At 47.3% G+C, this 57,671-nt stretch carries 51 protein-coding genes (1 of these 51 running past the window's edge); 17 read left to right on the top strand and 34 right to left on the bottom strand.

The genetic code is table 11. The features are described 5' to 3' along the window. The 5 genes from accB to GXP65_RS18920 form a co-directional block, all read right to left on the bottom strand. Window positions 1-224, bottom strand: the 5' end (the start) of a protein-coding gene (gene accB / locus GXP65_RS18940; protein WP_005530870.1) for an acetyl-CoA carboxylase biotin carboxyl carrier protein. It extends 241 nt beyond the left edge of the window; only the first 224 of its 465 coding nucleotides appear in the window; the start codon lies at window positions 222-224; the stop codon falls past the left edge of the window. Between the two features lie 60 nt (window positions 225-284). Then, window positions 285-734 (bottom strand): type II 3-dehydroquinate dehydratase, encoded by a 450-nt coding sequence (gene aroQ / locus GXP65_RS18935; RefSeq protein ID WP_005428757.1) that lies wholly within the window; start codon window positions 732-734, stop codon window positions 285-287. 307 nt (window positions 735-1,041) lie between these two features. Beyond that, window positions 1,042-2,994: an acetate--CoA ligase gene (gene acs / locus GXP65_RS18930; protein ID WP_162093481.1), complete on the bottom strand. Its 1,953-nt coding sequence runs from the start codon at window positions 2,992-2,994 to the stop codon at window positions 1,042-1,044. A 218-nt stretch (window positions 2,995-3,212) separates the two neighbouring features. Further along, window positions 3,213-3,845 carry a 3'-5' exonuclease gene (locus tag GXP65_RS18925; RefSeq protein ID WP_050919312.1) on the bottom strand — a complete coding sequence of 211 codons (633 nt, stop codon included), beginning with the start codon at window positions 3,843-3,845 and terminating at the stop codon, window positions 3,213-3,215. Window positions 3,846-3,880: 35 nt separating this feature from the next. Next, complete coding sequence (locus tag GXP65_RS18920) at window positions 3,881-5,707, bottom strand: DUF294 nucleotidyltransferase-like domain-containing protein (RefSeq protein WP_162093480.1); 1,827 nt, start codon at window positions 5,705-5,707, stop codon at window positions 3,881-3,883. A 240-nt stretch (window positions 5,708-5,947) separates the two neighbouring features. Between GXP65_RS18920 and GXP65_RS18915 the strand changes: the two genes are divergently transcribed. Beyond that, entirely contained in the window at window positions 5,948-7,138 is a 1,191-nt protein-coding gene (locus tag GXP65_RS18915; protein ID WP_162093479.1) for a 3-phenylpropionate MFS transporter, read from the top strand. Window positions 7,139-7,281: 143 nt separating this feature from the next. After that, entirely contained in the window at window positions 7,282-10,713 is a 3,432-nt protein-coding gene (locus GXP65_RS18910) for a PAS domain-containing hybrid sensor histidine kinase/response regulator (RefSeq protein ID WP_162093478.1), read from the top strand. Window positions 10,714-10,770: 57 nt separating this feature from the next. Here the strand turns inward: GXP65_RS18910 and GXP65_RS18905 are convergent, their stop codons facing one another. From GXP65_RS18905 to aspA, 10 genes are all read right to left on the bottom strand, one after another. Continuing rightward, window positions 10,771-12,156, bottom strand: a complete 1,386-nt coding sequence (locus GXP65_RS18905) for a class II fumarate hydratase (protein WP_162093477.1) — start codon at window positions 12,154-12,156, stop codon at window positions 10,771-10,773. 16 nt (window positions 12,157-12,172) lie between these two features. Then, on the bottom strand, window positions 12,173-12,553 hold the full coding sequence (locus GXP65_RS18900) for a hypothetical protein (protein WP_162093476.1): 381 nt from the start codon (window positions 12,551-12,553) through the stop codon (window positions 12,173-12,175). Window positions 12,554-12,766: 213 nt separating this feature from the next. Then, window positions 12,767-13,252, bottom strand: coding sequence for a hypothetical protein (locus GXP65_RS18895; RefSeq protein WP_005428765.1), 486 nt, complete (start codon window positions 13,250-13,252; stop codon window positions 12,767-12,769). 94 nt (window positions 13,253-13,346) lie between these two features. Next, the gene (locus GXP65_RS18890; protein WP_045370314.1) at window positions 13,347-15,074 is read right to left on the bottom strand and encodes a sodium:solute symporter family protein; all 1,728 of its coding nucleotides are present in this window, start codon (window positions 15,072-15,074) and stop codon (window positions 13,347-13,349) included. A 12-nt stretch (window positions 15,075-15,086) separates the two neighbouring features. Beyond that, window positions 15,087-15,350, bottom strand: coding sequence for a DUF4212 domain-containing protein (locus GXP65_RS18885; protein ID WP_005530890.1), 264 nt, complete (start codon window positions 15,348-15,350; stop codon window positions 15,087-15,089). Window positions 15,351-15,550: 200 nt separating this feature from the next. Beyond that, entirely contained in the window at window positions 15,551-16,177 is a 627-nt protein-coding gene (locus GXP65_RS18880; protein ID WP_045370311.1) for a MarC family protein, read from the bottom strand. A 129-nt stretch (window positions 16,178-16,306) separates the two neighbouring features. Next, window positions 16,307-16,942, bottom strand: a complete 636-nt coding sequence (locus tag GXP65_RS18875; RefSeq protein ID WP_005428786.1) for a response regulator transcription factor — start codon at window positions 16,940-16,942, stop codon at window positions 16,307-16,309. Window positions 16,943-17,137: 195 nt separating this feature from the next. Next, window positions 17,138-18,973: a protein-disulfide reductase DsbD gene (locus GXP65_RS18870; protein ID WP_038892516.1), complete on the bottom strand. Its 1,836-nt coding sequence runs from the start codon at window positions 18,971-18,973 to the stop codon at window positions 17,138-17,140. A 161-nt stretch (window positions 18,974-19,134) separates the two neighbouring features. Then, window positions 19,135-20,442 carry an anaerobic C4-dicarboxylate transporter gene (locus GXP65_RS18865; RefSeq protein ID WP_005428800.1) on the bottom strand — a complete coding sequence of 436 codons (1,308 nt, stop codon included), beginning with the start codon at window positions 20,440-20,442 and terminating at the stop codon, window positions 19,135-19,137. 176 nt (window positions 20,443-20,618) lie between these two features. Beyond that, window positions 20,619-22,070 carry an aspartate ammonia-lyase gene (gene aspA / locus GXP65_RS18860; protein ID WP_005428778.1) on the bottom strand — a complete coding sequence of 484 codons (1,452 nt, stop codon included), beginning with the start codon at window positions 22,068-22,070 and terminating at the stop codon, window positions 20,619-20,621. Window positions 22,071-22,494: 424 nt separating this feature from the next. Between aspA and GXP65_RS18855 the strand changes: the two genes are divergently transcribed. Further along, window positions 22,495-23,013, top strand: coding sequence for an FxsA family protein (locus GXP65_RS18855; protein WP_005428762.1), 519 nt, complete (start codon window positions 22,495-22,497; stop codon window positions 23,011-23,013). A gap of 66 nt (window positions 23,014-23,079) precedes the next feature. Here the strand turns inward: GXP65_RS18855 and trmL are convergent, their stop codons facing one another. The 4 genes from trmL to GXP65_RS18835 form a co-directional block, all read right to left on the bottom strand. Beyond that, the gene (gene trmL / locus GXP65_RS18850) at window positions 23,080-23,559 is read right to left on the bottom strand and encodes a tRNA (uridine(34)/cytosine(34)/5-carboxymethylaminomethyluridine(34)-2'-O)-methyltransferase TrmL (protein WP_012126507.1); all 480 of its coding nucleotides are present in this window, start codon (window positions 23,557-23,559) and stop codon (window positions 23,080-23,082) included. A 133-nt stretch (window positions 23,560-23,692) separates the two neighbouring features. Then, window positions 23,693-24,301, bottom strand: a complete 609-nt coding sequence (locus tag GXP65_RS18845) for a superoxide dismutase (RefSeq protein WP_045459201.1) — start codon at window positions 24,299-24,301, stop codon at window positions 23,693-23,695. A 72-nt stretch (window positions 24,302-24,373) separates the two neighbouring features. Beyond that, window positions 24,374-25,777, bottom strand: coding sequence for an envelope stress sensor histidine kinase CpxA (cpxA, locus tag GXP65_RS18840; protein WP_162093475.1), 1,404 nt, complete (start codon window positions 25,775-25,777; stop codon window positions 24,374-24,376). After that, the gene (locus tag GXP65_RS18835) at window positions 25,777-26,466 is read right to left on the bottom strand and encodes a response regulator (protein ID WP_012126504.1); all 690 of its coding nucleotides are present in this window, start codon (window positions 26,464-26,466) and stop codon (window positions 25,777-25,779) included. The genes cpxA and GXP65_RS18835 overlap by 1 nt, the downstream gene beginning before the upstream one ends. 190 nt (window positions 26,467-26,656) lie before the next feature. On the opposite strand from GXP65_RS18835, the gene GXP65_RS18830 reads away from it, so the two are divergent. The 3 genes from GXP65_RS18830 to pfkA all read left to right on the top strand — a co-directional run bounded on the left by GXP65_RS18830 (window position 26,657) and on the right by pfkA (window position 29,446). Then, window positions 26,657-27,166, top strand: coding sequence for a CpxP family protein (locus GXP65_RS18830; protein WP_038892525.1), 510 nt, complete (start codon window positions 26,657-26,659; stop codon window positions 27,164-27,166). Window positions 27,167-27,289: 123 nt separating this feature from the next. Then, window positions 27,290-28,198: a CDF family cation-efflux transporter FieF gene (gene fieF, locus GXP65_RS18825; protein WP_005425026.1), complete on the top strand. Its 909-nt coding sequence runs from the start codon at window positions 27,290-27,292 to the stop codon at window positions 28,196-28,198. Window positions 28,199-28,483: 285 nt separating this feature from the next. Beyond that, on the top strand, window positions 28,484-29,446 hold the full coding sequence (gene pfkA, locus GXP65_RS18820; RefSeq protein ID WP_005425040.1) for a 6-phosphofructokinase: 963 nt from the start codon (window positions 28,484-28,486) through the stop codon (window positions 29,444-29,446). 87 nt (window positions 29,447-29,533) lie between these two features. On the opposite strand, the gene GXP65_RS18815 is transcribed toward pfkA, so the two are convergent. After that, the gene (locus GXP65_RS18815) at window positions 29,534-30,913 is read right to left on the bottom strand and encodes an MATE family efflux transporter (protein WP_162093474.1); all 1,380 of its coding nucleotides are present in this window, start codon (window positions 30,911-30,913) and stop codon (window positions 29,534-29,536) included. 229 nt (window positions 30,914-31,142) lie between these two features. Here GXP65_RS18815 and GXP65_RS18810 point away from each other — a divergent pair, with 229 nt between their 5' ends. The 3 genes from GXP65_RS18810 to GXP65_RS18800 all read left to right on the top strand — a co-directional run bounded on the left by GXP65_RS18810 (window position 31,143) and on the right by GXP65_RS18800 (window position 34,195). Next, window positions 31,143-31,433, top strand: coding sequence for a co-chaperone GroES (locus GXP65_RS18810; RefSeq protein WP_005381516.1), 291 nt, complete (start codon window positions 31,143-31,145; stop codon window positions 31,431-31,433). 74 nt (window positions 31,434-31,507) lie between these two features. Further along, a complete protein-coding gene (groL, locus tag GXP65_RS18805) occupies window positions 31,508-33,154 on the top strand; it encodes a chaperonin GroEL (protein ID WP_005425042.1) in 1,647 nt (548 codons plus the stop codon). Window positions 33,155-33,631: 477 nt separating this feature from the next. Beyond that, window positions 33,632-34,195, top strand: a complete 564-nt coding sequence (locus tag GXP65_RS18800; protein WP_005425048.1) for a hypothetical protein — start codon at window positions 33,632-33,634, stop codon at window positions 34,193-34,195. Between the two features lie 96 nt (window positions 34,196-34,291). Here GXP65_RS18800 and GXP65_RS18795 read toward each other — a convergent pair whose 3' ends face one another. Next, entirely contained in the window at window positions 34,292-34,789 is a 498-nt protein-coding gene (locus GXP65_RS18795) for an MgtC/SapB family protein (protein WP_005425045.1), read from the bottom strand. Window positions 34,790-34,883: 94 nt separating this feature from the next. Beyond that, window positions 34,884-35,906, bottom strand: coding sequence for an EF-P beta-lysylation protein EpmB (epmB, locus tag GXP65_RS18790; RefSeq protein ID WP_162093473.1), 1,023 nt, complete (start codon window positions 35,904-35,906; stop codon window positions 34,884-34,886). Between the two features lie 32 nt (window positions 35,907-35,938). On the opposite strand from epmB, the gene efp reads away from it, so the two are divergent. From efp to GXP65_RS18775, 3 genes are all read left to right on the top strand, one after another. Then, on the top strand, window positions 35,939-36,505 hold the full coding sequence (efp, locus tag GXP65_RS18785) for an elongation factor P (protein ID WP_005425036.1): 567 nt from the start codon (window positions 35,939-35,941) through the stop codon (window positions 36,503-36,505). Between the two features lie 271 nt (window positions 36,506-36,776). Next, window positions 36,777-38,180: an SPFH domain-containing protein gene (locus tag GXP65_RS18780; RefSeq protein WP_005425046.1), complete on the top strand. Its 1,404-nt coding sequence runs from the start codon at window positions 36,777-36,779 to the stop codon at window positions 38,178-38,180. 243 nt (window positions 38,181-38,423) lie between these two features. After that, window positions 38,424-39,107: a nitroreductase family protein gene (locus tag GXP65_RS18775; RefSeq protein ID WP_005425037.1), complete on the top strand. Its 684-nt coding sequence runs from the start codon at window positions 38,424-38,426 to the stop codon at window positions 39,105-39,107. A gap of 92 nt (window positions 39,108-39,199) precedes the next feature. On the opposite strand, the gene frdD is transcribed toward GXP65_RS18775, so the two are convergent. From frdD to frdA, 4 genes are read right to left on the bottom strand one after another with little or no spacing between them, the layout of a single operon-like run. Then, window positions 39,200-39,577, bottom strand: a complete 378-nt coding sequence (gene frdD / locus GXP65_RS18770; protein ID WP_162093472.1) for a fumarate reductase subunit FrdD — start codon at window positions 39,575-39,577, stop codon at window positions 39,200-39,202. A 12-nt stretch (window positions 39,578-39,589) separates the two neighbouring features. Continuing rightward, window positions 39,590-39,973 carry a fumarate reductase subunit FrdC gene (gene frdC, locus GXP65_RS18765; protein ID WP_005425044.1) on the bottom strand — a complete coding sequence of 128 codons (384 nt, stop codon included), beginning with the start codon at window positions 39,971-39,973 and terminating at the stop codon, window positions 39,590-39,592. Window positions 39,974-39,975: 2 nt separating this feature from the next. Next, the gene (locus GXP65_RS18760; protein ID WP_005425032.1) at window positions 39,976-40,734 is read right to left on the bottom strand and encodes a succinate dehydrogenase/fumarate reductase iron-sulfur subunit; all 759 of its coding nucleotides are present in this window, start codon (window positions 40,732-40,734) and stop codon (window positions 39,976-39,978) included. Then, a complete protein-coding gene (gene frdA, locus GXP65_RS18755) occupies window positions 40,734-42,554 on the bottom strand; it encodes a fumarate reductase (quinol) flavoprotein subunit (RefSeq protein WP_005448312.1) in 1,821 nt (606 codons plus the stop codon). The genes GXP65_RS18760 and frdA overlap by 1 nt, the downstream gene beginning before the upstream one ends. Before the next feature lie 449 nt (window positions 42,555-43,003). Between frdA and epmA the strand changes: the two genes are divergently transcribed. The 4 genes from epmA to GXP65_RS18735 all read left to right on the top strand — a co-directional run bounded on the left by epmA (window position 43,004) and on the right by GXP65_RS18735 (window position 46,159). Next, window positions 43,004-43,975 (top strand): elongation factor P--(R)-beta-lysine ligase, encoded by a 972-nt coding sequence (gene epmA / locus GXP65_RS18750; RefSeq protein WP_162093471.1) that lies wholly within the window; start codon window positions 43,004-43,006, stop codon window positions 43,973-43,975. Window positions 43,976-43,984: 9 nt separating this feature from the next. Beyond that, a complete protein-coding gene (locus tag GXP65_RS18745) occupies window positions 43,985-44,359 on the top strand; it encodes a VanZ family protein (protein ID WP_162093470.1) in 375 nt (124 codons plus the stop codon). Window positions 44,360-44,380: 21 nt separating this feature from the next. After that, window positions 44,381-45,016, top strand: coding sequence for a TetR/AcrR family transcriptional regulator (locus GXP65_RS18740; protein ID WP_005425015.1), 636 nt, complete (start codon window positions 44,381-44,383; stop codon window positions 45,014-45,016). A gap of 186 nt (window positions 45,017-45,202) precedes the next feature. Further along, entirely contained in the window at window positions 45,203-46,159 is a 957-nt protein-coding gene (locus tag GXP65_RS18735; protein ID WP_162093469.1) for a DHH family phosphoesterase, read from the top strand. A gap of 97 nt (window positions 46,160-46,256) precedes the next feature. Here the strand turns inward: GXP65_RS18735 and GXP65_RS18730 are convergent, their stop codons facing one another. The 5 genes from GXP65_RS18730 to GXP65_RS18710 form a co-directional block, all read right to left on the bottom strand. After that, window positions 46,257-47,405, bottom strand: a complete 1,149-nt coding sequence (locus tag GXP65_RS18730; protein WP_012126490.1) for a murein hydrolase activator EnvC — start codon at window positions 47,403-47,405, stop codon at window positions 46,257-46,259. A gap of 26 nt (window positions 47,406-47,431) precedes the next feature. Then, the gene (cysE, locus tag GXP65_RS18725; RefSeq protein WP_005425016.1) at window positions 47,432-48,253 is read right to left on the bottom strand and encodes a serine O-acetyltransferase; all 822 of its coding nucleotides are present in this window, start codon (window positions 48,251-48,253) and stop codon (window positions 47,432-47,434) included. A gap of 78 nt (window positions 48,254-48,331) precedes the next feature. Then, window positions 48,332-49,369 carry an NAD(P)H-dependent glycerol-3-phosphate dehydrogenase gene (gene gpsA, locus GXP65_RS18720; protein ID WP_005425056.1) on the bottom strand — a complete coding sequence of 346 codons (1,038 nt, stop codon included), beginning with the start codon at window positions 49,367-49,369 and terminating at the stop codon, window positions 48,332-48,334. Between the two features lie 205 nt (window positions 49,370-49,574). Beyond that, entirely contained in the window at window positions 49,575-50,039 is a 465-nt protein-coding gene (gene secB, locus GXP65_RS18715; protein WP_005425051.1) for a protein-export chaperone SecB, read from the bottom strand. Window positions 50,040-50,240: 201 nt separating this feature from the next. Further along, the gene (locus GXP65_RS18710) at window positions 50,241-50,675 is read right to left on the bottom strand and encodes a rhodanese-like domain-containing protein (RefSeq protein ID WP_005425033.1); all 435 of its coding nucleotides are present in this window, start codon (window positions 50,673-50,675) and stop codon (window positions 50,241-50,243) included. 487 nt (window positions 50,676-51,162) lie between these two features. Between GXP65_RS18710 and gpmM the strand changes: the two genes are divergently transcribed. Continuing rightward, window positions 51,163-52,695: a 2,3-bisphosphoglycerate-independent phosphoglycerate mutase gene (gpmM, locus tag GXP65_RS18705; protein ID WP_162093468.1), complete on the top strand. Its 1,533-nt coding sequence runs from the start codon at window positions 51,163-51,165 to the stop codon at window positions 52,693-52,695. Between the two features lie 119 nt (window positions 52,696-52,814). Here gpmM and GXP65_RS18700 read toward each other — a convergent pair whose 3' ends face one another. The 3 genes from GXP65_RS18700 to GXP65_RS18690 all read right to left on the bottom strand — a co-directional run bounded on the left by GXP65_RS18700 (window position 52,815) and on the right by GXP65_RS18690 (window position 57,408). Then, a complete protein-coding gene (locus GXP65_RS18700; protein WP_162093467.1) occupies window positions 52,815-53,702 on the bottom strand; it encodes a DMT family transporter in 888 nt (295 codons plus the stop codon). Window positions 53,703-53,825: 123 nt separating this feature from the next. Next, window positions 53,826-55,706 carry a methyl-accepting chemotaxis protein gene (locus GXP65_RS18695; protein ID WP_162093466.1) on the bottom strand — a complete coding sequence of 627 codons (1,881 nt, stop codon included), beginning with the start codon at window positions 55,704-55,706 and terminating at the stop codon, window positions 53,826-53,828. Window positions 55,707-55,992: 286 nt separating this feature from the next. Beyond that, a complete protein-coding gene (locus tag GXP65_RS18690; protein ID WP_005425060.1) occupies window positions 55,993-57,408 on the bottom strand; it encodes an SLC13 family permease in 1,416 nt (471 codons plus the stop codon). Window positions 57,409-57,671: the final 263 nt, after the last annotated feature.

The raw sequence follows: 57,671 nt of genomic DNA, 5'->3' as shown, positions 1-57,671 counted from the left end.
ACTGCTGCTGGTGCTTCTGCTGCCATTGCTGGTGCGTCTGCTACTGGAGCTGCTGCCACTGGCGCAGGTGCTGCTACTGGAGCTGCTGCGTAATGAACTGGTGCTGGAGCTGCAGGACCACTACGGCTGATGCGTACTGACTCTTCACCTTCAGAGATTTCTAGCTCAGCAATGCCAGATTCTTCAACTAACTCGATTAGCTTCTTGATTTTACGAATATCCATCTTTTCTTTCTCTTTTATCTTGTGATTAAGACAACCCCAAAGGGCTGCAGAGTGTTTGGTTTACTTTGCCTGCAATTTCGCGATTGCTGCAGACAGAGCGAATTCATAACCTTGTGCACCTAAGCCACAAATCACCCCTTCTGCTTTATCAGACAGGTAAGAGTGATGACGGAACGGCTCACGAGCATGAACGTTCGATAGGTGCACTTCGATAAATGGGATGGCTACGCCAAGTAATGCATCACGCAGCGCGACACTGGTATGAGTGAAAGCCGCTGGGTTGATGATAATGAAGTCCACTTTGCCGTATGCAGCGTGGATAGCTTCAATCAGTTCGTACTCACGATTCGATTGCAGGTGTTCAAGTTCCACCCCAGAGTTGTGAGCTTGTTCAGTCAATGCGTCAACAATCTGTGCTAGGGTGTTGTTACCGTAATGTGTCGGTTCACGCAGACCTAATAGATTAAGATTTGGTCCGTTTAGAACTAGAATCCGTGACTTTGCAGACATTATGTTGCTATCTTCCTTTATCGTGAGTGGAACGTTTATATTCCCAAATATACGATACTTCAGCACGATTTTTTTGTTAAAACCGAGCAAATTTTAAAAAATCGACCAAGATTATAGCTAATTCACAGCAATTAGCAGCAATTTACTGGTCTAATCTCCCAATAGCCCCCGTCGTTTCTGTAACCAAGTTAACAAAAACAACATAATTGCCATGTGCTTTTTGTGGTTTATTTTGCGTCCACGCACAAAAAAGCCACCATATGCAATGGTGGCTTTTAGGGCTAGCGTTTAAAACAGGGGCTGGGTGTTATGCCAGTTCTGCCTTCTCTGCAATTAGCTTGTCTACAACACTTGGATCGGCCAGTGTCGAAGTATCACCTAGGTTGCTGGTATCACCCGTTGCAATCTTACGTAGGATGCGGCGCATGATCTTACCAGAGCGAGTTTTCGGTAGAGAGTCTGTCCAGTGCAGTACGTCTGGTGTCGCGATTGGACCAATCTCTTTACGTACCCAGTCTTTCACTTCTTTGTGCAGCTCAGCTGATGGGAATTCACCATCATTCAACGTGACGTATGCGTAAATTGCCTGACCTTTGATGTCATGAGGGATACCGACAATCGCCGCTTCCGCAATTTTATCGTGTGCAACCAGCGCTGACTCAATCTCTGCGGTACCCATTCGGTGACCTGAGACGTTCAATACGTCATCTACACGACCTGTAATCCAGTAATAGCCATCTTCGTCACGACGAGCACCATCACTGGTGAAGTACATGCCTTTGAAGGTAGAGAAGTAGGTTTGCTCAAAGCGCTCATGGTCGCCGTAAACGGTACGCATCTGACCTGGCCATGAATCAAGGATCACCAAGTTACCCTCTGCAGCGGTTTCTTCGATGATGTTACCCATGTTGTCCACTAGCGCTGGTTGTACACCGAAGAATGGGCGAGTTGCAGAGCCTGGTTTTAGATCGGTTGCACCTGGCAGTGGCGCAATCAAGATACCGCCTGTTTCTGTTTGCCACCAAGTATCCACGATCGGTGAGTTTTCATTACCGATGGTCTTGTAGTACCACTCCCATGCTTCAGGGTTGATAGGTTCACCTACTGAGCCCATTACACGCAAACTTGAACGAGATGTTCCGGCTACCGCTTCGTTACCTTTCGCCATTAGGGCGCGAATCGCTGTTGGTGCAGTGTAGAGAATGTTTACTTGATGCTTATCAACCACTTCACTCATGCGAGCCGTGCTTGGGTAGTTTGGTACACCTTCGAACAGAATGGTTTTCGCACCGTTCGCCAGTGGACCGTAAATTAAGTAAGTGTGACCCGTAATCCAACCCACATCCGCCGTACACCAGAACGTTTCACCTTCTTGGTAATCGAACACGTATTTGAAGGTCATGGTTGCGTACACTAGGTAACCACCTGTGGTGTGCAGCACGCCTTTTGGCTTACCTGTTGAGCCTGAAGTGTAAAGAATGAATAAAGGGTCTTCCGCTTTCATCTCTTCTGGTGGGCACATATCAGAAACGACAGCCGTTGCTTCGTGCCACCAAACGTCACGGTGCTCGTGCCAATCAATGTCACCGCCCGTACGTTTTAGAACGACAACTTTGTCGATGGTTTTTACTTCTGGGTTTGTCAGTGCTTCATCAACGTTTTTCTTCAGTGGTACTGCGCGACCACCACGAACGCCTTCGTCAGCAGTGATAACGATTTTCGCATCTGAGTCGATGATACGACCGGACAGTGCTTCTGGCGAGAAACCACCAAATACCACGGTATGAACCGCACCAATACGCGTACATGCCAGCATTGCGATAGCCGCTTCTGGCACCATTGGCATGTAAAGACAAACCACGTCGCCTTTGTGCACGCCTTGCTCTTTTAGTGCGTTAGAGAACTTACACACTTCTTTGTGCAGTTCATTGAATGTGAGGGTTTTGTCGTCGGCAGGATCATCGCCTTCCCAGATGATCGCGACTTCATCGCCACGCTCGGCAAGGTGACGGTCAATACAGTTTGCAGATACGTTCAGCGTGCCGTCTTCGAACCAGCGAATGTCGACGTGACCAGTATCGAAAGAGGTGTTTTTAACTTGAGTGAATGGCTTAATCCAATCGACAACTTTACCGTGTTCGCTCCAGAAGCCTTCAGGGTCGCTTACCGACTGCTGATACATGGCTAGGTAAGTGTCATTATCCGCATGCGTATGGTTTTTAATATTTTCTTTTACCGGATAAACGTGGGCTTCGCTCATGGCTTCTCTCCTTGTGCCTTTAATTCTCGACCTTCGTCTTTTGTAGGGCTGTTTCCGTTCTTTAGTCTGTGATTCATCAAGAACGTTGCTGTGCATATAACTGTCAGTCACAGCGCGTATTTCCACAATTAGACTTTAGGATGAGAGTGAGGAATGCGCCGCGATATTACTGAATTTAAAGCGAATGTGGGACGTGGATCGAAAGCTGAGTATTGAACCTATTGGGTATAAGGCACGCTCAGGTTTGGTAAATCGCCTTTGGTTAGACGCACATACACCAAAGCCGCGGATTTTGCGTCTTGCAGGGCATCGTGTTTGTCTTGAATCGGTAGCTCGAGATGCTTACAAATTGCATCAAGACTTAAGTCGAAGTAGGCGTTAGGCAAATGACGTTCGAGCTTGTCGTGATAAATCTGGCTCACTTCGATAAGCGGGTTAGGGAGTGGGAAGCCTAAATGCCTCAGACAAGCGAGGTCGAGGATCTTTTTGTCATAGCGAATGTGGTAGCCAACCAAAGGGCGATTACCGATAAAGTCGAGTAACTTGATGAGCGCTTCTTTTTCGCTGATACCATCCACCAAATCTTGGTGGCGGATATGGTGAATTTTTACCGAGCCTGAATCGAGTGATTGTGGGGCGCGCAGTCGAACTTCGAACGGTTTGCTGGTGATGATGCGATTGTCGATGATTTTTGTCGCAGCGATGGTGACCAGCTCGGCACGGTTGGGATCCAAGCTGGTGGTTTCGCAATCGAGAGAGACAAACTCGCCTTTTTGCGGCGAACAAAACAGTGGCCGATAAGGTGAGCCTTTCAGCTTGTAATGCCAGTATTTCCTTTGTAGCCAATTCATCCCTGTTACCTCTCGTCTTATTTGCCTAAAAGACTCTAATCACGGATTTGATAATGGAAGCCCAAGAACTGCTTAAATTTCTTCACCACGTGTAAGCTGTGGCGTAGCAAGTCTCGTTCTGTCCTGTCTAACTGTTTGATGTCGATGTTGTTCAGTGCTTTTTGCTTACTCAATTGCTGGTTCAAGCGGATCTTGAAGAACAGCTTCAGTGCCTCATTGAGGTTATCGGCGGTTTCCGGCTCTAAGATGCGTTTGTTTCTCAGTGCTTCGATACGCTTGAAGGTGTTCTTCTCTTCAATCGCGTATTCCAATGCCAAAGTGCGAATACCATGCACGATTGGGAAGATGCCGCCGCGCTTAATATCCAGCCCGTCCTTGGCACTTTTTACGTTACCAAACAGAGTAAGAGGCACGGAAAATTGCAGTGCAGGGCGAGTGAAATCGGACAGAATCAACATGCGATCTTCCATGCTGTCTCTGAGGTGTTCGGCGATCGGCGTGAGCAGCTCTCGGTTGCCTGCGACCGCATGAGCGTCGCTGAAGATGGCTAAATCCATGATTTGTTCTGGCTGTGCTTTGGCAATCCAACCATCGAGCGTTTTAATCCAGTCTTGCTGTGTTCGAACCCACTTCGGATTGTTAACCATGACTTTGCCTGGGCAGAGTGGATAGCCCAGTTGCTGCAAGGTGTGGGTGAGGGTTTGCATCACTTCGGCGCAATGTTCCCATTCCAGCCCATCTTGGATGATCAGTGCGTTATCTTGATCGGTTTTGAGGATTTGCTCTCCGCGACCTTCCGAGCCCTGCACAATCAGACAACAGTGATCGTGCAGGGCTGGTGGCACCACAAGCTCAAACGCTTTTTCGATGATTTGCTCGTTCACGGCAGATATCAGCTCCATGATGAAGCGAGTGCGGATGCCGTTGGTCAGTAAGCTGTCCACCAACTGACGCTGTCGATTGGAAGCAAGAGCTAACTCTTCCACGCTGGTTGCTCGCGCTATACTGAGTGTCAGTACGTGTGAGTGAGTGGAAAACGCGCTGAGGATTTGTGTCATATCCAACATGCCGACCGCTTGATTGCCTTCACACACCATTAGACGCTTCATGCGATTGCGCGTCATGGTGATCATGGCGTTAAACAAGAAGTCACCATCATCGACGTGATAAACAGGGAAGGTCGCAATCTTACTCACTGGCGTATCGAGTAGGTGGTCGTCAAGCATCACGGCGTGGAGCATATTGGTTCGCGTCACTATCGCGTAGGGATGCGCCGATGGATATTGCTCTAGGCGTGGGTCATCTTGGTTGAGCTGAACCAAAGCGGCATCAATGCCATTGTCTTTAAGTGTTTTAGTGACCTGATTAATTGGCATATCGGACGCCAATAGCATTGGTGGATGATAGATACTGCTATCGACTTTAGTCAGAATGAATTCCGCGAGGTTTTGCTGCTGTTGAGCCGCTTCAATGAGGGCTTGGCGTTTGGATAAGTTGTTATCGAAGTAGGCAGCGAACTGTCCGTTCTCGTTATACAGCTCAAGAAACACGTCCTTGGGCAGCAAGTACGACAGGGTATCCTCCAGTGCCACATACTGATGGCGGACACTTTCTTCAAACAAAGAGCGCACATCAAACATGTCGTCATTAGCGTAGTGAGCAAACACTTCGTCTTGATCTTTGGAGCGCTCTTCCACTGCGCCTTTAATTAGCACGTGTAGGTGAGGGTTGTTTTGCCCACAAGCTAAGATGACATCTCGCGTTCGGTAGTACGCCACATCAAGAGACGAGCGCAGTCGATTTTGCTGTGCGTCAGTCAGGCGGTCGAACGGTGGAGATTGCATGTTAAATTTGTCAGGCATGAGGGCACCTAAACTTGGTGGGAACACATTCCAAGTCTGACAAATTTCCCTGCCGAAGCCAGACGACTTTGGTCTAAATCGTCACAATCTAATTTTGCATTTCGAGATCCTGTGCCATTGAGGAAACGGTAAGTTGCCGATTCTTCCCTTTTTCTATTACGCATTGCGATCCATAATTCCGCGTCCCAAACGTTTACGTGTCGGAAGTCGTTAGTTTTTTCGTTTTTTAGGATGTCAGTGATGTTGAAACCCTCTCCGTATGGCTGGATTTCCCAGTACTTTCTCGGATTCTTTTTTGCGTATGGCGTGTATCTGCCATTTTGGTCGTTGTGGTTTAAAGATCAGGGTGTTTCTCCGACAGATATTGGTCTGTTGGTTGGTTTGGGCTTAGCGACGCGCTGTGTGGCGAACATGGTACTTACGCCACGTTTGCATAAGGTTGAGCACATTATGCCAGCGCTACGCTGGTTAAGTTTTGCTGCCCTCATTTTTGTTGGTTTCCACTTTTTCACTGGCGGTAATTTCTGGTTAATGGCGCTTGCCACCGTCTTGTTTAACTTGTGTTGTGGTCCTGTCGTGCCTCTGTCTGATGCTATGGCGAACTACTACGCTCGTTTGAAGATGCTCGATTACGGTCGTACCCGTTTGTGGGGCTCGGTTGCCTTTATTGCTGGCTCGACAGTGGTGGGTTACTTGGTGGCAGAGTTTGGCTCGGACATGATTTTGTACACGGCAATGGTCGGTGTGTTTATCTCGTTCTTGTTTGCGATGCGTAACACCAATCCAATGCCGGTGACGCGTGGTGGTCAACATTCTGAGCGTCCAAAACTCTCAGCATTGCTGACGGACAAGCCAGTCGTGAAGTTCCTGGTGCTGATGGCGTTAATCCAAGGCAGCCATGCGGCATACTACGGTTTTAGTGCGATTCACTGGAAAGCGACTGGTCACTCAGAAGACGTGATTGGTTACTTGTGGAGCCTAGGTGTGGCAGCTGAAGTTGCTGTGTTTGCTTTGAGTAAGCGTCTATTCGCTGGCTGGTCTCTGCGCACTCTGTTTGTCGTGGCGGCTGGTGGTGTGATGCTACGCTGGGGAATGACAGCTGCAACAACCTCTATTTTGGCGCTGGTAGTGGTGCAAATGCTTCACGGCGTGACGTTTGCAATGGCGCACATTGCTGCGATTCAATACATCCAAAACTCAGCAGAGAACAAGATGGTGGCATTACAGGCATTGTACAACGCGATTCCACTGGGTGCGTTTATCGCGCTGATGACGGTGATCAGTGGCTGGGGTTACGAGCACTGGGGCGCAAATATCTTCTGGTTGATGGCGGCGATGGGTTTTGTCGCGTTGTTCATCAAAGTTGAGCCTCAAAATGATGAAAGCAACGTGGTTGACCTCTCAGCTAATGCCTCCGAAGCACAGAATTAAGCTTCTGTGACAGAGATTAAAAACTAACCTTTGTCTCGGTTGTGAAAGCAGTGTTAAATGAAACCTCTCCCTTATGGAGAGGTTTTTTTATTCCTTGCTTTAAAAACAGCAAGAAAGGCAAGAAAAGTAAGAAAGGATATCGGATGCAAGGATGGCTAGTGATTCCCGTTTCTTTGGCGTATTTGGGAATCCTGTTTTTAATCGCTTGGTACGGTGACAAACAAAAGAGATGGTTAGCGCGTTGGCGACCATGGATCTACAGTTTGTCGATTGCAGTGTACTGTACATCGTGGACCTTTTACGGCACGGTCGGACAGGCGAGCAACAACCCTTGGTCCTTCTTACCCATCTATATTGCACCGATCATCGTGTTTACCATCGGTTGGCGCGTGCTCGCTCGGCTGATCTTGATTGCCAAGCGCGAGCACATCACCTCCATTGCCGATTTCATTGCCGCCCGCTATGGCAAATCACAAGGTTTGGCGGTGGTTGTCACTTTAATCGCCGTGGCAGGCATTCTTCCATATATCGCTTTGCAATTGCGTGGCATCACCATGGGGTTGGAGATCATCGCGCCAGATTTAGCATCTGATCTCAGTTATCAAAACTACAGCGTGTCTTGGTTTGTGGTCGGAGCGATGGCGATCTTCACCATGCTGTTTGGTACGCGTCATATCGATAACACTGAACATCACCGCGGCATGATGATGGCAATTGCGTTTGAATCAGTACTCAAGCTGGTGGCGTTTTTAGTGGTGGGCGTGTTTATTGTTTGGCTTGCGATGGATACCGAGAGCTTCCATCTCGCCGATATTGCCGCTGAAACCTATGAATCACCCAATATTCCGACTTTGTTGATTCATACCATTCTGACTATGCTGGCGATTGTCTGTTTGCCACGTCAGTTCCACACCATGGTGGTCGAGAATGAACGCGCGCAAGACTTGCACGTTGCGCGTTGGTTGTTCCCACTGTACCTGATTCTGATGGGCATTTTCGTCCTGCCAATCGCGTGGGTAGGGCAAAGCCTATTGAGTGGCAGCCCTGCCGATACGTACGTGATCAGTGTGCCGATGGCGGTGGGCGCGAATGACATCGCCTTGCTGGCATTTTTGGGCGGTACTTCCGCGGCAAGCGGCATGGTTATCGTCTCGACCATTGCCTTAGCGATCATGGTATCGAACGATTTGGTGATGCCGCTGATTCTACGTCGGATGAAGTTATCAAAGCGTAATCATCACCATTTTTCTACGCTGTTATTACGTATACGTCGCGGACTTATTCTACTTCTTTTGATTGGTGCATGGGGCTTTTATCAGGCTTTAGATAGTATCCACTCACTCTCTGCGATAGGTTTTCTCTCGTTTGCTGCGATTACCCAGTTCGCCCCGTCTCTGCTTGGCGGTATGTACTGGCGTCAGGGCAACAAGAAAGGCGTGTATGTTGGTTTGCTGGTGGGTTTCACCATTTGGTTGATTACTTTGATGAGCCAAACCGACATGCTGGCGGGCGATGCAACCAACAACTTGCTGATTTGGCTGATCACGCCACCAGATTTATTGGCAGGCTTTGATATTGCCGTTTCTGACTGGGGTATGATCCTCAGCGTGGTGGCGAATGCTGCCTGTTTTGTTGCGGTATCGCTAGCTACGCGCCCAAGCATAAGTGAACGTTTACAATCGGCTTCATTCGTTGGTACGCCGTTGCCTGAAAGTGAAAACATCAGCTTGTATCAGAGCCGTGTCACGGTCAGTGAGCTGGAGATGTTAGCGTCACGATTTGTCGGCCGCACGCGAGTGAAATCTGCCTTCCAAACCTATTGGAGTCAGCAACGCGAAGAGCTGCTTCCCAATCAACAAGCCCCCTCTACCTTAATTCGACACACCGAACGTGTACTTGCAGGTGTGTTTGGTGCTTCTTCAGCTAAGTTAGTACTTACTTCTGCTTTGCAAGGCAGAAACATGCAGCTTGAGGAAGTGGCGACCATCGTTGATGAAGCCTCAGAACTGTACGATTTCAGCCGTGGCTTGCTGCAAGGTGCGATTGAACACATTGGGCAAGGTATCGCAGTGGTCGACAAGCAACTAAGGCTGGTGGCGTGGAACCAACGTTATCTGGAGTTATTTGTTTTCCCGCCGGGATTGATTCAGGTCGGGCGTCCGATTGCAGATGTGATTCGTCATAATGCTGAGCAAGGTTTATGTGGTCCGGGTGACCCTGAAGATCACGTTCGTCGCCGTGTTTATCACCTTGAACAAGGCACGAGACATACCTCTTCCCGTGTGCGTCCAGATGGTCGCGTAATTGAAGTGCAAGGCAACCCAATGCCTGGTGGTGGTTTCGTTATGAGCTTTACCGATATCACCGTGTTCCGCGATGCAGAGCAAGCTCTGAAAGACGCTAATGAGACACTAGAAGAACGCGTTCGTGCTCGTACTCGTGAGTTGGAACAACTGAACAAACAACTAGTGGCAGCGACGCAACGTTCTGAACATGAGTCGCAGTCTAAGTCGCGCTTCTTAGCCGCGGTGAGTCATGACTTGATGCAGCCGCTGAATGCCGCACGACTGTTTGCTTCTTCGTTGTCGGAAGTGGCCAAAGACAGTGAAACCCAAAAGCTATCGACCCACATTGAGAGTGCGTTGGGGGCGGCGGAAGATTTGATTGGTGACTTGCTGGATATTTCACGTTTGGAATCGGGCAAGTTGGACGTCAATGTGCATGGCTTTGCAGTCAATGATGTATTAGCTAACTTGAATGCTGAATTCAGCGCACTAGCGAAACAACAAGGCATTGAGTTCACCATGATCCCATCGTCTTTGATGGTGAAATCCGACCCGAAATTGCTGCGCCGCGTGGTACAGAACTTCCTTACCAATGCATTCCGTTATAGCCCGAGTGGTAAAGTAGCGCTTGGTGTGCGTCGCGTACAAGGGCGAGTGCGTATTGATGTATGGGACAACGGCATGGGTATCGAAGAAGAGAAGCAACAAGAGATCTTCGAAGAGTTTAATCGTGGTACTCAAGTTCGTTCTGACCAAGGTTTAGGGTTAGGTTTGGCTATTTCGAAAGGGATTGCCCAAGTGCTAGGGCATGAAATCTCGATGCGTTCTTGGTTTGGTCAAGGCAGCGTGTTCTCGATTACCTTAGATAAGGCAGAGAAGGTGCACATTCCGGCAGTCAAAGCAGTGAAGAGTGCACAATCTGACTTGAGCCATATTCGTGTGCTGTGTGTCGATAATGAGCCGGATATTCTGGTCGGAATGGAAAATTTACTCTCACGCTGGGGCTGTGATATTCGCATTGCGACCGACATCGTTGAGAGTCTGAAAGCGATCGAAGACGATTGGTTGCCGGATGTGATTTTCTCCGATTATCGTTTAGACAATGGTAGAACAGGATTGGAAGTGTTGCAGCAATGCCGCTTGCGTCTGGGTAATCGCTTTGAAGGGGTGATCATCAGTGCCGATCGAACCGATGACATGATGGAAGGCATTAAAGCCAATGGGTTCAGTTTTATCGCCAAACCGGTGAAACCTTTGAAATTACGTTCGGTACTCAATCGAGTCGCCTAGAAAAAAAAGACCTCCGATTGGAGGTCTTTTGCTTTAAGGGGGTGATCGGTCGGTGGCTTATTCTGCAACGCCGCCTTGAGTCAGTTTGGCTGGATCGAGCAATCTTTCTAATGTGGCACGATCTAAGTCCGTTTCTTCTTCCGCTACATCAATGATAGCGCGACCTTGTTTGTAGGCTTTCTTCGCCACTTCCGCTGCTTTTAGGTAGCCAATCACAGGGTTAAGTGCGGTGACCAGAATCGGGTTCTTCGCCAGTGCAACATCAAGGTTGTCTTGGCGCACTTCAAACGTCGCAATGGCTTTGTCTGCCAAAGCAACGGCGCTGTTCGACAGCAGTTCAATGCTTTCTAATACATTGTGAGCTATCACTGGCAGCATCACGTTAAGTTGGAAGTTACCCGATTGACCTGCAACGGTAATGGTCGCGTCGTTCCCAATCACTTGTGCCGACGCCATGGCTGCTGCTTCTGGAATCACAGGGTTCACTTTGCCCGGCATGATAGAAGAGCCCGGTTGTAAGCCTTGCAGTTCGATTTCACCTAAGCCTGCTAGTGGACCTGAGTTCATCCAGCGAAGATCGTTTGCGATCTTCATGATCGCAACTGCTGCTGTTTTGAGCTGTCCCGATAGGGCGACGATCGCATCCTGACTGCTGAGATTGAAGAAGAAGTTTTTGCTTGAAGCAAACTCTATGCGCGTTGATTGCGTTAGGTTATCGGCAAAAAGATCGGCGAAGCGTGGATCGGCGTTGATCCCTGTACCCACCGCTGTTCCGCCTTGAGCTAACGCTTTCACTGCTGGCAGTGTTTGTTCGATGGCTTGTTTAGCGTGTTCGATTTGGAACTGCCAACCACCAAGCTCTTGAGCGAAGGTAATTGGCATCGCATCCATGAGGTGCGTACGACCTGTTTTCACCACATCTTTCAGGGCTTGTTGCTTAGTCTCTAGTGTTTCACTTAGGTGGGACAGTGCAGGCAGTAGCTGTTTCTCAATCGCAATTGCCGAGCTAACTTGAATCGCAGTAGGCACTACGTCGTTACTGCTTTGACCCATGTTGACGTGATCATTTGGATTGACTGTTCCGCCTAGGTGCTCAGACGCCAATGTTGCAATCACTTCGTTGGCATTCATGTTGGAGCTGGTGCCCGAGCCGGTTTGGAATACATCAATAGGGAATTGGTCGAGGTGCTTACCATCAATGATTGCTTGAGCGGCATCGGCGATAGCATTGGCAATATCACCTTCTAGCAAGCCAAGTTGAGCATTGGTGAGCGCTGCAGTTTGTTTGATGTGAGCGAGAGCTTGGATAAAGCCAGCCGGCATGGTGTGTTTGCTGAAAGCGAAGTTATCGACAGCGCGTTGAGTTTGGGCTTGATACAAAGCGTTCGCTGGGACTTTGACTTCGCCCATGCTGTCCGCTTCGATACGGAATTCCGTGTTCATGGTAGGTTCCTTTTGTTTAATCGAGTGGCGTCTGTATCAGACGTAATTGTTGTTGTAATGAGAGAAATTTCACATCGCCATCCTCAAACTGGTAGTAGTAGCGTTTGAGACAAAGTAGCGGAGTGTGAATGGAATCGAGGCAGACTCGGCGGAAGATGCGGCTACGGGTTGGGTCTTGAATGGCATCCAGTAGATGGAAGTAGACTTGGCGCAAATACAGCTCACACAGCAACAGATTCTGGTGCTCTGCATCGTGATCGTAGATGGATGACAGCACCATTCCCCAATGGACGTAATCATGAATCACATCGGGTTCAAAACCGCTTGGCGCATACACGTGTAGGAATCGGTCTTGCGCTTTAAAAAATGCATTGTAGATGGCTTGGCTGCTGTCCATAGTTACCTCGATACTTAAGATAATGATAATTATTATCAATAAATTATCGATTAACAACCACAGCTTTTTTAAGGAAATAACACAACAAAAAAAGCCGATACTCGGACTCAGTATCGGCTGAAGTAAATGAGCTCAATCCCTACAACTGAGCTCGGTATTTTTTGCGAGATAGGGCGACCTCAAACAGCAATGCTTGTTCAGAGGCCGATAAACTTACTGCTCTGTAAACAAGGTCTCGTATTTCACAAACGCTGTTTGCGTTTCACCGTAGTAAAGTGTGCCTTCCGATTGAATCGCAACACGTAGCCAACTGTCTGCTGATGCTGGCTTAGGTAAAGTGATGATCCAGTTTTGCCCGTCTTGGCCCGCTGGCGTCATATCGATGGGCTGTGCGTTTTGCTCTTGGCTATCCACCACTGATAGCTTCACCCCTTCCAGCGGATAAGCCGCATGCAAAGACAACTCTAAGCTATCTTGCGTTAGCTTTTCTGAGCGAAACTTCACTTTAAAGTCACCGTTCTCCATATCACACAAGCCACTGGTATAACGGCAATTCGATTTGCTGATCAGCTTGTAGCTTTCCCCTTCTTTAGCGGCATGAGGCTTTTCACTCAGAGCCATGTCAGTACCGAAATAAGCGATCAAAGACAGAATTGGGGCGATCAACAGAGCGATAATAAAGTGCTTGTTTTTGAACATGTTGGCTTCCTTGCTACAACGTCATAAGGTTAAATTAACCTAATCTAGCGAATAAAAAAGCCCCAAGCGGGGCTTTTGTGGTTTGGGTTATATTTTAGTGGTCTACCGCACCGCCAGCACCTGCTGGTACACGTACGTGCTCGACAAGGTCTTTTACTTCTTGTGGTGTTTCTGCTGTTACTCTTGATACAGCGAACGCCACAACAAAGTTAAATACCGCACCAATTGCACCAAATGCGTTTGGCTCGATGCCTAGGAACCAGTTCTGACCCCAGCTTTGTAGGTAAGTCCAGTCAGATACAAACAAGATGCCTTTGTGCTGGAACACGTAGAACAGCGTGATACTGATACCAGCAATCATACCTGCGATTGCGCCTTCTTTGTTGATGCTCTTACTGAAGATACCCATCATCAACGCAGGGAAGATGGAAGATGCTGCCAGACCGAAGGCGAGGGCTACCGTACCGGCGGCAAACCCTGGCGGATTCAAGCCTAAGTAACCGGCGACTGCGATGGCGACTGCCATGGAGATTCGACTCGCGAGTAGCTCTTTCTTCTCGGATATGTTCGGATTTATCACACCTTTGATTAAGTCATGGGATATCGCGGATGAGATAGCCAGTAGTAGACCTGCAGCTGTCGATAGTGCTGCTGCCAGACCACCTGCTGCGACAAGCGCGATTACCCAGTTAGGTAGCTTAGCAATCTCTGGATTTGCCAATACCATGATGTCACGGTCAACTTTCAGCTCGTTGGTTGCTGGGTTTGACGTGTACTCAATCAGACCGTCGCCATTCTTGTCATCAAAGCCTAGTAGACCTGTTTTCTCCCAGTTCTTGAACCAGTCAGGACGCTCATCGTAAGCAAGGTGCTGACCAGGAGCTGGGTTAACGGTATCCATTAGGTTTAGACGCGCCATTGCAGATACTGCAGGTGCTGTAGTGTAAAGGATAGCGATGAACACAAGTGCCCAACCGGCTGATGTACGAGCATCACGAACCTTAGGTACAGTAAAGAAACGGATGATTACGTGTGGTAGACCCGCAGTACCGATCATCAGTGACATGGTGTACACAAACATGTTTAGTGTGTCGCCACGAACTTGGGTGGTGTATTCACTAAATCCGAGCTCGGTGACCACTTGGTCGAGCCTATCGAGCAGATAGACATCGGTGCCTTGTATGGTACTACCTAAGCCGATCTGTGGTAGTGGATGACCTGTAAGTTGCAGAGAGATAAAGATTGCAGGAATAGTGTAAGCTAAAATGAGTACGCAATATTGAGCAATCTGCGTGTAGGTAATGCCTTTCATGCCGCCCATTACGGCGTACATAAATACGATACACATACCGATCAGTAGACCTGTTGAGTAATCCACTTCTAGGAAACGACCAAACGCCACGCCCACGCCTTTCATCTGACCGATAACGTAAGTCACCGATGCGATGATCAGACACACAACCGCTACGATACGCGCTGCGTTAGAGTAGAAACGCTCACCTACGAATTCTGGCACGGTAAACTTACCGAACTTACGTAGGTATGGGGCAAGCAGGAGTGCAAGCAGTACGTAACCGCCTGTCCAGCCCATTAGGAATACCGAACCGCCGTAACCCATGAAGGCAATCAAGCCCGCCATAGAGATGAACGATGCTGCTGACATCCAGTCTGCTGCGGTCGCCATGCCGTTAGCGATCGGGTTGACACCGCCACCTGCTACATAGAATTCTTTGGTTGAGCCCGCACGAGCCCAAATTGCAATACCGATGTAGAGGACGAATGTCGCGCCAACCACTAGATAGGTAATAGTTTTCAAATCCATCTGAGTTACTCCTTACTCATCTACGCCGAATTCACGGTCGATTTGGCGCATCTTCCACGCGTAGTAGAAAATAATACCTAGGAAGGCATAGATGGAGCCTTGCTGAGCAAACCAGAATCCGAGTTTGTATCCACCTAATTGAAATTGATTGAGTTCGTCGACAAATAAAATGCCGCAGCCGAAAGACACCACGAACCAGATGACCATCAGGGTAATCATGAGCTTCACGTTTTTGTCCCAGTAGGCTTTGGCTCTTTCTTCGCTTTCAAATGCCATTGCCGTCTCCTTACGATTGGTATTGTTGTTAAAAAAATGTTTCAACATGAACATTAGCAAGGTGCTGGCAAGAACTCTTTTCAACTTTAGTCGGGACGCTAAAAAGCAAAAACGCCCATTTTTAGGGCGTTTGAGAGGAGGTGGAGATAAAAGTGTGATGTTAATTTGATGTTAAATTAGCCAAAGGTCTAAGAGTTTTATCAATTAACATAGAAATCTTTTATACCAAGCAGCAAATTATTCAGTGCCACGGCCGCAAGGATAAGCCCCATCACGCGGCTGATGATGGCTGCGCCAACGTTACCAATCACTTTTTGAATTGTGTTTGCACCTAGCAACAAGAATAGGGTAACCAGAAGGACTGCCATCATGACGCCTGCGGTCATCGCCTGGTCGATAAAAGAGTAGCGGTTGTTATCGGTGAGCATCACGATGGCCATCATTGCTCCCGGTGACGCAATTGAAGGGATAGCAAGAGGGTAAACGGCTAAGTCAGCAAGATCAGAGTGGCTGACTTCTTCACCCAGCTTTTGTTCTTGTTCTGGTTTGCTCTCACCAAAGATCATCGACAGTGCAAATAGCAATAGCACTAAACCCCCAGCGGCTTGAAAGGCAGGTAATGGGATTTGCATTGCTTCCAGTAACAACTGACCGGCAATAAGAAAGAACAGCAATACACCCATCGAAATGGCAATCGCTTTTAACGCGACGAGACGACGCTGTTTTGCCGTAAGGTGTTGAGTTTGTGATAGGTAAACGGGTACTGAACCAATCGGGTCGATGACGGCCCAGAGAACGACGAATTGAGTGACGAGAATACTTAGCAAAGTATGACCTCCCAGAGTTAGCGGTTTAACAGAGGGATGAAAAAGACTGCATGGTGCAGCCTTATTATTTTAACGTTTGTTGTTCTTTTTGCGTCATATAAATGTGAATTAGATATATTTACTAACACATTACTGCTCGGGTTCCATTTGCTGCAGTAGGATGACGGCTTGAGTTCGATTCTTCACGCCCAGTTTGCGGAAAATTGCCGTCATGTGCGCTTTGATAGTTGCTTCAGAGACATTGAGTTCGTATGCGATTTGCTTGTTGAGTAAGCCATCGGAAAGCATGCCTAGCACTTTGTATTGCTGAGGGGTAAGTGCGGCAATTTTCTCTGCCAAGTCATTACACGCCGCGTTATTGGTGATCAAGCCTTCTGGGAAGTATGGATCGCCATTAAGAACTTGGTTGAGGGCATTGACCAGCTCACGCATGTCACTCGATTTTGGAATAAAGCCAAATGCACCGTGGCTTTTCACTTGCGTGACCACGCTTGACTCTTCGCTGGCAGATACCACCACCACCGGAATATCTGGGTATTCAGCGCGAAGGTGAATCAACCCCGACATGCCATTTGCGCCGGGCATTTTGAGATCCAATAACACCAAATCTGGCTCTTCTTCTTTTTCCAGCAACGCGAGTAGAGCATCCAGCGTATCCGCTTCGAGTAGGTTGGCACCACTCACTGCCATGTGTACCGATTGGAACAAGGCATTGCGGAACAGGGGGTGATCATCAGCGATGATAATGGTGTAGGTCGAATCCATGACGTTAAACACTTTTGACTATTTAGTTAATGGAATTATTGTCCACCTTTAAGAAGGTGGACAATATTTATCCGCTAAAAGTCTGAACTAAATCGACTTTTATTAGAAAAATTGCATATAAACGCAACTTTCGCGGTTTTATTGGAACAACAAAAAACGCCAGTGAACAATCACTGGCGTTTGAATGATTCATAATCAGAATCGATTAATATGCTCTAAGAAAGGCTCGGCTTGCATAAAGCCCGTCAAACGAGCGTTTGAAACGTGTTCGCCATTGGCATCCCAGAACTCAATCGTTGGTAAACCAAGTACATTCATATGCTTAAGCAGCTCGATGTCTTGCACTTGGTTCTTGGTCACGTCCGCTTGTAGAAGAACAAAGTCTTGCAGCTTGGCTTCGACACTTGGGTCATGGAAGGTGTACTTCTCAAACTCTTTACATGCCACACACCAGTCGGCGTAGAAATCTAGCATTACTGGTTTGCCAGCTTGCTTCGCTTGAGCAAGTGCAGCCTCAAGCTCTGCCACGTTAGCAATGCGAGTAAAGCTCACTGTTGCTTGTTGAGTTTGCGTAGTGGTGTTGCCACCAAACCAGTAATTCAACGCTGGTTGAGCAGAAGCAAACAGACCTAGTACTGCGATGATACCCACAGCGCTTTGTTTCCAGCCACCAAACTCTAGACTGTTTTTGATGTGGTATAGCCAACCAAAAGCCGCGATGCCCAGTGCAGACCACAATGCCGTTGCCCACATTTCTGGCATGATGCGCTCAAGTAAGAAGATAGGCGCAGCCAAAAGAATGAAGCCGAATAGGGTCTTAACGCGATCCATCCAACCGCCTGCTTTTGGCAGAAGTTTGTTGCCGAATACAGCAACAAGAATAAGTGGAATACCCATGCCCATTGCCAGTGCGTAAAGCGCGATACCACCCGTCAGCAAGTCACCACTTTGTGCCACGTAAAGTAGCGCGCCAGACAGAGGTGCCGTGGTACATGGTGAACACACCAGGCCGGAAATCGCCCCCATGGCGAACACGCCTGCGCTGCTTCCGCCTTGTTGTTTGTTGCTGAGGTTGTTTAACCACGTTTGGACGCCACTTGGTAATTGCAGGTTATAAACGCCAAACATAGACAGTGCGAGTGCCACGAACAGCACACTCAAACCAATCAGTACATAAGGGTGCTGCATCGCTGCTTGGAACTGCATGCCCGCAGAGGCGACGACAAGACCGAGTAGGGTGTAAGTCAGCGCCATGCCTTGCACATAAACAAACGACAAGCCTAGCGCGCGGCGCTGGCTTAGTTTGCCACTGCCAAGCACGATGCTAGTCAGGATCGGGTACATAGGCAGGACACATGGCGTAAATGCCAAGCCCACACCAAGTGCTAGGAACAATAATGGCGTCCACCAGTTATCTGCTAAGTTGGCGGCAAGGCTATCTTGCTGTGTTACTGGCGCCGATAATGTATTGCTAGACGTAGATGATTGCGCCGCTGGTGGCGTTACTGTTGGTGCTTGCTCTGCTTTTGGTGCAGTTGTCGCCGCTGTTGAATCTGAGTTCGATGAAGTAAACGCACTGATAGGAATCACGCGAGTTTCTGGTGGGTAACAGAAGCCTGCTTTGGCACAGCCTTGGTATTGCACCACCACGCGTGCACCGTCTTGCCAATCATGCATTGGTACGTTAACGAACAAAGGCTGAGTGTAGATATGCACATCACCAAAGAATTCATCTTTATGCGGCGTGCCTTCTTCCATTTGCAGTTCGCCTAGCGACACCTTCTCGCCCGCGACTGACAAACGTTCTTGATACAGGTAGTAACCATCACGTACCTGCCAATCGAGCATCAGTTTGCCGTCTTGCTGGTAGTAGTTGAACGGGAAAGCCTGATCGACAGGCACAAAAGAATCGTTGCTGCTGCCAAAAGCGTTGTTTTGGTTATTACCAAACTGGTCGTTACCAAACAAGGCCATGGACGGCGCAGAAAAAGTAATAAGCCCTAAGAGTAAGACGGAGAGTAATGCACGCATAAAAGGTTCAATTCATCTTAGATAATTGCCGTTAGTGTAACTCAATCAGACCCGCTGGCTAGCCAATAAGTTTCATGGAAGTGAAGATTTGTTAAGCAAAAACGTGAGCCTCAGGCAATAAAAAAGGGAGCCGAAGCTCCCCGAGTAAGACTCTGTTTCTACTAGATCAGTAGACCACCGAATGCAAAGCCAAGTGCAACCGCTGAAGCGATGGTTGCTACACCTGGTACAAAGAATGGGTGGTTGAATACGTACTTACCAATACGAGTTGAACCCGTGTCGTCCATCTCAACCGCTGCTAGAAGCGTTGGGTAAGTTGGCAGTACGAATAGCGCACTTACTGCTGCGAAAGACGCAACTGCGGTAAGTGGCGCCACGCCGATTGCTAGTGCTGCTGGCATAAGCGCAACAGTGGTCGCACCTTGCGAGTAAAGCAGCATTGAAGCGAAGAATAGAACAAGTGCTAGCATCCATGGGTAATCTGCTAGTAGAGCGCCAGCCACTTCTTTGATGCCGTCAACGTGTGCGTTAACGAACGTAGAGCCTAGCCATGCCACACCAAGAACACAAACACACGCAGTCATACCAGAGCGGAATGTTGCTGCTGCTGGGATTTTACCTGCATCGATTTTACAGCTCATTACGATAGCTGCCGCTGCTGCTAGCATTACCGTCATGATCGCTTCGTTACGACCTAGAGCAGGGTTCTCGATAAGACCAACAGAGCCAGAGATTGCTGCTGCGTAACACACTACGAATGCGATTGCGCCTAGGAAGATGAAAGTTGCTTTCTTCGCTGTTGGCAAGATTTCGCGTTTCGATTCTGTGTTTAGCTTAATAAGGCCTTTTGCTAGACGGTCTTGGTATTCAGGATCGTCTTTCAGCTCGCTACCCATGAAGTTCGCAACAAATGCACCGATCATACAAGCGATAAAGGTAGTTGGGATACATACCGCTAGTAGCGTTAGGTAATCAACGCCAAATGGGTGCAACATTGCTGCAAACGCCACAACAGCCGCTGAGATAGGCGACGCTGTGATAGCGATTTGCGAGGCAACTACCGCGATAGACAGCGGACGAGAAGGACGTACACCTTGGCCTTTCGCTACTTCTGCAATAACTGGCAAAGTAGAGAATGCTGTGTGACCTGTACCCGCAAGTAGTGTCATTAGGAATGTCACGATAGGTGCGTAAAAGGTGATGCGTTCGGGATGTTTACGCAAAAAGTCTTCCGCAACCTGAACCATCCAGTCCAAACCACCCGCTACCTGCATTGCAGCGATAGCAGTAATTACAGACATGATGATCAGTATTACATCGACAGGGATGAAAGACTGGCTTGTCGGTACGCCTAGGATTAAAGACAATGCAATTACCCCAGCACCACCGGCAAAACCAATGCCGATACCACCGATTCTTGCTCCCAAATAAATGAAGAGCAGAACCACGAAGAGTTCGACCATTACCATATTGATACCTCTTTTAGTTTTTAATGATTCTGATTTTTTGAACACTCAGGAACAGGTGTAAATGTTCAGAAAATCAGAACCCGATCGGCTTACGGCAATAAAAAGCGCATAAAAATTGTGGTTAACCGTATCAGAGCCTAAAAAAGGGCCCCGTTTGGGACCCCTTTCACCAGCGATTATTCGTAGCGTTTCGCTTTATAAGTCGGATGCATGAAGTTTTCAACCGATAAGATGTCATCTAGCTCTTCAGCAGTTAATAAACCGCGTTCTAGAACCACATCACGCACGCTCTTACCTGTTTCAGCACAGATCTTACCAACGATATCACCTTCGTGGTGACCGATGTATGGGTTTAGGTAAGTCACGATACCGATAGAGTTGTAAACGTAGTTTTCGCAAACTTCTTTGTTCACAGTGATGCCATCGATACATTTGTCACGCAAGTTCACACACGCGTTGTGTAGTAAAGAGATAGACTCAAACACGCTTTGTGCGATAACTGGTTCCATTACGTTAAGCTGTAGCTGACCGCCTTCTGCTGCGAAAGAAACCGTGTTGTCGTTACCTAGAACTTTGAAGCAAACTTGGTTTACAACTTCTGGGATAACTGGGTTTACTTTAGCTGGCATGATTGAAGAGCCAGCTTGCATTTCTGGTAGGTTCAGTTCGTTAAGACCAGCACGTGGACCAGAAGAAAGTAGACGAAGGTCGTTACAGATCTTCGATAGTTTCACCGCTAGACGTTTCAACGCGCCGTGCGTCATTACGTAAGCACCACAGTCAGAAGTCGCTTCGATTAGGTCTTCTGCTGCAACCACTTCAACGCCAGTTACTTCTGCTAGGTGTTTCACTGCTAGCGCTTGGTAACCTGTTGGTGCGTTTAGACCAGTACCGATTGCGGTTGCACCTAGGTTGATTTCTAGTAATAGCTTAGACGTGTAGTCTAGGGCACGAATTTCTTCGTTTAGCGTTACTGCCCATGCGTGGAACTCTTGACCTACCGTCATAGGAACCGCGTCTTGAAGCTGAGTACGACCCATCTTCAACACGTCTTTGAATTCTTGTGCTTTAAGCTCGAATGCGCCTTTTAGGTATTCGATCGCTTCCATCAACTGATGAACACTGTTGTAAACCGCGATACGGAAGCCCGTTGGGTACGCACAGTTTGTTGATTGGCTCTTGTTAACGTGATCGTTTGGGTTGATGAACTCATATTGGCCTTTTTCTTTGCCCATCAGTTCAAGTGCAACGTTCGCGATAACTTCGTTAGTGTTCATGTTCACTGACGTGCCAGCACCGCCTTGGAATACGTCTGAAGGGAACTGATCCATGCACTTACCTGTTTCAAGGATCAAATCACACGCTTCTAGGATGTAGTTAGCAACGTCTTTTGGAATTGCGCCTAGCTCTTTGTTTGCTAGTGCTGCGGCTTTCTTAGTCATTACCATGCCGCGTACAAATTCAGGTACGTCAGAGATGGTAGTGCTTGAAATGTTGAAGTTTTCGATAGCGCGAAGTGTGTGGATGCCGTAGTAAGCATCTGCAGGGACATGACGTTGGCCTAATAGATCTTCTTCAATACGAGTGGCTTGGTTTGCTGTCTTTGGAGCATCAGATAGTGTAGCCATAACAGGATCCTTAGATAATAATTCTGATATTTAAGTTATTTATTAGCCATTTCTGCAATCTAGAATCCGTTCATCAGAGTTTTTGGCTGGGAAAACCGTCCTGACTTATGTGGCACATCATACTGCACCTAGCGCATAAAAATAGTAACTTGATCACCTTTTTCGCTTTTAATGCGTCAATAATTTGCAAAGTATGAATGGGATATTAATAACCCTTTGGTGGTAGGTGTTTTTCCTCGACAAACATGGATTTTAAGAGTGCGAAATTAGCACTTTTCAACGACCAATTTTTATATATGCACCTTTGTTCAAAGGGCATTTTTGCATCAGTGGATTCTCCTAAGTGTGAACACGCTTTTTTACAACGATTCGTTTGAGCTTAGTAGGCTTTTGCCATTACACTGAATTGAACAAAGGAGGGCATGTGTTTCCTATCTTATTATTGGCGTTTATTTTCGTCCCGATCATCGAAATCGGCCTATTTATTCAGGTGGGTGGCTTTTTAGGTCTCTGGCCTACGATTGCTTTGGTATTGATCACGGCATTTGTCGGCGCGTCTTTGGTACGCAGCCAAGGCATCCAGACCTTGATGTCAGTGCAAGGTCGTTTAGAGCAAGGTGAAATTCCGGCTCAGCAAATTTTTGAAGGCGTAATGCTGGCAGTTGCTGGTGTGTTGCTATTAACGCCAGGCTTCATGACCGATGCATTAGGCATGTTAGTGCTGTTGCCTGCACCACGAGCAGCGATTGCGAAATACTTAATGAGTAAGATGGTAGTGAAGACCATGAACGGTGGCGGCTTCCACGCCAATTACTCAAATCAAGGTCCATTTGAGCAGGACCCGTTCCGTCGTGACCCATTTGATTCTCAATCGGATAACGGCAACACCTTTGAAGGTGAGTACGAGCGCAAAGACGACGATGATCGTAACAAGCTCAACTGATTCACTCAGTAAGAAAAACAAAAGGGCGCATATAGCGCCCTTTTTGATATCTGTAGTTTGCTGCGCTTACATTGCGCCTTCAAAACCCATTTGACGCCACGCTTCAAACGCAATGATAGCAACAGCGTTAGATAGGTTTAGGCTACGAGCATCCGGCATCATCGGAATACGGATACGTTGTTCCATTGGCAGGCTATCAATCACATCTGCTGGTAGGCCACGAGTTTCTGGACCAAACATCAATACATCGCCTTCTTGGTACTTTGCATCGACGTGATGACCTGTGGTCTTTGTCGTGCATGCAAACAGGCGGTAGTTGCCCTGTTTCTCTTTTTCTAAGTATTCCAAGAATGCTTGATAATCTTTATGACGCGTCACGCGAGCCAAGTCGTGGTAATCCAAACCTGCGCGGCGGACTTTCTTCTCTTCTAGATCAAAACCGAGTGGCTCAATCAGGTGGAGATTCGCACCACAGTTAGCACACAGGCGAATGATGTTGCCGGTGTTCGGCGCGATTTCTGGTTCGTATAGAGCGATATCAAACATGGTATTGAATTAGATTGGTCAAAACAGGCGAGCAGTATATACCCAAGTCACCATGAGAAGCGAGATTCAGCACAATGACGGGGTATAGAAGAGAGCATTTCGGTGAACCTTGTCGCCCGCTCGAGAAAGAGAGTTAACCTAATGCGCGAGCATAGCTCTCTTCGACTGCGCGCCAGTTGACCACATTCCACCATGCGTCGATGTATTCAGGACGACGGTTTTGGTAGCTGATGTAGTAAGCGTGCTCCCATACATCCAATGCTAGGATAGGCTCACCTTGTTGGACGGCTACATCCATTAATGGGTTGTCTTGGTTGCTGGTGGAGGTAATGTGAATCTCACTATCTTTTACGATTAGCCAAGCGAAGCCAGAGCCAAAAGTATTGATAGCTGCTTGTGCGAACTCGTCTTTGAATGTCTGGAAATTGCCAAACTTATCGTTGATGGCTTGTGCTAGAGCACCTTGAGGTTCACCGCCACCATTGGGTGACATGCAGTTCCAGTAAATGATGTGGTTGTAATAGCCGCCACCGTTGTTGCGAATTGCTGGGCTGTGTCGAGAAATGCAAGCGAAGATGTCATCGAGGGCCTGAGTCTCGAGACCACTGCCTTGAATGGCAGCAATAAATTTATCGTAATAAGTCTTATGATGTTTGCTGTAGTGAACTTCCATGGTTTTCGCATCGATGTACGGCTCTAACGCGTCGTAGCGGTATGGAAGCTCTGGGAAAATATGCGCCATTGTAAATCCTCCTAAATGGAGGATTTACTTTAATGTTAATGAAAATCATTATCAACTTTGATCTTTGTGGGGTTATTTGCCCGCGCCGATCAATGGCAGGGTGATGGTGACACGTAAACCACCCAATGGACTGCGACTTGCGATGATCACGCCACTGTGCTGGCGGATAGCACTTTCGGTAATGGTTAAACCTAAGCCTGTGCCTCCTGAGTGGCGATCGCGCGCGGTCGATACCCGATAGAAAGGACGGAAAATCGCTTCCAATTCTTCTTCTGGTACGCCTTCGCCGTTGTCATCCACCACAATGCGTAGCGTATCGAATGAATCCTGAATTTTGATTTTCACTTCGTCTTTGCCGTAGTAAATCGCGTTGCGGATGATGTTCTCCACCGCACTCATCAACAGTTTAGGGTTCCCCGAGATACTGCGATCAGGCAAGGCAGAGTAGCTGAGGCTTTTACCCATCTGTTCGGCTTCGAACTGCGCGTCTTTGATGATCTCTTCCCACAGACTGGCAATTGGCTGAGTCTCACGCGTCATATGACTGTTTACTTGCATACGTGATAGTTCAAGCAGTTCAGCAATCATCTGTTCTAAACGCTGGGCTTCGGTATCAATGCGAGTCAGCTCTGGGCTTTCACCTTGCTTACGAGTTGCTAGAGCACTTGCCATGCGCAGACGAGTCAGAGGTGATCGTAGCTCGTGTGAGATGTCTGAAAGCAAACGTTGCTGACCAGAAATCATCTGATTTACCGCTTCAACCATTTGGTTAAAGCTGGTACCCGCTTGGCGAAACTCCGTTGTGCCTTTTTCTAGGTTCGGGTCGATAACAAACTCACCTTTGGCCACACGCTGTGCCGCGGTTTCCAATCGTCGGGCTGGTTGGCTCAGTGCCCATGCTAACCATAGCAATAGCGGTGTACTTACCAACATGACGGCGAGGAGCAATTGCAATGGGTGGTCGAACAGACGCAGCATGATCGGTGGCGGTTCATTCCATTTAAAGCCGACGTACATCAACAGGTCAGAATTGGCGATGTTGATCGGAACAGGGCCTGCAATCATGTAGCGACCGTAGAGTTTTTGTTTCGGCTGTGATTGATCTTCAATGCTGGTGACAAAGTTTTGCAGTGCACGAAGCTTAAAGTCTTTGTGGCTCGAGGAGCTCAGCACATTCCCTTCGTGATCGGAAAAGAAGATGCGCGGACGCGGATCATGTTTACTGCGTCGTTGCCCTTCGAGGCTGAACAAGATCTTGCCCAGGTTATCTTGCTTGCGGTATTTCTTCTCAATACCGTCACGTATTTCAAGCATGCGCTGATAATGTTCTTTCGGAATGTCGCGGGCTTTACGTGGATCCAAATGCGGTAATGACAGCACCGCCATCAGAACCAAAAACATGGTGAACCAAAAGATGGCAAAGATGCGTCCATACAAGCTATTAATCTTCGGCAGTTTGAAGCGTGACGGGCGCATTAATCCTCCTCAATCAACATGTAGCCGCGCCCACGTAAGGTTTTGATGCGCGGTTTACCGTTGCTTTGATCAGGTAGTTTCTTACGTAGGTTAGACACGTGCATATCGATCGCACGGTCAAAAGCGGCCAAGCGCTTGCCAAGTACATCGAGACTCAGTGCTTCTTTGGTCAACACTTGCCCTGGGTTTTGCACAAAGTGGGTTAGAAGGGCGAACTCTGTGGTGGTTAAGTCCATTAAAGCATTGTCGCAATAGGCTTCTTGCTTACCTGGGTAGAGTTTGATTTCTTGGTACTCAATGCAGTCACTGTTTTTGCTGCTCTTTTGAGTGCTGCTGGTACGACGCAAAATCGCACGGATGCGTGCCAGTAACTCGCGGTCACTAAATGGTTTAGGTAGGTAATCATCGGCGCCAAGCTCTAGGCCGATAACGCGGTCTATCTCTTCGCCTTTCGCCGTTAGCATAAGGACTGGCGTTTCCCAGTTTTCTCGCAGGCGCTTTAGGGTTTCCATTCCATTGAGTTTCGGCATCATGACGTCGAGCAAGATAAGATCGATCTCGCTATTTATCGCTGCTAGGCCAGCTTCGCCATCATTTGCTTCCGTGACGTCAAAACCTTCAAAGCTCAGCACTTCTTTCAGTAGGCTGGTTAGTTCGGTGTCGTCATCAATCAAAAGAATCTTCGCCATTTCAGTTCCTGTTTATCAATCTGGTCGCTTTAATATTACATGCTAATGATGAGCAAAGATGAGTGTAAAAATCACTCTTTACGATTCTTTACGCTCTCTATACGTCGCTTTACCTAGCAGGTCGTATTCTACACTCAAGCGCTGTGAGAACAGCTCAGAAGAATCACTAACCTGTGTAAGGAATCTCATTATGAAAACTGCAAAGAAATTAGTACTAGCGGCTGTTGTTCTACCTCTAACTTTAGGTACAGCGAGTGCATTCGCATTCGGCGGTAAAGACCACAAAGGTGGCCATGGAGACTGCGGTAAAGGTATGGATCGTGGCATTATGCGTCAACTAGACCTAACGGATGCACAAAAAGACCAACTAAAAGAAATGCGTCAAGCGAACAAAGCGGCAATGAAAGCGAAATTCGCAGACGGTCATGAAGCTCGCATGGCAGAGCGCCAAGCGCATCAAGAAAAAGTTCAAGCGCTACTATTGGCTGATAACTTTGATGAAGCCGCAGCGAATGACCTAGCAAAAGAGATGGTTGAGAAACAGACAGAACGCCGCGTTGCGATGCTAGAGAAGAAGCACCAAATGCTGAGTGTTCTAACTCCTGAGCAAAAAACAAAATACGTTGAGCTACAAAAAGAGCGCCATCAAGAGTGTGGTGAGAAGATGCAAAAACGCATGAAAAAGCATCACGAAAGCTAATTGTTAATAAATCAAATGAAAGAGGTAGCCAGAGTGCTGCCTCTTTTTGATCTTGGCGATTTCATACTCATTACATGATTCTCAAGGTATACTCAAAACAAGGTTTGAGTTAACTATTTGATTATGAAACAGCAATACGCACGTTTAGTCACGACGGCTGCTTGGACGGCTACTATTGTCGCGACACTTCTTTTGATTGTTAAAGTCATCACTTGGTGGGTCACTGGCTCGGTCAGTCTACTTGCATCCTTAATCGACTCGATGCTGGATATCGCGGCTTCGGTAGTAAACCTTATTGTGGTGCGCTATTCCTTACAACCTGCCGACAGAGAGCATACATTTGGTCACGGTAAAGCAGAGTCTTTAGCGGCCTTGGCGCAAGCCATGTTTATCTCGGGTTCTGCCGTGTTCTTGATTCTTAATGGTATCGAACGCTTCTTCCGTCCACATGAACTCAATGCCCCAGAGCTTGGTGTTTACGTTTCTTTATTCGCCATGGTGGTGACCTTTGGACTTGTGATGTTCCAAAAGCATGTCGTGCGTGTGACGGGCAGTCAGGCGATCGCCGCCGACTCGCTGCATTACCAAACTGACTTGTATATGAATGGCGCCATTATGGTGGCATTGGGTCTAAGCTACTTTGGTGTCACTCAAGCCGATGCTGTTTTCGCGATTGGTATTGGTATCTTTATTTTGTACAGCGCTTTTAAGATGGTCAGCGAAGCGATTCAGACCTTGTTAGACAGAAAATTGCCTGATGAAGAACTAGAACAAATTCGCTCAGAGTGCTTGAAAGTGAATGGGGTATTAGGTGTGCATCAGTTGCGTACGCGTATGTCTGGTCCAACGCGTTTTATCCAGTTACACCTAGAATTAGATGATAATTTACGTTTGATCGAAGCACATCATATTGCCGATAAAGTAGAAGACAATTTGCTGGCTCTTTTCCCTGAGGCGGACGTATTGATCCACCAAGATCCATTATCGGTTGTGTTTGGGCCAGAGAAAGAGCAGAAGGCGCAAGATTGGTAGCGGTCGAAAAATCAGACGGTGTCTGACGACAAACAGGCGCTTATTGGCTATCTTTCCATCACTACTTATTAAGAATCGTGATCCTGATGTGAATCAACGAAGTTGCAAAGAGAAACTGTAATACTCTTACATAAGTAGAAAAGTTACATAAAAAAGTGTGTTTTCATTGGTATTCCTGTAGAGGAAATGTAACATAACGCACAGTTCTGGATTATGCAGGTTGCTTGGTAACAAGGGGCCTAGAAGAAAATTAAATAAATTGATTGCCAAAGATCGAGGGTGAGCATGATTAAGAAGATCGGTGTTTTAACAAGTGGCGGTGACGCACCTGGTATGAACGCTGCAGTACGCGGCGTAGTTCGTACAGCACTATCTGAGGGATTGGAAGTTTACGGTGTTTACGATGGCTACCTAGGTCTATACGAAGGCCGCATCGAGAAGCTAGATCGTTCTAGCGTTTCAGATGTGATCAACAAAGGTGGTACATTCCTAGGCTCTGCTCGCTTCCCTGAATTCAAGGAAGTGGAAGTACGCGAACAAGCGATTGAGAACCTGAAAAAACACGGTATCGATGCACTAGTTGTTATCGGTGGTGACGGTTCTTACATGGGTGCTAAGAAACTGACTGAAATGGGTTACCCATGTATCGGTCTACCAGGCACAATCGATAACGACATCGCAGGTACAGATTACACAATCGGTTACCTAACTGCACTAAACACAGTTATCGATGCAATCGACCGTCTACGCGACACGTCTTCTTCTCACCAGCGTATTTCTATCGTAGAAATCATGGGTCGTCACTGTGGTGACCTGACTCTGATGTCTGCAATCGCAGGTGGCTGTGAGTACATCATTACTCCAGAAACAGGCCTAGATAAAGAGAAGCTAATCAGCAACATTCAAGATGGCATCTCGAAAGGTAAGAAACACGCAATCATCGCGCTAACTGAGCTGATGATGGATGCAAACGAACTAGCGAAAGAGATTGAAGCGGCGACTGGTCGTGAAACTCGCGCAACGGTTCTTGGCCACATCCAGCGTGGTGGTCGTCCAACAGCATTCGACCGTGTTCTAGCATCTCGCATGGGTAACTACGCCGTTCACCTACTAATGGAAGGCCACGGCGGCCGTTGTGTTGGTATCGTGAAAGAGCAACTGGTTCACCACGACATCATCGATGCAATCGAGAACATGAAGCGTCCAGTACGCAACGACCTATACCAAGTTGCTGAAGAGCTATTCTAAGCTCGCTTGATAAAGTCAAAATCAAAAAAACCGCGGTCATCCGCGGTTTTTTATTATCTAACATTCAGTTAGGTTGGCGTTTCTGGATTAAGAACTTGATGGTTCAGTTAATGCTAAGCGACGCTCACGTAGAGCGAACAGATAACCCAGTAATCCACCCAGTATGTTGCCCAGTGCAATACCAATAAATAAACCTTCGATGCTGTACAGTTGGCTGCCAATCCATGCCGCAGGCAAAGTGAAGACAAATAAGCGCATAAAGCTCCATTGGAAGGCTCGCAGCGGTTTGTGCATCGCGTTATAGCCACTGACTAACATCATCACAATGCCTTGGAAACCATAGCTAAATGGCACGACTAAAAGGTAATGCCACAGCAAGTCTTTTACTGCCGTTTCTTGGGAGAACAGCGCGGCGAGGGGAATACTGAGAGGCACCATCATCAAGAAGATAAAGCCTTGAAACACCACCGCAAAGCGCATACTGATGAACCAGCCTGCGAATGCTCTTGCAGGGTTATTGGCACCAAAGTTTTGCGCCATAAACGGGGTGAGTGCAGAGGTCAGCGACATCAGCACCAAAATCAAAATTGACTCAATACGCTGCGCCGCGCCATAAGCTGCCACCGCTGCAGTACCGTGATTGGAAAGTATCATCATCAGAATCGCGCCAGAGAGTGGCGTCATGGCATTCGATAGGGCGGCGGGTGTGCCGATCTTGAGCGTTTGCTGCCAGTCTTGTTTGATGAGCGACCATTGCGGCGCGGCAAGCAGCTTTTCGCGTTTGATCAATACATAGAAAGAACCGCACAACGCACCAAACCAACTGAATGCACTGGCAATCGCAGCGCCTTGAATTCCGAGCTCAGGGAAAGGGCCATAACCAAAGATCAGTAAAGGGTCGAGAATGCCGTTAATAAGCCCTGCGAGCATCATGATCTTAGCTGGAGTTTTGGTGTCACCTGTGGCTCGAATGGCACTGTTGCCCGCCATTGGAATCACTAATAGAGTAATGGTCAAATACCAAACCTGCATATACTGCTCAATCAGTGGGATGGAGTCTTCTTTTGCGCCTAGGAAGCTAAACAAAGGTTCGATAGTAAAGAAGCCCAATGTCGAAGCGATAGTGACTAGAGCAACGGCAAGCAGTAAGCCATGACTGGTAAAACGAGCGGCTTGGGAAGATTGCCCTTGGCCAAGTAAGCGGCCGATATTGGTCGACAGGCCCATCCCAATCCCCATGGTGATGCAGTTCACTGCAAAGGTCACTGGGAAGGTATAACTGATCGCCGCCAGCGCTTCGGTACCCAATAGCGAGATGAAAAAGGTATCGACCAAGTTAAACATCAAAATCGCGATCATGCCCATCGTCATCGGGATGGTCATTTTGCGTAATGTGTCGGGAATGGGCGCGGTCAGCAAACCATGTTTGTCTTGGGCCTGATTGTCCGGCTTGTTCTTTTCCAGCATTTTTGACGTCTATCTGGTGAGGGAAGTGCAAGGATACAAGAAAGCCGTTGCCTCGGCGAGTGAGCATTTCGCGCGCAAACCGTTGCTTGGCTGCTGGTTATTTTAACTAAGTCACAAAAAATTCACGTCTACCCCTTGGGATCGCTGGGTTTGCCCCTTATATACAGATCACGTGCCCCAGAGCGGGCAATTATCAAATAAACATGGAAACTTTCAGGAGAGACGACCGATGAACATTCGTCCATTACATGACCGAGTTATCGTAGAACGTAAAGAAGTTGAATCAAAGTCAGCGGGTGGCATCGTTCTAACTGGTTCTGCTGCGGAAAAATCGACACGTGGTGTTGTTCTAGCTGTAGGTAAAGGCCGCATCCTAGAAAACGGCACAGTGCTACCATTGGACGTTAAAGTTGGTGATACCGTTATCTTCGCTGAAGGCTACGGCACTAAGACTGAAAAAATCGACGGTAAAGAAGTGCTAGTAATGTCTGAAAACGACATCATGGCGATCGTTGAGTAATAGCAATCATTGAGTAATTTTTTGCTCAGATTCAAAAACGAAATCGAAAACAGAATTTAGAAAGGAAATCAAAGATGGCTGCTAAAGACGTTAAATTTGGTAATGACGCACGAGTTAAAATGCTAGAGGGCGTAAACGTTCTAGCGGACGCAGTAAAAGTAACACTGGGTCCTAAAGGTCGTAACGTAGTTCTAGACAAATCTTTTGGTGCACCAACGATCACTAAAGATGGTGTATCAGTAGCGCGTGAAATTGAACTGGAAGACAAATTCCAGAACATGGGCGCACAAATGGTTAAAGAAGTTGCGTCTAAAGCAAACGACGCAGCGGGTGACGGTACAACAACAGCAACCGTACTAGCGCAAGCAATCGTAAACGAAGGTCTAAAAGCAGTAGCAGCGGGTATGAACCCAATGGACCTTAAGCGCGGTATCGACAAAGCAGTTATCGCAGCGGTTGAGCAACTAAAAGAGCTATCTGTTGAGTGTAACGACACTAAAGCAATCGCACAGGTTGGTACTATCTCTGCGAACTCTGACTCAAGCGTAGGTAACATCATTGCTGAAGCAATGGAAAAAGTTGGCCGCGACGGTGTTATCACTGTTGAAGAAGGTCAAGCACTACAAGATGAGCTAGACGTAGTAGAAGGTATGCAGTTCGACCGCGGTTACCTATCTCCTTACTTCATCAACAACCAAGAAGCAGGCAGCGTTGAGCTAGAAAACCCATTCATCCTTCTGATCGATAAGAAAGTATCGAACATCCGTGAACTTCTTCCAGCACTAGAAGCAGTAGCAAAAGCATCTCGCCCACTACTGATCATCGCTGAAGACGTAGAAGGTGAAGCACTAGCAACACTAGTTGTGAACAACATGCGTGGCATCGTTAAAGTAGCAGCAGTAAAAGCACCTGGTTTCGGTGACCGTCGTAAAGCAATGCTACAAGACATCGCTATCCTAACGGGCGGTATCGTGATTTCTGAAGAAGTGGGTCTAGAGCTAGAAAAAGTAGCACTAGAAGACCTAGGTCAAGCGAAGCGCGTTGCAATCACAAAAGAAAACACAACCATCATCGATGGCATGGGTGAAGAAGCAATGATCCAAGGTCGTGTTGCTCAAATCCGTCAGCAAATCGAAGATGCAACTTCAGACTACGACAAAGAGAAACTACAAGAGCGCGTTGCTAAGCTAGCAGGCGGTGTTGCAGTAATCAAAGTTGGTGCAGCAACTGAAGTTGAAATGAAAGAGAAGAAAGACCGCGTAGAAGACGCACTACATGCGACTCGTGCAGCGGTTGAAGAAGGCGTTGTTGCTGGTGGTGGTGTTGCGCTAATCCGTGCGGCATCTAAGATTGTTGACCTAGAAGGCGACAACGAAGAGCAAAACGTTGGTATCCGCGTTGCACTACGTGCAATGGAAGCACCAATCCGTCAAATCACGAAGAACGCAGGTGACGAAGAGTCAGTAGTAGCGAACAACGTGAAAGCGGGTGAAGGTTCTTACGGCTACAACGCAGCAACAGGCGAATACGGCGACATGCTAGAGATGGGTATCCTTGATCCAACTAAAGTAACTCGTAGCGCACTACAATTCGCAGCATCAGTAGCAGGTCTAATGATCACAACTGAAGCGATGGTTACTGACCTACCACAAAAAGACGGCGCAGGTATGCCTGACATGGGTGGTATGGGCGGTATGGGTGGTATGGGCGGCATGATGTAAAGCCAGCCTATCTCTTTGCTCTAAGGCTTGATAACGGCGTCGAGCATGCTCATTTACTAGCGTAAACTGCGCGTGCTCTCCTTGTTCTAAAACCTTATAGCGGTGAGCTAGACTACCGATAAAGTTCGATAAGCCGAGGTGAATGCCTCGGTTTTTTTGTACCTGCGTTTTTGGAGTGAGAAAGGAAAGTAGGTGCTAGAGGTGGTCAATCTCCACTTTTGCTTCCAAATATGAAATTTTATCCCTTTATTTACTAAGTGTAATTGTGTGAGTGAAATTGGCTTAAAAATACGCAACTGTGTGGCGATTGTGCGTAAACGGTCAGGGAAAAAGCAGAAAAATAAGTTTGGTGAATTAATTGCTTTATTCTTCAAGCGGTTAAATATGACTTCCAGCTAACATTTATCGAGATAAAATGGAGCAAAATCTGTACATTACACTATGTTGTAAATAAACAATCCCCCAATGGAGATGAAAATGAAAAAGCTAATGACGTCACTGGCTGTTGCAGCCGCTATTGCTTCACCTGTTGCCCTTGCTGACAGCACGCCAGTTATGTTCTCGACTATCGATAACACTAACGCACCTTCTAACTCTTCTGTTGGTGGTGTTCGTCTTGCGGTTCTTCACGGTCAAGTGAACGAAGTGAAAGGTGTCGACTTCTCTCTACTAGGTATGTCTGAAACAGACCGCACAACGGGTGTTAACTTCGGCCTTTTCTTTGGTGCGTCTAAAGTAAACCAAGAAATGAAAGGTGTTTCTCTAGGTCTATTCAACTGGAACCAAGGCCAAACTACGGGTCTTAACCTAGGTGCGGTAAACGTGACTAACAACGTTGAAGGTCTAAACTGGAGTGCTGTGAACTACTCTGAAGGTTACACAATGGCAGACATCGGTCTGGCAAGTATCTCTAAAAAATCTAACTTCCAGCTAGGCTTCTTCAACATGACAGACCAAATCGACGGCGTTCAAATTGGTCTTCTAAACTGTGCGGACAACGGCTTCTTCAAGTGTTTCCCAATCGTGAACTTCGCTAAATAATCAGCGATCTTCGCCAAAAGTTAAGTCACCTTCCTAACTTAACGCCAGATACAAAAAGACCCCAGCTTGATGTTGGGGTCTTTTTTATTGAGCTGTCTATTTGATTAAACGCGTTGATGTTTTTCGTTGTTGCATTTTCTGGTGCACACCACGACGTAGCGCTTTGACGCGATTTTCGGCTCGGTCCACGCCGAGCAAAACGGTCAGTGCCAATACGGTAATGATGATCGACTGCGATAAGTAACCCAAACCAATCATCAAGCCCAATCCTGCCAATACCCAAATCACTGCTGCAGAAGTTACGCCATGGATTTTGCCGTCTTGAGTCATCATCACACCGGCACCTAAGAAGCCAACGCCCGTGATGATCTGACCCAACACGCGAGCTTGGTCGAGTGTATTTGGCGAGAGTGACACTGCCATCGACATAAACAAGTAAGTGCCTGAGATAACGAGAATTGCGGTACGAATACCAACGGGCTTACCTCGTGTCTGGCGTTCTATACCGATCATCAAACCATTAATAGCACAGCAAAGTAATGCCGCCCAACTGAATGGGCCAAGATCGAAATAGTGTTCAAAAGTTGCTTGCATCTTAACCTCCAAATTTGCGGAGTATGCATAGATAAGACCGTTCGATCGAACAAAAGCTTTTGCTCGTAACGATAACCTTTATACGGCTAGCAACTTACTCTAGATGCAGATCCAGAGGCGTTTTACTTGGACGACCGCCAATTTCACGGGTTAGTTTAGGCACTAGGTAACCGGAAACTCGCGTGATCACACCGCGCATGATTGTTTTGGCTTCTTCATCGGAAACAAAGTAGTGCGCCGCACCTTGGACTTTATCTAATACGTGCAAGTAGTAAGGCAAAATGCCCGCATCAAACAAGGCTTCGTTTAATGCAACTTGTGCTTCAATGCTGTTGTTGACGTCTTTCAGTAATACGGCTTGGTTTAGCAAGGTCACTCCGGCTTGCTTAAGTTTCGCCATTTGAGCGGCAAATTCAGCGTTGATTTCGTTAGCGTGGTTGATGTGCGTCACCAACACAATTTGCAGACGAGAAGCGCGAAGTAGTTGGCATAGCTCATCAGTGATACGAGCAGGAATCACTACTGGCAAACGGCTGTGAATACGCAGGCGTTTGATGTGTGGGATTTGTGCGATGTGCTCCAATAACCAGTGGATCTCATCGTCTTTTGCCATCAAGGGATCGCCACCAGAGAAGATCACTTCGTTAAGCTCTGGTTGCTGCGCCATGTACTCTAAGCACTTTGTCCATGCTTGCTTGCCGCTTTTATTCTCTTGATAAGGGAAGTGACGACGGAAGCAGTAACGGCAATTCACCGCGCAGCCACCTTTCACGATCATTAAGGCGCGATTGCGGTATTTGTGCAGCAACCCAGGCAATTCGTTGTCTTGTTCTTCCAAAGGATCATTGGAATAGCCTTCATGGACCTCAAACTCTTCGCTCAAAGGTAAAACTTGGCGCAAAAGTGGATCGTAAGGATTGCCTTTTTCCATCCTATCGACAAAACTTTGCGGTACACGCTGTGCAAACAGCTTGCGCGCAGCAAACCCGCCCAGCCATGGCGATGGATCAATTTCCAACATTTCCAGCAATTTTGCAGGATCAGAGATCCCATTCGCTAACTGTTTGAGCCAGTTTTGCTCAACAGATTCGACTTTTCGGGTTATTATGTGCGGCATTGAATTTAGCTCTAAGAATGTAAGAGGAAAAAATGGCTACAGTTAGCACCAATGAATTTAAAGGCGGCCTTAAGTTAATGCTTGATAACGAGCCTTGTGTAATTCTGGAAAACGAATACGTTAAACCAGGTAAAGGCCAAGCGTTCAACCGCGTTAAAATTCGTAAACTTCTTTCTGGTAAAGTGCTAGAGAAAACATTCAAGTCTGGTGACACTTGTGAAGTGGCAGACGTAATGGATATCGACCTAGATTATCTATATTCAGACGGCGAATTCTACCACTTTATGAACAACGAAACTTTCGAGCAGATCGCTGCAGACGCGAAAGCAGTTGGCGACAACGCTAAGTGGTTGGTAGAAAACAACACTTGTATGATCACGCTTTGGAACGGTAACCCAATTACTGTGACTCCACCAAACTTCGTTGAGTTAGAAGTTACAGATACAGATCCAGGCCTAAAAGGTGATACTCAAGGTACTGGTGGTAAACCAGCTACGCTATCAACTGGCGCTGTTGTACGTGTTCCACTATTCATCGCAATCGGTGAAGTGATCAAAGTTGATACTCGTACTGCTGAATACGTAGGTCGTGTGAAGTAATTCACCCAAACGTACTCGATGAAAAAGGTCGCTTCGGCGGCCTTTTTTATTACCTGCCATTCTCCTCGCCCTCATCCCTGCCGTCAAAAATCGATACCTGCCGCAAATTATTGGCGATTTTGTATTATTCGTAAAAATCTTATTAATTCCATGAATCTTTCGATTATTTCTTAATGTCACAATTTGATACATTAGTCCTCGTTGTCAGCGAGTTGCATAGCAATTTGATTTTTATCGATTTAACTCAATGACAATCCAAAAGGAGAACAAAATGGAAAGCAGAGGCTTAGGACGAGGTTTAAAAGTGGAAGAGAGACGTCAGTTACTACATAAAGGATTGAAAGCAGCCGTATTTGGTATTCCGCTGCTGGCAATCGGCTTAACGATTAATAGCTCAGTGCTGATGACCGATGCGGGTTACAGCTATGTGCATCAGAACAACATCACCGGTGAATTGGACGTATTCACGGAGCCGGGCATTCATTTTCGTATGCCGTTTTTGTCCAAAATCACCAAGTATGACCAAGTGATCACCGTGTCATTTGGTAACAGTAAGGGCGAGGATTTTTATCAACGTCTTGATGCGGTGCAGGTTCGCTTTGCTGATACCTACATTGGTCAGATCCCAGTGACATTCCGCTTTAAGCTCAGCAATGATCCTGAAGCGGTTAAGAAGATGCACAAAGAGTTCCGTAACAACAGCAACCTTATCGATGCACTGCTTGTGAAGAACGCGCGTAATGTGACGGTGATTACCGCAACCCAGTACACGGGTGAAGAGTTCTTCCAAGGTGGTTTGAACCAGTTCAAATCCAAATTGGGTGACCAACTGCGTGAAGGTATTTATCTGACTGAGCGTCGTCAGGTCGAAGTGGAAGAGCTAGACCTAGCTCCGGTGGGTGCGAATCAGTCGAACGCGAACCAACTGCAACGTACTAACCAATTGGTGTGGAAAACGGTTCCGGTTGTGGATGGAACGGGGCAACCAATCCGACAGGATAACCCGCTACAGCAATACGGTATTCAAGTGACGCAGGTGACCATCGGTGACCCGCAGCCAGAGAAGCAGCTTGATCAGTTGTTGGCAGATAAGAAGCGTCTAGTTGCCGATCGTATTCGTGCGATTCAGGAGCAAGAGACGTCGAAAGCACAAGCAGAGACTGAGCAGCTACGTAAAGAGATTCAACGTACCCGTGAAGTACAAGATGCTCAGCGCAGTAAAGAGCTCGCGATCATCGCACAGCAAAAAGAAGTCGAAGTTGCACGTCAGATCGCAGAGCGTGAAATCGTCGAGGTTGAGAAAACCAAGCGATTGGCTGAGGTGGAAAAAGAGAAAGAGCTAGCGGTAGCAGAAGCGAACCTAGCGATTCAAAAAGCCAATGCTTTGTCTGCGGAGTTTGAAGCAAAAGCGATTCTTGAAAAAGGCCGCGCAGAAGCGGAAGTCTTGAAAGCGAAGTATGCGGCACTGGGTGCAAACCGAGAAGTGTACTTGGCAGAGTTGAATCGAGACGTGGCGAACTCGCTGTACAACAACCTGCAAAACTTCCAAGTGCAGATGCCACAAAACTACATCGGTGGTGGTGAAGAAACAGGTCTTAAAACCAACCTTGATGTCATTACTGGCTTTGGCGCATTGGGCTTAATGGACCAAACCAAGAAGGTCACACAGCAATAAGATCATGGATGGTCAAAAGCTAAAAAAGCAAAAAGATCATGGGTGACCAAAAGCTCTGACAACTGTACAAATCAGAGTAATGCAGAGGCTGATACGTGTTATCGGCCTCTCTTTTTTGTTGGTTATTTATTGCTGAATATTTGCGCTTTATCTCAATATCACATTGATTTTATGAAGATAAAAAGGCGAGGGTGAAATTTGTGGCTATAGTAAATCGACACCCAACAAGCGCAAGGAAGCACTATGTCGAATCAAGAACAACATCACCCACTCAATGATTTTGTTGAATACCCACCACAAGAAATGGCAGCAAGAGCTGTACATAATCTTGAGCAACTTCAACGCCGTCATTCCATTCGTAGCTTCTCTGATCGTCCAGTGGCGAAAGAAGTGATTGAGCATTGCATTCGAGCAGCAGGTACAGCTCCGAGTGGGGCAAACCATCAGCCTTGGCATTTTGTTGCGATTAACTGTGCGGAAGTGAAAGGGCAGATCCGCCAAGCCGCTGAAGAACTAGAGCGTTCTTTCTATGAAGGGAGAGCAGGGCAAGAATGGTTAGATGCACTGAAGCCACTCGGTACCAATGCCAGTAAGCCTTATCTAGAAAAAGCACCGTGGTTGATTGCGGTGTTTTCGCAGAAGAAGGGCGGCATGAGTAACGATGGGGAACAAACTAACTATTACGTGCACGAGTCAGTCGGGATTGCCACAGGCTTTTTACTTCAAGCACTGCACAATGCAGGTTTGGGTACGTTGACACACACGCCAAAGCCGATGAGCTTCTTGAGTAAGATTTGTGGGCGAGACAACGATGTCGATCGTCCATATATGTTGATTGTGACCGGTTATCCGGAAGAAGACGCAACCATTCCAGAACATGCAATGCACAAAAAGTCACTGGATGAAATCGCGACCTTTATTGAATAGTGTCTGAAACGAATAGCGCTCACGATAAACACAAATAACAGGCAATAAAAAAGCTGGCGAGATGCCAGCTTTTTTCATTTTCCGTCAGCGTCTTAAATCATGAAGATAAAGACAACAGCCAGTGCAGAGATAAGACCTGCAAATGCGTAACATGCGATCTTACCTACCACACCTGTGTGGAATTTAAGGTCGTGCATGCCGTGGTGTACACGGTGCATTGCATGCCACATTGGCAACGCTAGCGTACCGATGATGAACAGTGCGCCAATGATGCTAGTTGCGAATTCAGACACGCGCTCGTAGCTCATTGCTTCTACATCAATCACACCTAGTGGAACTAGGATGCCGAGTACGAGTACCGTGATTGGCGTGATCATTGCGAACCAAGTACCACCGGCACCAAATAGACCCCACCAGATTGGCTCATCAGAACGTTTCGGTGCTGTATTAACACTATAATTCGGTTTCATTACTCAAGCTCCTTACATCACGATGAGAACGATCAGTGAGATGAACGCAACTGCTGCCCACTGAGTCAGAACGATGATTTTCTTATCCACTGGTTTGCCTTTCAGACGAATCGGCATAACTTGTGGCATCATGCTGAAGAAAGTTTGTGCGTGGAATAGGCTACCTAGTAGTGCAACGATGTTGATCGCTACCACGATAGGGTTTGCCATGAACTCCAACCAACCTTGCCAAGCTTCTGGGCCTTTCACTAGTGAACCTAGACCGAAAGTCAGGAAGATAGTGAACAGGATAAGAGGAAGCACAGTTGCTTCACGTAGCATGTAGAAGCGGTAGAAAGGATGGTTCTTCCACCAAGTGCGTTTTACTTCACGAACGTAAGGTTTACGGTTGCTCATCCTTATGCCTCCACTTTTTTCGGTGAACCATCAGGTTTCAACATAGCAATTACGAAGTCCATAGAAGACTCTACTTTGCCTTGGTTTACTGCCGCTGCAGGATCTACGCTCTTCGGACAAACTTCAGAACAGTAACCTACGAATGTACAACCCCAAGCGCCGTTTTCACCATTGATCAGCTTCATGCGCTCATCTTTACCGTTGTCACGGCTGTCTAGGTTGTAACGGTGTGCCAGAGTCAGTGCTGCAGGGCCAATGAACTCAGGGTTCAAACCGAACTGAGGACACGCTGCGTAGCAAAGACCACAGTTGATACAGCCAGCAAACTGCTTGTATTTCGCCATTTGCTCAGGCGTTTGCAGGTTTGTGCCGTCTTCTGGTTTGCGGTCGTTACCAATGATGTAGGGTTTGATAGCTTCTAGGCGCTCGATAAACGGCGTCATATCAACGATCAAGTCTTTCTCGATTGGGAAGTTTGCTAGTGGCTCGATAGTCACGCCATTCGGGTAATCACGTAGGAAGCTCTTACAAGCTAGCTTAGGCACGTTGTTTACCATAATGCCGCAAGAACCACAGATCGCCATACGACAAGACCAGCGGTAAGACAGATCTTTGTCTAGGTGATCTTTGATGTAACCAAGCGCATCAAGCACAGACATGGTTTCATCAAAAGGTACTTCGAACGTTTGAGTATATGGTTCTGCGTCCTTCTCTGGGTCGTAACGCAGAATGTCGACTTTTTGAATGCGGTTTGATGACATTATGCTTGCTCCTCTGCCTTCTTTGCTTCTGCTTCAGCGGCTTTTTCAGCTGCTGCTGCTTTCTCTGCTGCTTCACCGTATAGACGTGCTTTAGGCTGTGACTTAGTAATCGTCACGTTGCTGTAGTCGATACTTGGTGCTGCATCTTCTTTGAAGAAAGCAAGCGAGTGTTTCAGGAAGTTCACGTCATCACGCTCTGTACAACCATCGTCTAGACGTTGGTGCGCACCACGAGATTCTTTACGCAGGATTGCAGAGTGAACCATCGCTTCTGCGACTTCTAGACCGTAGCCCACTTCAATAGCGTAAAGAAGGTCAGTGTTGAACACTTTGCCTTTGTCTTTGATGCTGATTTTCTTGTAACGCTCTTTCAGCTCAGTGATTTTCTCGATGGTTGCTTGCATCAAGTCTTCTTGGCGGTAGATACCACAACCTGCTTCCATGGTGTGACCCATTTCAGTACGGATATCTGCCCAGTTTTCATCACCTTCTTGGTTCATTAGAGCGGCAATGCGGTCTTCAACTGCTTTCACCTGAGTCGCGATAGACTCTTCGTTCCAGCCTTTGAATTCTGCAGCACGTTTCACCGCTTGTTCACCCGCAACGCGACCAAATACCACGAACTCAGCCAGCGAGTTAGAACCTAGACGGTTTGCACCGTGAAGACCAACAGACGCACATTCGCCAACCGCGAATAGACCTTTAATGCGAGTTTCACATTCGCCGTTGGTTTCAATACCACCCATGGTGTAGTGAACCGTTGGACGAATTGGAATTGGCTCTTTTGCTGGGTCAACGTTCACGTAAGCTTTCGCTAGCTCACAAATGAATGGTAGACGCTCTTGTAGATACTCTTCACCTAGGTGGCGAAGGTCTAGGTGCACCACATCACCAAGAGGGTGTTTGATGGTGTTGCCTTTCTGTTGTTCGTGCCAGAAAGCTTGAGAAACTTTGTCACGAGGACCCAGTTCCATGTATTTGTTCTTAGGTTGACCCACTGGAGTCTCAGGACCCATACCGTAGTCTTGTAGGTAACGGTAGCCGTCTTTGTTGACGATGATACCGCCTTCACCACGACAACCTTCAGTCATCAGGATACCAGTGCCAGGAAGACCTGTTGGGTGGTACTGAACGAATTCCATATCACGTAGAGGAACGCCGTGACGGTAAGCCATCGCCATGCCATCGCCCGTTACGATACCGCCGTTGGTGTTACAGTGGTAAACGCGACCTGCGCCACCCGTTGCTAGTACGACAGACTTCGCCTTAATCGTAACCAGTTCACCTTCAGACATATGGATTGCAATCAGACCTTGTACTTCACCTTCATCAACAAGCAAGTCGACAACAAAGTACTCATCAAAGCGCTTGATGTTGTCGTACTTCATCGACGTCTGGAATAGCGTGTGAAGCATGTGGAAGCCAGTTTTATCTGCAGCGAACCAAGTACGTTCAACCTTCATACCACCAAAGCGGCGTACGTTGACTTCACCGTTCTCTTTACGACTCCATGGGCAACCCCATTGCTCCATTTGGATCATTTCGCGAGTCGCGTTCTCTACAAAGTATTCAACAACGTCCTGTTCACATAGCCAGTCACCACCGCCAACAGTGTCGTTGAAGTGGTTGTCTAAGCTATCTTCATCCTTGATAACTGCTGCTGAGCCACCTTCTGCAGCAACCGTGTGGGAGCGCATTGGGTAAACTTTAGAAATAAGTGCTACTTCTAAGTCCGGGTTTGCTTCAGCCGCTGCAATAGCAGTACGAAGACCAGCGCCGCCTGCGCCGATGACTGCGATATCTGTGGTGATAATTTGCACAGTTATCCTCCAGTGTGTGATTGCGGAAATCCGCTTGTTATTGTGAGTGTGAGGGAAGGGTTTTAAGGCAATCCCTCAAAAGTAGTAGGGTTAGTGTAGGGGAGCCTTATGGCAGAAAAATTGATGTATTTGGGTTTTTTCTCCGGTAATGCACACAAGAGCATAGAAATTCTAGGTTATGTGACTGCTATCACGGCACGAAACGGTTGAGGGATAAACGTAAACTCGCTCAATGTTACATAGGTGTTGCACGACATTACCCTCATTGATAATAGGATTAATTGTGAGTGTTTTTTGTACTGTGGAACGTGAAATGCTTGCTTCAGTTTTAATCGAGTTTTATTCGTATTTAGACGGATGAAATTAAGAGGAATCCCCTATCGATGAACTAGGCAAAGCGTGCCAAAATTGCTATTTTCCTCGCTCACCAATGTATTGAGACTCTTGTTATGCAAACGACCTGGCAACCTACCGCTTCTATGGAACAACTTCGTCAACGTGCTGCGTTGATCACCGCTATTCGTCAATTCTTTGCCGAGCGACAGGTGATGGAAGTTGACACGCCAGCCATGAGCCACGCCACGGTGACCGACATTCATTTGCATACCTTCCAAACAGAGTTTGTTGGACCGGGTTATGCCGACGGCAGCAAACTGTTCTTTATGACCAGCCCTGAATTCCATATGAAGCGCTTGCTAGCAGCGGGCAGCGGCTGTATCTACCAAATCAACAAAGCGTTTCGTAACGAAGAGAATGGTCGTCATCACAACCCCGAGTTCACTATGCTGGAGTGGTACCGCATCGGCTTTGATCACCACAAGCTGATGGACGAGATGGACGACCTGCTGCAACTGGTGCTGAAGTGTGGCGCGGCAGAACGTACGACTTACCAGCAAGCTTTTATTGATGTGCTAGGCGTGTGCCCATTAGAAGGCTCGATGCAAGAGCTAAAAGTGGTCGCGGCTAAGCTAGGGCTAAGTGACATTGCCGAGCCTGAAGAGGATCGCGATACCTTGCTGCAACTGCTGTTCAGCATTGGTGTCGAAGCCAAGATTGGTCAGCAAGTGCCAGCATTTGTTTATGACTTCCCTGCATCGCAGGCGGCGCTGGCCAAGATCAACCCGCAAGACAACCGAGTGGCGGATCGCTTTGAGGTGTACTTCAAAGGTATTGAGTTGGCGAACGGCTTCCACGAGCTGGATAACCCGAAAGAGCAATTGGCGCGTTTTGAACAAGATAATGCTAAGCGTCTGGAAATGGGCTTGAAGCCACAGCCGATTGATTACCACTTGATCGGCGCATTAGAGGCGGGCTTACCAGAGTGCGCAGGCGTGGCGCTCGGCGTTGATCGCCTGATCATGTTGGCATTGGGTTGTGACCATATCGATCAAGTGACCGCTTTCCCATTCCCTATTGCTTAAGGATTGACGATGAACCTGACCGCTGCCCGTTTAGTATTGCTTAGCTACGCGACATTAATAGCGTACTTGTCTTTGAGTTCAGGAGAGTTGCAAGATTGGGGTAACATTGCTTACTTGGACAAGATGCAGCATGCGATGGCATACAGTGGTTTTGGTTTCTGGGCAGGCTTCTGTGTCGCAAATTGGCGTCAGCGTTGGATTGTGGCACTGAGTATTTTGTTATTCAGTGCTGTGATTGAAGTTTTACAAGGTTATGTGGGGCGCCAAACATCTTGGCACGACTTGATTGCGAACTCGATTGGCATTCTAACTGGTCTGCTATGTTACCGTATTTGGAGCCTCTATCGACCTAGGTTGGTGAAGTCGCTATACTCGATTCGATAATGAAGAGGGAATACGATAACCATGAAAACGCGCGACAAAATCGTCTATGCCGCACTGGAGCTGTTCAACCAACATGGTGAGCGCAATATCACAACCAATCACATTGCTGACCATATTGAAATTAGCCCAGGCAACCTTTACTACCACTTCCGCAATAAGCAAGAGATTGTGCGTGAGATCTTCGCGCTTTACTCTGCGGAATTGCTAGAACGCTTTACCCCAATTCAAGGTTCTCAAGAGAGCCTGACCATGCTAAAAAGCTACCTCGACTCGATCTTCACTTTGATGTGGAAGTACCGTTTTTTCTACGCGAACCTCCCAGAAATCCTTTCTCGAGACGAGCAACTACATGATGAATACATTGATGTTCAAGAGAAGTTGCAAGCCAACCTCATTGCGATCATGCAAGAGTTTGTGTCTTTGAAGCTGTTGAGTGTTGATCAAGAGCAGCTAAAATCACTGGTTTGTACACTGCATCTTATCGCGTGTAGTTGGTTAGCTTACCAATCGGCGATGTCACCAAAGACTCAAATCACCGAGCAAATGGTGAAACAAGGCATGCTGCAAATGCTTAACGTCGTTAAGCCAGTGGCGACCGAGCAGGGTATGGAGCAATTGCTACTGCTTGAAGAAGCGGTGAGCCGACTGCACAGTTAATACTATTTTCCCTCCTTATTAAATCTAGAAAATGAGAGTATGGCTCTACGCTTAAAGTTTAGAGCGCAGCTCTCATTTTCAGCTCCTTCCTTGAGTTGACTTGCTGTGTTCATTTCGCACAATAGGATTCATGCACCCTAAAAGCATCCGTTGGGGTATGACTCTCGATAAAGGAACTATCGTTCAATGAACTACGACATTTTTAATGGCGATGCCGACGGCATCATCGCATTGCTGCAATTGCGTTTGGCGGACCCTATTGGCGCTGAATTGGTGACGGGCGTAAAGCGCGATATCAAGCTGGTGGAAAAAGTGGAAGTGCAAGCGGGCGATGAGCTAACAGTGTTGGACATTTCAATGGAAAAGAACATGGTAGGTCTGGAGCAAGCTTTGGCTCAAGGCGCGCATGTTTTTTACGCCGATCATCATAAAGCGGGTAAGATTCCTCAACACGGGAATTTGGACGCGCACATCGACCTTGATGCCAACATGTGTACCGCTTTGATTGTCGATCAGTTGCTGGCAGGGCGATTCCATACTTGGGCGATCACTGCGGCTTATGGCGATAACTTGATTACTAAAGCCGATGCGCTGGCAGATAAAGCTGGACTCAGCGCAGAGCAAAAAGCGCAGTTAAAAGAACTTGGTACACTGATTAACTACAACGGTTACGGTTCTAAAGTCGATGACCTTCATTTCCACCCGGCGGATTTGTACCAAGCGTTAAAGCAATACGTTTCACCATTCGATGCGATTGCAGATAAAGCCTCACCTTACTACCAATTGCAATCGGCTTATCAGCAAGATATGGATGCGGCACTCGCCGTCCCTGCGACTCATGAAAGCGCTAAGCTTAAGTTGTTTGAATTGCCAAACAATGCGGCATCACGCCGAATCAGTGGTGTTTATGGCAACTGGCTTGCAAACCAAAATCCAGACTCTGCACATGCGGTGTTAACGGAAAATGCCGATGGTACTTACACCGTTTCTCTTCGTGCCCCGCTGAATAACAAGCAAGGGGCCGTGGCGGTGTGTGGGCAGTTTCCAACGGGCGGTGGTCGAGAAGCTGCCGCGGGCATCAATGCACTAAGCAAAGACGATGTCAGTGCTTTCATTGACGCAGTAGAGACTTACTACGCCTAGCATTGTTCTGAATGCGAATACGATAAAGGAGCCGAGTGGCTCCTTTGTTTTTGGGTTTCGTTATGGCACTGCTTAGCGCCGCGATGATAAACGGCTGCTATAAACGCTTTAACCAAGATTTCGGGTTCTGCGCTTCACTGTTACGGCGAATCTCGAAGTAGAGTGAGGCACGGTCTTGACCTCCGGTATCACCCGCTAGGGCAATCACTTCACCCGCAGTCACCTTATCGCCTTCTTTCTTAGTTAACGCTTGGTTGTAGCCGTAAAGTGTCATGTCGCCTTTGCCGTGGTCGAGCAGTACCACTAAGCCATAGCCACGTAAGTATTCGGCGAAAACGACAGTGCCTGGGTACACCGCTTTAACTTGTTGACCGTAGCTGGCGGACAGCACCATTCCTTTCCAGTTAACTTGACCGGTTTGTTTGGTGCCGAAGTTATGCAGCACGCGGCCTTTCAGTGGCCATGGCAGTTTGCCGCGCTGTTTCGCGATACCATCCATTGGTACTGCGTTACGTTTCGCGGCTTTGGCAATCTCTGCTTTTAGACGGGTTTCGTTGCGTTGTAATTCGGCTAGGTAACGCTTGTCGTCTTTGATGCTCTTTTGAATCTTGTTCAGCGTACCTTTACGTTGCGACTGTGTGCTTGCCAAAGATGAGCGCTTTTCCGATTGCTGCTTAAGCAAGGTTTCAATTTGTGCTTTCTCTAGCTCAAGCTGATTCTTGTTGTGTGCCAACTCTTGGGTCGTTTGGGTGATCGCATCAATGACTTTTGCTCGCGCTTTAGCGAGGTGCTGGAAGTACTGGCTGATGCGGTCTTCCTCTACGCCTTCATTAAGAAGGTGCCCATTGGCCTTGGCTCGCTCGGTCACATAGTAGGTTTGCAGCAACTGCTTCAGCTCTTCTTCTTGCGCCTGACGCTGAGCTTCTTGCAGAGCAATCTTCTCTTCCAACTTATTGATGTTTTGATCGGCTTGCGCCAAGTCGGTTTTGGTCTGTTTGATCTCGCGTTCTAATTTAGAGATACCAAGTTCTTGGTTTTTCAGCGACTTTTGCAGATCGTTAAGTTGCTTTTCTTGAGAAGTCAGCGATTTTTTCTGGCGATTGATTTCGCTAGATACGCCTTTGAGCTCTTGCTGGCTGGCAGCAGAAGAGGTGAGGGGATATGTGGCAGATAAAGCACAAGTTAATAAAATAGCCGAGCGTAGCACTGGGTGATTTTGTTTTCGCACTTGAGAGTTACCTACCACATTATTGTCAAAGGATCAGATGACGATTAAATACCATCCCCGTGGATAAAGCTTTGCGATTTGCCATTAAAGCCTTGATCCATATCGAGAGAAGGTTTGTCCGTTTTCGGACGACCAACAATTTTTGCAGGCACACCAGCCACGGTTGTGTGTGGCGGCACTGCTTGCAATACCACGGAGCAGGAGCCAATTTTTGCGCCTTCGCCCACTTCGATATTGCCAAGAATCTTTGCACCTGCGCCGATCATTACGCCTTCGCGAATTTTCGGGTGACGGTCACCGCATTCTTTGCCGGTACCACCAAGGGTGACATCTTGCAGAATAGACACGTCGTTTTCGACAACGGCCGTTTCACCAATCACAATGCCGGTTGCATGGTCTAGCATGATACCACTACCAATGCGCGCTGCAGGGTGAATATCAACCTGACATGCAACAGAAATCTGGTTTTGTAGGTAAGTCGCAAGAGCGTGACGGCCTTGCTTCCACAACCAGTTAGCCACTCGGTAGCCTTGCAGGGCATGGTAGCCCTTTAGGTACAATAACGGCATTGAGTACATTGAAACAGCTGGGTCGCGATTCACCGTGGCACAAATGTCACAAGCGGCGCCGTCCGTAATCGTTGGATCAGCGGCAAAGGCTTCTTCTACCACTTCACGTACTGCCATTGCTGGCATGGAGGCGGTGTTCAATTTGTTGGCCAGAATGTAGCTCAATGCGGCACACAAGCTGTCATGCTTGATGATGGTTGCATGATAAAAGCTCGCCAGCATCGGCTCTTGCTCTGACATTTCACGGGCTTCTGAAACGATCTTGTCCCAGACTTTTTGTTTTTCGCAGTGTTTCATTCTCAATATCCTGAGTGGTTCTTCCGTGACCCGACAACTTCTATTCTTCTCAGATGAGGTGCAAAGGGCGGTAGATTGCTACTTTCCTTCGGCTTTTTTGTCACGAGCAAGTAAATCTTGCGCTGCCAGGCGTGCATCTTTTCCTTGATACAATACTTGATAAATTTGGTCAACAATTGGCATCTCTACGCCCATGCGCTGAGATAGCATCCAAACTTCCTTGGTGTTGCGGTAGCCTTCGACCACCTGACCGATTTCTTCTTGTGCTGTGTCGACGTCTTTACCTTGGCCTAGTGCCAAACCAAAACGACGGTTACGCGATTGGTTATCGGTACAAGTTAAGACGAGATCGCCCAAGCCTGCCATGCCCATAAAGGTTTCAGGTTGTGCGCCAAGTGCTGCACCAAGACGACTCATCTCTGCCAAACCTCGCGTAATCAGCGCCGTGCGAGCATTGGCACCAAAACCAATACCATCAGACATACCCGCGCCAATCGCGATAACGTTCTTCACAGCACCACCAAGTTGCATGCCGATAAAGTCGTTGTTTGCGTAAACACGGAAGGTTTTGCTGCAGTGGATTTTCTCTTGTAGGTCGGCAACAAAAGCTGAATCTGGAGAAGCCACTGAAATTGCGGTAGGCATGCCCATCGCTAATTCTTTAGCAAACGTAGGTCCAGACAGTACCGCTAGCGAATAGCTGTCGCCAATGATGTCGAACGCCACTTCTTTTAGTAGACGACCCGTTTCTGGCTCAAGGCCTTTGGTTGCCCAACAGATACGAGAATCTTCACGTAGGAAAGGCTTACAGCTGTTGAGGACGATACCAAAAACGTGGCTAGGAACCACAACTAACAAGTCACGGCTTGCTTGAACGGCTTTTTCTAAATCCGACTCAATAATCAAGCTTTCTGGGAAATCAATACCAGGTAGGAATTCGTGGTTGGCACGATCTGCTTCAAGGCGTGCCATGTGCTCTGGCTCGTGACCCCATAGGATGACGTTCGCGCCGTTACGAGCAAGGGAAATTGCCAAAGAAGTGCCGTATGAGCCAGCACCGATCACCGTCATTGCGATGTCTTTACCGTAAGCATTGTTGGTATTTGCTTGTGTCATGCTACCGCCTAATTGTCTTTCTACTAGTAGAATCTAGTCCATAATCGCTAGAGTTTACGCTCTCAAGGGGTTAGGAACTAGGAACTTTTATCAGAAATAAAAAATGCACATTGCATCGCAGAGAGGACGCTTTGTGCATTTTCTTCAGGTATATGACGTGTGCTCATTCTTTATGAAGGGCAACACGCCACTTACAAAACGTGAATTACGCTTCAGCTTCGCCTTGTTGAGCTTGCTGTTGTAGGTAGTTCATGAATAGTGCGTCGAAGTTAACTGGCGCTAGGTTCAGTTGAGGGAACGTACCTTTAACTACTAGGCTTGAGATAGTTTCACGAGCGTATGGGAATAGGATGTTCGGGCAGAATGCGCCTAGGCAATGTGCAAGTTGACCTGCTTCCATTTTCTCAGCAGTGAAGATACCACCTTGTTGAACTTCACATAGGAACGCAGTTTCTTCTTCGTTCTTAACAGTAACGGTTAGACGTAGAACAACTTCGTAAACCCCTTCACCAAGCTCACGGCTTTGAGTGTCTAGGTCTAGTTTAACGTCTGGGTTCCACTCTTTTTGGAACATTACTGGAGAGTTAGGCGCTTCGAAAGAAACGTCTTTTAGGAAGATGCGTTGAATTGCAAAGTTTTGTTGTGCGTCTTGTGGTGCTGCTTCAGCCATTTTTAAATCCTTAATAAACATTTGTTGGGTCTAGGATTCTCTAAACCCAGAAATATGGTTTGTCCTGAGACTAACTGAGCAAATCTACCTTGACTAGATGAAGCGCGTATTACGTGCAAAGCATCACAACTTAGTGCTTCAACTGCTTTCTATTTGCTCAGTTTATATAAACGAGGCTGGCAAAATTGTTTTACCGCGACCTTATTTCTTACCACGTACTAGTGGAAGGTTCGCTTCGTTCCATGCAATCAAACCGTTTTTCAGTAGGCTTACGTTTTCGAAGCCGGCTTTCGCTAGTAGGTTTGCACTTTCTTGAGCGGTTTGACCCGTTTTGCATACCACAATGATTGGGTCTGATTTACGGTTTTCAAGGCTACCAAAGTTACCTGCTTTGATATCAGACGGCAAAATGTGAAGTGCGTCGGTGATATGACCTTGTTTGAACTCATCCTTAGAGCGGATATCCACCACAACGCCGTTTTCACGGTTCATAAGGTGAGTCAATTGGTTTACGTTAATCTCTTTGTATGCAGCTGTCGCGGATTTCACGAGGTTCATGATAAATGCGACAAGAAGACCTACCCAAACCAAAGATAGAATCATGTTCTGTTGGAAAAAATCAATGTACTCTTGCATGTCTTGAGCTCTTGCAATGTTGACGGAAAAATAAAGCAGGAGTATAGCGGGGATAGTCGCCTTAGGCGAGAGGGTTAAAATTTTCTAACGAATAATTGAGATCTAAGCGCTTCCGGTGAGCCTCGTGCGAGCTGTGCATTCCTGCAACCTTATTATCGCTTCCTCCTATCAATTTAATTGGCGTAATTGACTTCACTTCTGGTCGAAAAAGCGCACAATGAATGACAACAAAAAGTTTTTCACCAAAGTATTTCGGTGGTCGTACAAAGCATCTTGAAAGTGACTATGCTTGTGGAACACGTTTGCTGACTAGGTCGGATTGCTTGCTAACTTGTAAGATAGCAACAATAAATCGCAAACATTATTTGATCTTAACCTACAGTTTTGGTTAAAAAGTGTAGTAAAATTACGCTAGTTTTGTTTCAAGGTTAGATGGAGCAGCGAAGCTCTACACCGAAAGTTACTTAAATTTGATGAGGTCATCACTATGTCTGCTAAGAAGCCATTGGCTCTAGTTATCCTTGACGGTTACGGTTACCGTGAAGACACAGCAAGTAACGCAATTGCAAATGCTAAAACACCAGTAATGGATGCACTGATTGCGAATAACCCTAACACTCTAATCTCTGCTTCAGGTATGGACGTTGGTCTACCTGATGGTCAAATGGGTAACTCAGAAGTTGGTCACACCAACATCGGTGCAGGTCGCGTTGTATACCAAGATCTAACTCGTATCACTAAGTCTATCGCTGACGGTGAATTCGCTGAAACAGCAGCACTAGTAGAAGCTATCGACTCTGCAGTAAAAGCTGAGAAAGCAGTACACATCATGGGCCTAATGTCTCCAGGTGGTGTTCACTCTCACGAAGATCACATCTACGCAGCGGTTGAAATGGCGGCAGCTCGTGGCGCTGAGAAAATTTACCTACACTGCTTCCTAGACGGCCGTGACACGCCACCACGTAGTGCTGAAAACTCACTACAACGTTTCCAAGACCTATTTGCGAAACTAGGTAAAGGTCGTGTTGCTTCTCTAGTAGGTCGTTACTACGCAATGGATCGTGACAACAACTGGGATCGCGTTCAAGTTGCTTACGATCTTCTAACTCAAGCTAAAGCTGAGTTCACAGCAGAAACGGCAGTTGCAGGTCTAGAAGCGGCTTACGCTCGTGAAGAAAACGATGAGTTCGTTAAAGCAACGGCTATCAAAGCGGAAGGTCAAGAAGACGCAATCATGCAAGATGGCGACGCAGTTATCTTCATGAACTACCGTGCTGACCGTGCACGTCAAATCACTCGTGCATTCGTTCCTGCATTTGACGGCTTCGAGCGCGCTGTATTCCCAGCAATCAACTTCGTTATGCTGACTCAATACGCAGCTGACATCCCTCTAGCTATCGCATTCCCACCTGCGTCTCTAGAAAACACTTACGGTGAGTGGCTATCTAAACAAGGTCAAACTCAGCTACGTATCTCTGAAACAGAGAAATACGCGCACGTAACGTTCTTCTTCAACGGTGGTATTGAGAACGAATTCGAAGGCGAAGAGCGTCAACTTGTTGCTTCTCCAAAAGTAGCAACTTACGACATGCAGCCAGAAATGAGCTCTCCAGAGCTAACAGAGAAGATGGTTACGGCTATCAAATCTGGTAAATTCGATACTATCATCTGTAACTACCCGAACGCAGATATGGTTGGTCACACTGGCGTTTACGAAGCGGCTGAGCAAGCTATCGAAGCACTAGACGAAAGCGTTGGTAAAGTGGTTGAAGCAATCAAAGAAGTTGGCGGTCAAATGCTAATTACTGCGGACCACGGTAACGCAGAGATGATGATCGACCCAGAAACTGGCGGCATCCACACTGCTCACACTAACCTACCAGTACCTCTAATCTACGTAGGTGACAAAGCGGTTGAGTTCAAAGAAGGCGGTAAACTGTCTGACCTTGCTCCAACAATGCTTTCTCTAGCAGGTCTAGAAATCCCTGCAGAAATGTCTGGTGAAGTCCTAGTTAAGTAATTAACTGACGATTCAGAATGATAAAAGCCCGAGCTCGACTCGGGCTTTTTTATGTCTGCGATTCTGTGTTTAGTAAGGCGGCGGGTGACTATGGTCAACAGACTCCAATTGAACCTGAGCTATTGTACTAGGATGCCAGTGCCTATGACCGCCAGAGCAGCGCCAAACCAAGCGAATCGATTCGGACGTTTCTTGGTGTAAACCCACAACAATGGTAGCAACATGATCGGCGTTGTTGAAGAAAGCAGAGCCACCATCCCGACGTTACCTTCACGCAGCGCGTACAGAATCAACGTCATACCAATCGCCATCGCTAAAAAGCCGTTTAATGCGGTGATGCTAAATACTTTCCAAGTGATGGTTTGCGTTGCACGCGCAACTTTAACGCCAATCACCCAGAGTACGCAGTGTGCGACGAAAGCACTGATCATACGAATTGCAGAAGCGGCAACCGGATCGACACTGGTTTGCATGACTGGTTTAGCAATGATGCCGCCCAGAGCTTGACACATTGCGGCAGTTAAACCGAGCCCGACGCCAATCCAAACGTTGCCTTTGATCTCTTCTAGCGCGTTGCTGGTTTGCCCGCGTCGACCATAGAAAATTGCCATCACTACACCGCTGAAGACCAAGGCGGCTCCAATCAGCTCCATACCCGTCATGCTTTCGCTAAACAGGAAGTAACCCAGAATGGCAGAGAAGACGGCATGACAAGAAAACAACAAGCCTGCTTGGCGTGGCCCCATGCGGTTCAAACAAGCGAATAACGCGGTATCGCCAATAAAGATACCAATCAAACCGGACGCCATCATCGGCGTAATGTGTTCTGCCGATACACTGAACCAGCCACCCGTTATCCACGCCATTGTGGAGAGGATTACTGCGGTACAACCCATACGCCAACGGCTATAGGCAAACGCACCAAGATGCTGAGCGGGAACAACAGAAATTAAGCTAGAAACAGCCCATAGGAAAGCGGCACACAACGCCAACCATTCATAACCCATGATTGCGAGACATCCTTGTAGAGCAGGGGAAGGGCTTTAATATGCATCAATTTATAGAGATGTAAAAGAGCATCTTACCGCTAATAAAAAAGCAGCTCGTTGAGCTGCTTTTGATAGGGAGGGTTATACTTTAAAACGACTGATGTTCTCACGCATGGTATTGGCGGTATCGTACATCTGGCGTGCGCCTTCACTGCCTTTAAGCGATTGTTCGGCAATCATGTCGGCGTCGTCTTTAATGCCTTGTGTGTTGCGGCTGATATCTTCACTTACCGCGCGTTGCTCTTCTGCAGCGCTTGCGATTTGCATCGCCATGTCGTTGATCTCAGTGATCGAGTTGGTAATGCTGGTTAAGCTGTCGTGTGCTTGCTGAGCGTAGTCCACGCTGGTATCCGCTAAACTGGTGCTGGTTTGCATGCTATTGACTGCCAGCTTGGTGTTGTTTTGCAACGTTTCGATCATGGTACGGATTTCTTCCGTCGAGCCATGAGTGCGCTGGCTAAGTACGCGTACTTCATCGGCAACCACGGCAAAGCCGCGACCTTGCTCACCAGCACGAGCCGCTTCAATTGCAGCATTAAGTGCTAACAAGTTGGTTTGCTCGGCAATGCCTTGGATAGTCGATAGGATTTGGTTGATGCTTTGCGTGTTGGCTTCTAGCTCTGAAATCACGCTGGCAGCATCACTGACTTGTTCAGCCAGTTCAACAATCGCTTCACGGTTTTTCTGGATGACGTTTTGCCCTTCCATACAAGCAGATGCGGAGTTTTGTGAAGCGCTCGCTGTTAGCTCTGCGTGGCTTGCTACCTCAGCAGCGGTTGCTGACATCTCATGAATAGCAGTAGCAATTTGGTTGACGTCATTTTGTTGATGTTCAACACGACCCGCAGCCATCGCAGATAGCTCATTTGCTTGATTCGCTTGTTCTGAAAGCTGTTCACTGTTCTCGACAATGCTTTTTAACATGGTCTGCATTTGTGCAAGGAACTGGTTCACGTGGGTTGCGAGTTCGCCAATTTCATCCATGCGCTCGATCTTGATGCGTTGCGTAAGATCGCCTTCGCCCTGTGATAGCTCTGAAAGCGCATCAGACAGCGTTTGGAGAGGTTGTAGCAAGCGAGTGATGATGTAAGTACTGATTGCCGCAATAATCAGGTACAGCACGATAGAAGCAATAGCCGTAAATGTCACTTGCTCAGAGACAGACGCAAATGCCATTTGTTTGTCTTGCACAATACCTAAAGACCAATCGGTGTTCGGCACTTTAGCTACGTAAATCAGCTTATCGCCTTGGCTGGGCCATTGAATCGTGTCTAGCCTTGCTTCGCCTGCAAGTGTCATCATCGTACTATGAGTTAAGGCTGGATTGAGTTCTGTCAGCGGTTTTTGGCTAAGCTTTTCATCTTTGTAAGCTACCAAGTTATTGTTGCCATCAACTAGGAATGCGAAACCGTCATTATCAAGCTGAATATTAAGGACTTCTTTGATGATGTCAGTTACCGCTAAGTCAGCGGCAAGCACACCTTTCTTACCTTGATTGAATGCCTTAGCAAAGCTAACAACAATGCTGCCATCGAAATCTTGGTATGGCTCTGTGATGATCAAACCAGATTTCGCCATCGCATCTTGGTACCAAGGGCGAGTGCGAGGATCGTAGTCAGAAGGCCAAGATTCAGATTTATCACCGTAGGCAATTGATCCATCAGAGAAGCCAGCATAAACCGATAGAAACTTACCGGCTCGCTTTGTCAGTAGCATCTCGCGATCGGCATCGTCACTGCCAGCGATGATGTTTTCATTCGCGAGCATCATATCGCTACGAATCGCAAGCCAGTCACTGATGTAGCGGTTGGTCGATTGAGAGATGTTTTGAATTTCTCGATTAAGGGTAGAAGTGGTTTCTTCGCGTAGTTGATTGACGGAAACCCAAGCCTGAACGCCACTAACAATGGCGATAATGACTGCAATCGCAATCTGTATTTTTAATTTGATGGTATTTCTCATTGTCTTACCTTCATAAAATAGACAAAAAGATCAACGTCACGAGTTGTGACTCCAAAGGGTATGAGACGATTCAAGCACTGATAGTTACATGAAAGGCTGTAGTGAATTTATCGACATTTTCTTATGTAACTTGAGGTAAATAGTGTGATTCTTATTCAATATGTTGATTATGTGGGTGGTTTTTAAGTTTATGAAATAGAGGTGAATTTCTTAAAACGTATCGTGAGTAGCAAGGGGTAAAAGAGGGATTGCCTGGGGCGGCGTCAACCACCCCGAAGCTAGCGTGTTAGAACAAGATAATCACAGCGCCATAGACAATGAACAAACCAACCAAACCGATAATCAACCCAACTTTTGCCATGTCTTTGCTTTCAATCAAGCCTGTTGAGTAAGCGAGTGAGTTAGGTGGCGTAGAGACTGGCAAAATCATACCGAGCGATGCTGAGAAGGCGACCACAACCAACAAACCTTGTAGGCCACCGATAGCAACCAGACTCGGCATAGAAGCCCCAATCGCTGCTGCAATTGGCATCAACAAGTTCGCGGTAGCAGTGTTGGACATAAAGTTGGCCATCAGCCAACACACGATCGATAGGGCGACGACGACCGCAAATGGAGACAGGGACTCATAATCTATTGCGTGAGCGAGGGCTTCTGCCAAGCCAGTTTTATCTAGTGCAATACCAATGGCGATACCACCGGCTACCAGCCATAACACATCCCAGTTGATAAGCTTGAGCTCTTCTTTGCCCATGATGCCCGTCAAGGTGAAGACCGCAAGTGGAATAATAGCGACGACATAGGTATTCATGCCGTGCACTTTGGTTGTCATCCACAGCAGGATGGTCATGGCGAAGGTGACGTAAACCACGATCGCGCGCCAGCTTTTCTTAAATTTACCATCCAAGCGCAGCTTCATTTCTGGTTCGCTAGAAGGGAAGAGCTTTTGCAATAAGAACCAAGCCAGCGTCAGTTGCACTAAGACAAAAGGCAAGCCCATCATCATCCAAGATAGGAAATCGATGCTGTTTTCTCCGGTTAAATATTGCAAGGCAATCGCGTTAGGCGGGGTACCGATTGGCGTTGCGATACCACCCGTATTAGCTGCAATAGGAATACACAAAACCAGCGCTTTGATCCCCAAGTCTCCTTTTGGTGCTGAAGCAACAATGGGACCAAGGAGTGCCAGCATCATAACGGTCGTTGCAGTGTTCGACATAAACATCGAGAACACGGCGGTGATCAGCATTAAGCCTAACATGATGAACTTAGGTTGAGTGCCAAACGGCTTGAGCAGCACACGAGCAAGGTTGTTATCAAGCTCGTATTTAGAGGCAGCAATGGCGAGAGCGAAGCCGCCCATGAAAAGGATAATGATGGGAGAGGAGAAGGCAGAGAAAATATCGGTGTAAGCAATTAACTCACCCAAATCATGCCCCGCTGGTGGATTACGAAATAGATGTAAGCCTTTGTCCGATATCATGATCAATTCAAGTGCGATGATAAGAATCGAAGTAGCGAATACGGGAACTGGTTCTAAAACCCAAAGTAGTGCCGCAAGAAGGAAAATAGCCAGAAGGCGATGTTGAATTAGAGTGAGATCGTCAATTGGAATGGCATCTATCGGCATCATTAAGACACCGAGTGGAATCAAAAAACACACCAGTAACTTGACCAGAGTGTCCGCACTCATCTTTGGCATTGGCAGCCCCTTTTATAATCATCCCTCGACGCAGAATAATTGATTGCGCTTTTAGGTACTTAGAGGCAAGTACGAGTTTGAAAAAGAGAGGCGAAATTTCGAACAGAGTTTTGCTTTTCGTCAATAAAAAAGCCTCCGCGAGCGGCTGTCTCTTGATCACAAGTCTAGTGCTCAAGAGACATTGCGAGCTCGTAGCCTTCAAGGATGGTTTGTAGTTTAAACCATCCTTCCCAAAGCACCTTTATTGAAGCTCTACCCGTCCT

Source organism: Vibrio sp. LB10LO1, assembly GCF_010092875.1.
GTDB lineage: Bacteria > Pseudomonadota > Gammaproteobacteria > Enterobacterales > Vibrionaceae > Vibrio > Vibrio campbellii.
Note: the sequence above shows the minus strand (reverse complement) of the source record. Positions and strands in the feature narration are given on the sequence as shown.

Coding starts and splice junctions, on each gene's coding strand:
- aroQ (WP_005428757.1), bottom strand. CDS start 734: ATGTCTGCAAAGTCACGGATTCTAGTTCTAAACGGACCAAATCTTAAT.
- acs (WP_162093481.1), bottom strand. CDS start 2,994: ATGAGCGAAGCCCACGTTTATCCGGTAAAAGAAAATATTAAAAACCAT.
- GXP65_RS18925 (WP_050919312.1), bottom strand. CDS start 3,845: ATGAATTGGCTACAAAGGAAATACTGGCATTACAAGCTGAAAGGCTCA.
- GXP65_RS18920 (WP_162093480.1), bottom strand. CDS start 5,707: ATGCCTGACAAATTTAACATGCAATCTCCACCGTTCGACCGCCTGACT.
- GXP65_RS18915 (WP_162093479.1), top strand. CDS start 5,948: ATGTTGAAACCCTCTCCGTATGGCTGGATTTCCCAGTACTTTCTCGGA.
- GXP65_RS18910 (WP_162093478.1), top strand. CDS start 7,282: ATGCAAGGATGGCTAGTGATTCCCGTTTCTTTGGCGTATTTGGGAATC.
- GXP65_RS18905 (WP_162093477.1), bottom strand. CDS start 12,156: ATGAACACGGAATTCCGTATCGAAGCGGACAGCATGGGCGAAGTCAAA.
- GXP65_RS18900 (WP_162093476.1), bottom strand. CDS start 12,553: ATGGACAGCAGCCAAGCCATCTACAATGCATTTTTTAAAGCGCAAGAC.
- GXP65_RS18895 (WP_005428765.1), bottom strand. CDS start 13,252: ATGTTCAAAAACAAGCACTTTATTATCGCTCTGTTGATCGCCCCAATT.
- GXP65_RS18890 (WP_045370314.1), bottom strand. CDS start 15,074: ATGGATTTGAAAACTATTACCTATCTAGTGGTTGGCGCGACATTCGTC.
- GXP65_RS18885 (WP_005530890.1), bottom strand. CDS start 15,350: ATGGCATTTGAAAGCGAAGAAAGAGCCAAAGCCTACTGGGACAAAAAC.
- GXP65_RS18875 (WP_005428786.1), bottom strand. CDS start 16,942: ATGGATTCGACCTACACCATTATCATCGCTGATGATCACCCCCTGTTC.
- GXP65_RS18870 (WP_038892516.1), bottom strand. CDS start 18,973: ATGCGTGCATTACTCTCCGTCTTACTCTTAGGGCTTATTACTTTTTCT.
- GXP65_RS18865 (WP_005428800.1), bottom strand. CDS start 20,442: ATGGTAATGGTCGAACTCTTCGTGGTTCTGCTCTTCATTTATTTGGGA.
- aspA (WP_005428778.1), bottom strand. CDS start 22,070: ATGGCTACACTATCTGATGCTCCAAAGACAGCAAACCAAGCCACTCGT.
- trmL (WP_012126507.1), bottom strand. CDS start 23,559: ATGTTTGATATCGCTCTATACGAACCAGAAATCGCGCCGAACACCGGC.
- GXP65_RS18845 (WP_045459201.1), bottom strand. CDS start 24,301: ATGGCGCATATTTTCCCAGAGCTTCCATACCGCTACGACGCGTTAGAG.
- cpxA (WP_162093475.1), bottom strand. CDS start 25,777: ATGCGCCCGTCACGCTTCAAACTGCCGAAGATTAATAGCTTGTATGGA.
- GXP65_RS18835 (WP_012126504.1), bottom strand. CDS start 26,466: ATGGCGAAGATTCTTTTGATTGATGACGACACCGAACTAACCAGCCTA.
- GXP65_RS18830 (WP_038892525.1), top strand. CDS start 26,657: ATGAAAACTGCAAAGAAATTAGTACTAGCGGCTGTTGTTCTACCTCTA.
- fieF (WP_005425026.1), top strand. CDS start 27,290: ATGAAACAGCAATACGCACGTTTAGTCACGACGGCTGCTTGGACGGCT.
- pfkA (WP_005425040.1), top strand. CDS start 28,484: ATGATTAAGAAGATCGGTGTTTTAACAAGTGGCGGTGACGCACCTGGT.
- GXP65_RS18815 (WP_162093474.1), bottom strand. CDS start 30,913: ATGCTGGAAAAGAACAAGCCGGACAATCAGGCCCAAGACAAACATGGT.
- GXP65_RS18810 (WP_005381516.1), top strand. CDS start 31,143: ATGAACATTCGTCCATTACATGACCGAGTTATCGTAGAACGTAAAGAA.
- groL (WP_005425042.1), top strand. CDS start 31,508: ATGGCTGCTAAAGACGTTAAATTTGGTAATGACGCACGAGTTAAAATG.
- GXP65_RS18800 (WP_005425048.1), top strand. CDS start 33,632: ATGAAAAAGCTAATGACGTCACTGGCTGTTGCAGCCGCTATTGCTTCA.
- GXP65_RS18795 (WP_005425045.1), bottom strand. CDS start 34,789: ATGCAAGCAACTTTTGAACACTATTTCGATCTTGGCCCATTCAGTTGG.
- epmB (WP_162093473.1), bottom strand. CDS start 35,906: ATGCCGCACATAATAACCCGAAAAGTCGAATCTGTTGAGCAAAACTGG.
- efp (WP_005425036.1), top strand. CDS start 35,939: ATGGCTACAGTTAGCACCAATGAATTTAAAGGCGGCCTTAAGTTAATG.
- GXP65_RS18780 (WP_005425046.1), top strand. CDS start 36,777: ATGGAAAGCAGAGGCTTAGGACGAGGTTTAAAAGTGGAAGAGAGACGT.
- GXP65_RS18775 (WP_005425037.1), top strand. CDS start 38,424: ATGTCGAATCAAGAACAACATCACCCACTCAATGATTTTGTTGAATAC.
- frdD (WP_162093472.1), bottom strand. CDS start 39,577: ATGAAACCGAATTATAGTGTTAATACAGCACCGAAACGTTCTGATGAG.
- frdC (WP_005425044.1), bottom strand. CDS start 39,973: ATGAGCAACCGTAAACCTTACGTTCGTGAAGTAAAACGCACTTGGTGG.
- GXP65_RS18760 (WP_005425032.1), bottom strand. CDS start 40,734: ATGTCATCAAACCGCATTCAAAAAGTCGACATTCTGCGTTACGACCCA.
- epmA (WP_162093471.1), top strand. CDS start 43,004: ATGCAAACGACCTGGCAACCTACCGCTTCTATGGAACAACTTCGTCAA.
- GXP65_RS18745 (WP_162093470.1), top strand. CDS start 43,985: ATGAACCTGACCGCTGCCCGTTTAGTATTGCTTAGCTACGCGACATTA.
- GXP65_RS18740 (WP_005425015.1), top strand. CDS start 44,381: ATGAAAACGCGCGACAAAATCGTCTATGCCGCACTGGAGCTGTTCAAC.
- GXP65_RS18735 (WP_162093469.1), top strand. CDS start 45,203: ATGAACTACGACATTTTTAATGGCGATGCCGACGGCATCATCGCATTG.
- cysE (WP_005425016.1), bottom strand. CDS start 48,253: ATGAAACACTGCGAAAAACAAAAAGTCTGGGACAAGATCGTTTCAGAA.
- gpsA (WP_005425056.1), bottom strand. CDS start 49,369: ATGACACAAGCAAATACCAACAATGCTTACGGTAAAGACATCGCAATG.
- secB (WP_005425051.1), bottom strand. CDS start 50,039: ATGGCTGAAGCAGCACCACAAGACGCACAACAAAACTTTGCAATTCAA.
- GXP65_RS18710 (WP_005425033.1), bottom strand. CDS start 50,675: ATGCAAGAGTACATTGATTTTTTCCAACAGAACATGATTCTATCTTTG.
- gpmM (WP_162093468.1), top strand. CDS start 51,163: ATGTCTGCTAAGAAGCCATTGGCTCTAGTTATCCTTGACGGTTACGGT.
- GXP65_RS18700 (WP_162093467.1), bottom strand. CDS start 53,702: ATGGGTTATGAATGGTTGGCGTTGTGTGCCGCTTTCCTATGGGCTGTT.
- GXP65_RS18695 (WP_162093466.1), bottom strand. CDS start 55,706: ATGAGAAATACCATCAAATTAAAAATACAGATTGCGATTGCAGTCATT.
- GXP65_RS18690 (WP_005425060.1), bottom strand. CDS start 57,408: ATGCCAAAGATGAGTGCGGACACTCTGGTCAAGTTACTGGTGTGTTTT.